This window comes from Sulfitobacter sp. TCYB15, assembly GCF_040435955.1.
Classification (GTDB): domain Bacteria; phylum Pseudomonadota; class Alphaproteobacteria; order Rhodobacterales; family Rhodobacteraceae; genus Sulfitobacter; species Sulfitobacter pontiacus.
The window spans coordinates 140,001-197,671 of sequence record NZ_CP159194.1 but is presented as its reverse complement, the minus strand read 5'-3'; the positions used below and the strand labels follow the sequence as shown (position 1 = coordinate 197,671).

Genomic DNA, 57,671 nt, shown 5'->3' with positions numbered 1-57,671 from the left:
TCACCGATCTGGGTCGTATCGTCGTTGCCGCACTGGAGCGGAGCCAACCCGAAGCCCCCGAAGTGCAGCAGGACAAAACCGCGCAATCAACCTTCCTGACCTTGGTCGGGCACGAGTTGCGCACGCCGCTGACCGTGCTTTTCGGCAGTCTCAAGCTGTTGGAGGCGACAGCAAGCGCCGGCACCAACCCCACGCTGATCCATTCGGCCCGTCGGTCGGTGGATCACCTGACGAAACTGATCGAAACGATCCTGTCCTATAGTAACGCCAGCACCGGCGAGCTGCGGTTGAACGAACAAAACTGCGACCTTGCCGCGATCCTGAGCGCGGTTGCAGGGTTGCAGTTCCCCACCACGGATGCGGCGGCCAAAACGGTCACGCTTCGTGATACTGTGATGCTGGATACGCTGCATGTGGACGCCGAGCAGATCGAGCTTGCCGTCACAGCCTTGGTGTTGAATGCCGTGATGCACGGCGGCACCGACATCACGCTAGAGACGTTTCAGGACATGGACGGGAATATCGAAATTTCGGTGCGGGACAACGGCAGTTTCGACGACCATGTCGAACTGGCCGAACTTTACAAACCTTTTGTCGTGGGCGGGTCGCTGGACCACCGCGCGACCAAGGGCGGGTTGGGTCTGGGGCTGCCCCTGACCCGCAAGCTGGTCGAGATGCACGGCGGCGATTTCGAGGTCCACGCAGAAGCGGATCACAGCCGCGCCGTCATCCGCCTGCCCGCGTGGCGGGGTAAAACCGCGATGATCCAGGCCGCCAAGATGGCGCCCGCCACTGTCCCCGATGCGCGGCAGAAGCTTATCTAGGAGGCGCGCTTATGCGCTTGTCTCGGCGCGGTGGATGAACCGGGCCTCAAGCGCGCTTGGCTGGCGTTCGGCATGGGTCAGGATGTGAAACTGTCGTTGCGGGGTGTCGATGGGCACGTCGACCATCCGCCCCGCCTCGATCGACCGGCGGACCACCAGATCTGACAGCAGCGCGGCACCGATGCCCGCTTCAACCGCGCTGCACACCGCCTCATTTGACGGAAGCTCTAGCGTGCTCTCCAGATCCTCCAGCCCCAGACCCTGCCGCCCGAGCCACTGAAGAAAACTGTCGCGCGTGCCTGACCCTGCTTCACGCAGGATCCAAGGGGTGCGCCGCAAGCGTTCAGGCGAAAGATCGTCCCCCGCGGCACCGCTCGGGAACACCAGCCGCAGCGTATCCCCTGTCACCGCCTTAGCGCGGAGTGTGGTGAGCTGGCAGTCCCCCTCGATAATGCCGATGTCAGCTTGCAACGCTTCGACCGCGCGGGCGGCGTCGTCGCTGTTGCCGATCCGCACTGTCAGCGCGATCTCGGGGTGCGCCTCGCGGAACCGCGCGATCACCGCGGGCAGCCAGTAGTTCGCGACCGTCTGGCTTGCCGCAAGCCGCAGCCTGCCGCGTTTCACCCCCGCCAGATCATCCAGCCGCTGGCTGGCGATGGCGGCGCGGGCCAGAACGGCACGGGCTTCGCTCAGAAAATCGCGCCCCGCATCGGTCAGCACAATCCGCCGCCCGATACGATCAAAAAGGCGCAGGTTATGACGCTCTTCCAGCGCGGCGATGGCAGCGCTGGTCGCACTTTGGGTCTGGTTCAATGCTTCGGCGGCGCGGGTCATGTGTTCACGCTCTGCCACGGCAACGAAAATGCGCAACTGGTCCAGTGTCATCAGGCGGCCCCCGTCAGGATGATCAGCGCAAGGCTGACCCCCATGATAAAGACCCAAGCCGCCGCCCCCAGCAAGGCCGGACGCCCCCCCGCCGCGGCAAGTTTGCGCAGATCAGTCTCAAGCCCCATCGCCGCAAGCGCCATCGCCAGCAAAAATTGCGTCACAGCGGTCGCGGGGGCCAGCACCGCCTGCGGCACCCAACCGGTCGAGGCCACGCCGACCATCGCGATGAACCCGAAAACAAACCACGGGATCGGGGCCTTGCCGCCACCGCTTTGCCCCTGACGCCGCCGCGCGGCAAAGGCCCCCAGACACAGGATCATCGGGGCAAGCATCATCACCCGCGTGAGCTTGGCAATCGTGCCGAACTGGCCGGCCTCCTCTCCGCGCTGGAAGGCGGCGGCAACGACCTGGGCGACCTCGTGGATCGACGCACCGGTCCAAAGGCCAAAGCCGCGCGGGCCAAGGGTCAGCCAGTTTTCGGCCAAGGGCAGCAGGATCATGGAGAGCGAGCCAAAAATCGTCACACAGGCCACCGCATAGGCGACGTCTTCGTCGCGGCCACGGGTGACGGTATTGGTTGCGATCACGGCAGAGGCCCCGCAGATCGACGTGCCCGCCGCGATCAACTGCGTCAGCTTGGCATCCACCCCCAGCACGCGGCCCAGCCATGTGGTGAACCCGAAGGTCAGCACCAGCGAAAGCGCGATCACCGCGACCCCTAACCAGCCGACAGCCGCAACCTGCCCCAGCGTCAGCTGCAACCCCATCAGGATAATCCCCGCCCGCAACACCGGCCGCATACTGATCGCAAGCCCTGCCTTCGCCACCTCGGGTGTGCCAAGTGTATTGCGCAGCGCCATGCCCAGAAGGATCGCGAGGATCAACGGGCTCAGCATCCCCACCCCCGGCAGATACCGCAGCGCAAAGGCCAGCGCGGCGATCATGGCGGCAAGCGCCAGACCCGGCCAGATCGATGGCGTGGTTTTATCGGCGTGAACAAGGTCAGAGAGGGTCGTATCAGTCATAGCGTGCCTAAGTATCGTCGTGTCCCGTGCACTATCGGCCATTCCGATACATCAATCCAACGGATTATAATTATCAAAATAATCGCAAAATGTGATTGATTGATCAGTCCGTGGCAGTCGCTTGATGCAGCGTCTCTCTTTACGCTTGGGGTTCTGCGCCCCTATCGTTAAGGGACTGCCGAAACCCGCATCGCTGCGCAGAAAGGGAAACCCATGGTCCCGATCATCTTTGGCCCCCTACGGACCCGTGAAACGCCGCGCCAGTCGCGTGCGGTGACCCGCGTGCATGTCATCCTGAACGCCACGGCCGCGCTGCTGGCCGAGAACCGGTTGCAAGACCTCACCACCACCGCCATCGCGACCCGTGCCGAGGTGCCTGTCAGCTCTATCTATCGGTATTTTCCCACGCTTGATGACGTGCTGCTTGAGCTCTATTCGCAGACCGCCAATGAATTACGCGCCAAGCTTTTCGCAAGCCTTGATGATGTACACGCCCATACGACATGGCGGGACCGGTTGCGTGCTGTGCTGGATGTGCAGCGCAGCTATCTGGCGCGGCATCCCTACTACCGCCCGCTGCTGCTGCATTTCGCGACGAAACGCGGGCCGCTCGCGATCGAGGATGACGACCACGATGATCTGGTCCGCTTTCTATGCAACAGATGGGAAAGCGGTGCCGACGGGTTTCAGGGCGGCGATCCCGTGGTGGTGGCCAAGACCACGATCCAGATTTCCCTTGCGATGGAGGATCTGGTCGCGGCGCAGGCGGATCGGCGCAGCTCTCGCCCCTATTCGCAAGAGCTGACCAAAGTGCTTGAGCATTATCTGGCGCAATACCTGTCGGATTAGCGCGCGCGGGTCAGGCGATCGTATCCGCCCGCCCCGCCTGCCGCCCCGAAAAGATGCAGCCGCCCAGAAACGTTCCCTCAAGCGCGTTATACCCGTGATACCCACCGCCGCCAAAACCGGCGACCTCGCCCGCCGCGAACAGCCCCGGGATCGGCGTGCCAGAGGCATCCAGCATCTGGCTGTCAAGATTGGTCTGCAACCCGCCCAGAGTTTTGCGCGTGATGATGTTCAGCTTGACCCCGATCAACGGCCCGTTTTCAGGGTCGAGGATTTTGTGCAGTTTGGCCGTGCGTTGCAGCTTGTCGCCGCGATAGTTCCGCGCCGCATGGATCGCCATGATCTGCGCGTCTTTGGTGAAGTTGTTATCGACCTGCATGTCGCGGGCCCTGATCTCGGCTTCGATCTTTTCAAGGGACAACAGATCATTCCCCTCCATCCCGTTCATCTTGGCGATGAGCTCGGGCAGCGTTTGGGCGACGACAAAATTCTCGCCATGCTCCTTGAAGGCTTCGACGGCGGGGGTCGCGGCTTTGTTCAGGATACGTTGCTGCAAGACTTTGACCCAGCTTTTGTCGGCGAAATCGGGGTTCTGCTCTGACCCTGACAGGGCAAATTCCTTTTTCACGATCTTCTGCGTCGTGATGAACCACGAATAATCAAAGCCCGTATCAAGGATCATCTTCAAAGACCCCAGACTGTCGAACCCCGGCAGCGACGGCGCGGGAAAGCGGTTGCCCTTTGCATCGAACCACATCGACGACGGGCCGGGCAGGATACGGATACCGTGGTTGGGCCAGATCGGATCCCAGTTCTTCACGCCCTCGGTATAGTGCCACATGCGGTCATTGTTGATCAGCTGGCCGCCCGCCGCCTCGCTGATGGCGATCATGCGGCCATCGACGTGGGCGGGGACACCGGCGATCATCTCTTTCGGGGCGGGCCCAAGACGTGCCGTCGGCCATGACTTGCGCACCAGCTCGAAATCTCCGCCGATCCCGCCGGAGGTGACAACGACAGAGGGCGCGCGCAGTTCGAAATCGCCCACGATATCACGGTTGGTCTTTTGCCCGCGCGATGCCCCGTCGGCCGCCAGCACCTCGCCCGAGACACCGACCGCGGCGCCGTTTTCCATGATGATATGCGAACAGCGATGGCGGAATTTCAGCGTGATGCGACCGGCCTGTTCATGTTCCCGCACGCGGCGTTCGAATGGTTCCATTGTTCCAGGCCCAACACCCCAGGTCAGATGGAAGCGCGGCACCGAATTGCCGTGACCCGACCCAAAGCTGCCGCCGCGTTCGGCCCATCCCACGACGGGAAACCACCGCATCCCCATATCGTACAACCAGCTGCGCATCGGGCCTGCGGCGAAATCGACATAGGCCTCGGCCCATTTGCGCGGCCACGCGTCTTCGGGCCGGTCGAATTGCGCCGATCCCATCCAGTCTTGCAGCGCAAGTTCGCGGCTGTCCTTGATGCCCATCCGGCGCTGTTCGGGGCTGTCGATCAGCATCAGCCCGCCAAGGGACCAGAAAGCCTGCCCGCCCAGAAAGGCTTCGGGTTCCTGATCGATGAGGGTGACCTGTTTCCCACGATCAGCCAGTTCGGCTGCGGCGACCAGTCCGGCCAGACCGCCGCCCACGATAATAACGTCAGAGGTGTTCATGCAAAGCTCCTTACGCTGTGCCGATGCGGCGGTATTTCAAAACGACGGGCAGGATGATCAGATACATCAGGATACCATAAACAGCCGACGGCAGCGCATAGGCGGTGAAGCCACCCTCGCCGCCAACAATGATCGCGGCGACGGCGATCCCCAGGGTACTGTTCTGCACCCCCGTCTCGACCGAGATGGTCTTGGCCTCGGTCACCGACCGACCAAGCAGACGCGGCACAACAAAGCCGATGGTGGTCAGCGCGGCCAGCAAGACCAGCAGCGCGGGCCCGATCACCACTATATTTTCCACAAACAGCGCCCAATTCGCCGCCAGCGCCGCCAGCACGATCACCGCAAACAGGATCGTCGCCACCGCGCTCAGCTTAGGCTCGGCCCGGGTCATCGCGGCGGGGGCCATCGCCCGCGCCCCCAAGCCAAGCGTGACAGGCACCACCGTCAGGGCAAACATGGTGACAGCGGTTTTGGTGATGTCGATCTCGGGCGCGGCATCGCCCATGAAATATCCCATCGACAGGCCCAAAATCAGCGGCACGGTCACCACGCTGGCAAGGCTGATCACCGCCGTCAGCGACACCGACAGCGCCACATCCCCTTTCGCCAGCTTCGAGATCACATTGCTGGTCACCCCACCGGGGCAGGCCGCCAAGATCATGAACCCCACAGCCATTTCCGCGCGGATGCCGAAGCCCAGCACACAGATAAAGGTCACGAGCGGCAGCAGGATGCTTTGGTTCAGCGCCCCGATGAAAAACGCAAGCGGCCGCTGCCCGACACGCGCGAAATCCGCAGGTGTCAGCCCGACACCCAAGGTAAACATGATAAACGCCAAGCCAAGCGGCAAGACGACCGAAATCAGTACATCCACGATTATCCCTCCCAAGACATCTGTGAAAAACAGAATATATTTCCGGTATAGCCGTCAAGTGCCGATTCACCTAAGAGAAATCCGCTCTGCCGTAACGTCGCGCACGGGCCCCCGATGGACCCTTCCCCAAAGTAAGGTTACCTTAGCGTAAGGGAACGAAACAACCTGCGCGCCCGAAGGTGGCGGGCGGGCATTGGCACGATGGGAGTACATCTAATGTCGGATACGGTGATTGCGGATTTTGATCGCAAGCTTGCACGAGAGGCGTTTGAACAGCGCGCGGCGCAGGGCGCTGCGGCGTTGACGCGTCTGGGGGCGGGGGCGGATGTGCCTGTGGCGCTGATCATGCGCAACGATCTGACCCAGCTCGAGGTTATGCGCGCTGCGGCCATGGCCGGCACGGTCATCGTGGCGCAGAACTGGCACGCCGCCGCAGAAGAGGCCGGCGCCATCTGTGACGACAGCGGCGCGCAGTTCGTGATCATCCACCGTGACCTGATCGACGCGCTGCGCCCCGCCCTTGAAGGGCGCACGGTCATCGCGGTCACCCCTGATACCGCGCTGCGTCAAGCCTATGGCATTGATGATGCCGCCGCAAAGACCGACCCCGAGACACCGGAATGGTCCACGCTGGTAGATGCCGCCGACCCCATCACCCCGCGCGAGATGATGCGCCCGCTGATGCGCTATACCTCGGGCTCGACCGGCAAACCGAAGGGCGTGCGGCGTTTGGGGGGCGGGCCCAAGCGCGACTTTGAAGAGGTGCTTTCGCGCGTAGGCACCGAGATGTTGCAGCTCAAACCCGGCTCGCGGTTCTTTACGGCCGCGCCCATCTATCACTCGGCGCCGTCAACGCTGACCTCTGCCGCGCTGGTCACCCCGGGCGTATCGACCTTTGTCGCGCCCAAGTTCGACCCGGAAAGCTTCCTTGCCACGATCGAGGCTCAGCGCATCACTCATATCTATCTGGTCCCCACCATGATGAGCCGGATGCTGAAGCTCCCCCAAGAGGTGAAGGCGAAATACGACCTGTCCTCGGTGGAATTCTGCGTCTCGACGGGGTCACCGTGGCCACATGACCTGAAAGTAGCGATGATCGACTGGTGGGGGCCTGTGTTCTGGGAAAGCTACGGCGCGACAGAGATCGGGTTCATGACGATGGTATCCTCGGCAGACGCTTTGGCACGGCCCGGCACCGCAGGGCGGATGCAGATGGGCGGCACGCTGATGATCCTTGACCCCGACGGGAACGAGCTGCCCGCCGGTCAGGTGGGCGAGATCTATGCCCGCATGGATGCCTTCGGCGGGTTCGACTACTCCAACGATCCCGAAAGCCGCGCCTCGGCTGAAAAGCACGGGCATTTCTCTGTCGGGGATCTGGGGTCGGTGGATGAGGACGGGTTCCTGTTCATCACGGATCGCAAGAAAGACATGATCATCTCGGGCGGGGCCAATATCTTTCCCGCCGAGATCGAAGCGGTGCTGATGCGCGCGCCTTTCATCCGCGATGTCGCCGTCTTTGGCGCGCCTGACCCAGAATTTGGCGAACAGATCGTCGCGGCGGTTGAACTGGCCGACGGGCACACCGCCGACAAACAGAAGGTGCTTGATTTCCTTGACGGCAAACTGGCCCGTTTCAAAGCGCCACGGATTGTCGATTTCCACGAGGCCCTGCCCCGCGAAGACAGCGGCAAGATCTTCAAACCCCGCCTGCGTGCCCCCTACTGGGACGGGGCGGGCCGGTCGATCTGACCCTGACCTGACGCCCTTACACCAACTGCGACCGGTGCGAATTGCGCCGGTCTCCTTGTGTTGGGGCGCGGGGATTCCTACATCGCGCCGGTACACACGCCGCCCCGAGCGGCCAAAAACAGGATGATCACGATGACCAGCACCCTACTAGAGCAGTTGAACTGGCGCTATGCGACCAAGAAGATGGACCCGTCCAAGAAAGTCCCTCAGGAAAAAGTCGACACCATCGTCGAAGCCATCCGCATGACACCCACCTCAAGCGGCACCCAGCCCTTCGAGCTGCTGGTCGTGACCAACCCCGACAAGCTGGCGCAGATCCAAAAAGCCGCCAGCGACCAGACCCAGATCACCGAAGGTTCACATCTGCTGGTATTCGCGGCGTGGGATAACTACACCAAAGACCGCATCGACGCGGTCACCGATCTGAATGTCGAAGCCCGTGGCGACCTGCCCTTGCTCAGCGCCTATTACGAGAACCTGAAAAACAACTACCTGCCCCGCGATGCCGAGGTAAACTACGCCCATGCCGCGCGTCAGGCGTATATCGCGCTTGGGGTGGCACTGGTTGCCGCCGCGGAACAAGAGGTCGACAGCACCCCGATGGAGGGTTTCGACCCAGCGAAGGTAGACGAGATTCTGGGCTTAAAAGAGCGCGGCCTGCGGTCGGTGATCCTGCTGCCTCTGGGCTACCGCGACGCGGAATCTGACTGGCTGGCCCCGATGAAAAAGGTACGCAAGTCGGCGGAAACGCTGGTCACCCATATCGACTGATTGTTGCGGGGCGAAGGGGCAAACACCCTTTTCGCACCGTCATAAGCATACCAACGCGGGGCCGGTTCTTTGCGACCGGCCCCGCGGTTTTCGTCAGACCGCCGCCTCGCGGGTCAGACGTTTTGACGCCATCCCCGGCTCTGCCCCCCAGACCGCCACATAGCGGTAGAACACCGGCGTGAGGAACAGGGTGAAGACGGTAGCAAAGCCAAGCCCGCCCACGATCACCCAGCCCACGGCGATGCGCGCTTCGGCCCCCGCGCCCGAGGTCAGGATCAACGGCAAGCCGCCAAAGACGGTCGATACCATCGTCATCATCACCGGGCGGATCCGCAGACGCAGCGCGTCACGGATGGCGCTGTCGATATCCTGCCCCGCCTCGCGCAACTGGTTGGCAAATTCGACGATCAGAATACCGTTCTTCGCCATCACCCCGATCAGCATCACCAGCCCGATCTGACTGTAGTAGTTCAACGATCCACCGCTGAGCGAGATCGCGAAAAGCGCCGCCGCCAGACCAAAGGGCACGGTCAGCATGATCACGACAGCACTGGCGATGCTTTCGAACTGCGCGGCCAGCACAAGGAACACCACCACCAACGCGACGCCGAACACCATATACATCTCTGTCTGGCTGTCGCTCAGCGTCGCCGCCTCGCCGGTAAAGATGATCCCCATCCCGTCGGGCAGAACGCTATCGGCAATCGCCGTCAGACGGGTCATCGCGACGCTAAGATCGATACCGTCGTTCAGGTTCGCCTGCGCCGACACTGCCAGCGACCCGCCCTGCCGTTCGAGCGTGGACTGGCTGACCACGGGCACCAGCTCTGCCGCCGCGGACAGGGGCACATAGGCACCGCCCGGCAACTGCAGCTGGATGTTATCAAGATCAGACGGGTCATCGATCGGCGGGCCACCGGGGACGACATTCACATCTGTCTCGATCTCGTCCGCAAAGACGGTGACGGCGACCTTGCCTTGGGTCATTACGCCGATGGTCTGGGTGATCTCGGCCTCTGTCAGGCCAAAGACGCTCGCCATTTCGGGATCAACGCGGACCTCGTATTGCGCCTGCACCGCGTCGTTGGAAAGTTGCGGGTTCAAAAACGCCTCATCCTGCGCCATCGCCGCGACCAAAGCCTCGGTTGCCGTGGTCATCGCCGCGATATCCTTGCCTGTCACCGCGAATTGCAAGCCCTGCCCGCCGCCGCGGATATTGAGGCTGTTTGTCCCCCGCGCAGAGGCCTGAACGCCGGGCACTCGCGCCAACTTGCCGCTGATCTCGGCGACCAGTGCGGATTGGCTGCGGTCACGATTGCTCCAGTCATCGAGCCGCACGATGATGAAGGCGCTGGTGCCACCGCCCACGCCAACGATGCTTTGAACCGAGGTAACCTCGCCGCTTTCCTGATAGGGGGTCAGGATCTCTTCGATCTGATCAACCTGGGTATCAAGGTAGTCGATCGTGGTATCAGAGGCACCGCGCGCCTGTACCAGAAAGAACCCGCGATCCTCGTCGGGCGTGATGGCAGAGGGCAAAGTGCCCGCCGCCCCCGCCGCCACAATCACAAAGGCCCCCGCCGCCCCCAGCACCACCAACGGCATGCGGATGGCTTTGTCCATCACCGTGTCAAACATCCGCCCGGCCCAGCCTTGCGGCTTTGCCGTTGCCTCAAGCGCGGATTTGCCCGGATCAAGAAAGGCCGCCAGAACCGGTGCCAGCGTCAGCGCGGTGATGGACGACAGCGTGACAGCAAAGGCCAGCACAAAGCCGAATTCGCTGAACACCCCACCGGCCTGACCGGGCAGGAAAGAGATCGGGATAAACACCGCCGCCAGCGTCGCGGTGGTAGAGATGACGGCAAAGAACACCTCGTTCGTGCCCGCCGCAGCGGCAGCAAAAGCCCCCATCCCCTGTTTGCGTTTGCGCACGATATTCTCGATCACGACAATCGCGTCATCCACCACCATCCCCGTCGCCAGCACCAGCGCCAGCAGGCTGATGGTATTGACCGAGAACCCCGTCAGCCAGATCGCGGCGACCGTGCCCACCAGCGACACCGGAATGGTCACCGCCGGGATCATCACCGCACGGGGGGAACGCAGAAAGGCAAAGATCACCACAACCACAATCCCCGTCGCCAAAGCGATGGATTTCATCACCTCGGTCAAGGATCCTCTGATGAATGTCCCGTCGTCAGAGGTCACGAAAAGGCGAACACCGTCAGGCAGCGCCGATTGCAGATCAGCCACCGCAACGGCAACATCTTCCGAGATCGACAGCGTGTTGCCCACGGATTGCCGCGTGATGTCCATGCCGACGGCGGTCTGCCCGTTCACGCGGGTCAGTACCGCGTCCTCTTCCGGCAGCAGCCGCACGAACGCCACGTCAGAAACGCGCGTATTCGCATCAATCGGGATCTGGCCCACGGTATCAACGGTGACATTCGCGTTGCCGACCCGCAGCGCCAAGGTTTGCGCATCTGAATCTAGCGATCCCAGCGGCGTGTCATCGCGCAGCGCTGCCAGTGCGTCAGAGACATCGAACAGGGTCATCCCCCGACTAAGCAACGCGGGCATATCCAACGTCACGCGGAACTCGTTGGGTTGCTCGCCGCGCAGGGTGACCTCTGCAATGCCGTCGATAGTGGACAGCCGGTCATAGACGACGCCCTCGGCCAGCTCGGTCAACGCATCAAGGCTCGCGTCGCCCATCAGCGCCAGCCGAATAATCGCATCCGCGTTGCTGTCGCTTTTGGTCACGGTCGGATCATCCTCGATATCATCGGGCAGGTCACGCGACGTGGACGAAACGATCTCGCGCGCCTCATTTGCCGCGACATCGACATCGGTGCCTTCGGACAGATCAATGGTGATCCGGCTCGACCCCGTGGTCGAGGTGGATTCCATATAAGATAACCCCTCAAGCGCGCTCAGGGCATCCTCAAGCACCTGCGTCACCTCACGATCGACGGTTGCGGGCACCGCGCCTTCATAGGTGGTGCGCACGGATAGAACCGGCTGGTCAACGTCGGGCATTTCCCGCACGTCCACAGCCACAAGCGCGGCGAGACCTGCGATCAGGATCAGCAGGTTGATGACGATCCCGAAAATCGGCCTCGAGACGAATAGATCGGCGAGCCCGCCACGGGGCTTTGCAGGGGTATCGCTCATGACGGTGCCTTTTCGGTCTCGGCACCGACCGCGGTGATTTTCGCCCCATCCCGCAGTTTTTGCGCGCCTTCGGTTACAACCATCGCGCCATCGGCGATGTCGGCCTCGACCCAGACGAATTCGTTTTTACGGTAAAGGATCGTGATCGGCACCCGCACCGCGGTCCCACCGTCATCGACCCAAACCGCAGCACCCATGCGCGACCACGTCACCGCTGTAGACGGTAAGACCGGCAGCGGTTCGCTTTCATGCAACAGGCGCACCGCAAAGGTCATGCCCGGCCAGAGGATGCGTTCCGCATTGTCTATTTTGGCCTTCACCGTCACCGAGCGCGTGACCGCATCGATCCGGCTGTCGAAAGAAAGGATCTCTCCGGTGATCGACCGACCGACAAAGGCAGAGGTAGAGACCAGCACCTCATGCGCCTGCCCCAGCACGCCAATGGCGCGTTCGGGCAGTTCGAATTCGACCACCAGTGTTTCGGTCTGGTCAATCGTTGCAATCACGTCATTGGCGCCAAGGATATCGCCGACCTCAACCTCGCTAAGCCCCAGACGCCCCGAGATGGGTGCGCGGATCGTGCGGTCTTCCAGCGCGACTTCGGCCAGACCCACTTCGGCATCGGCCAGTTGCTGCGCCACGCGCGCCTCTGACTGTGCGACATCGGTAATGGTAGAATTGCCACCGGCTCGCAGCCGGTCATAGCGGTCGACCGTATCGGTCGCCTGCTGCAGATTGGCGCGCGCGATTTCAAGGTTCAGCTCTTGGGTCCGCGCATCCAACCGCACAAGGACCTCGCCCTGTTCAACGTCGCGGTTCGCGGTCAGCCGGGTTTCGACCACTGTACCGGCGGTTTCAGTCACCACATCCGCACTGCGCAAAGAGGATGCTGTGCCCGTCGCGTATAAAGTCACCTCGTAGGGGCGTTGTTCCAGCGCGGTCGTCACCACCGAAGTCGCCCCCCGTGCACGTCCGCCCCCAGGGGGGCCACCTGCAGGGCGCCCGCCCGCCGCGGATTGAGGCTGCGCCGCCTCGCTTGTGGCATCCGTGCCGGGCAGGCCAAAGGTGATGGCATAAGCCCCGAACAAAAGCCCGACGGCCACCAGCAAACTCACAAATTTCCGCATTATTCCAACTATCCAGATCAGGTCATTAAGCCATTTAACGTGGGCCCTGAAAATTCCGTCGCTGAAAACACGACTAAATGCAGAAAAAATTCCAGCGGTCCCGCGGCAGCCTAGTTTTCAGGCTTCACGCTCAGGGTGACCACGCGCCAGGCGTCATCCTCGCCGACCAGCTCTTTGGCGCGCGTCGCATCGGGCAGCAATTCGTCGTCGTCGCCGATCACAACGTGCAGATAGCGTCCGGCCTCGCGCAGCTTGACGACGGGCGCGCCGTCCATGCCTTTCTGAACACGATCCGCCAGATCTTGACGCTCGGCAGAGCCAAGCTTGCGCGGCGCACCGTCCAACAGCTCCGCGACCGAGATACGCAGATTGCGCCCACCGTCTTTCAACACGTCCAACCCGATCAGCCCGGCAGCTACGGCATCGGCCCACCAGAACCCCATCGAGATACCGATGATGCCCAGAATACCCGCAACGCCGGTCTTCCAGTCTGCGGCGTTCATGTCAGCATCCGCATGCAACACCTTGTCCTGAATGTCGGGCGCGATGGCCAGCTTCTTGCGGCCCAAGATCACCGGCGGGATAATCGAAAAGACCAATGCCGCCACCATCAACCAGCCCATCCAGATCTCGGTGCCAAACAGTTCGATACTGCCAATGGTGGGATGTTCCTGCCGCACTAACGTGACCACCGCGTCATACACCAGATAGCCGCCCATCAAAGTCAACGCCGCCGCCGAGAGGGCAAAGGCCAGGGTGCCGATGCGGTGCAGGCCAAAGGGGTACTTCGGGCTTGGTGGCATCCGTTCAAGCCGCGCGGCGATCAGGAACAGGATCGGCGGCAACAGCGATAGCGTGTCTTCGATCCACGCCGCCTGCATCGCCTGACTTGATCCCATGACCAGAAACATCACGAAAATGATCGTGACCAGCCAGAACAGCGTCCACCATTCCAACCGACGCGCTTTCGCGATTTTGTCGGCGATCTCTTGCGGCAGCGGGGGGTAGCGGTTCATTCCTGCGCCTCCCGCGTCAGCGGACGCAGCGCCATATTGGACCGCATGAGAAACCGGTTCTCGCCGCGCCGCAGCAGCAACACCCGTTCGGGACGGTCGGCCCCGACGGTCACATATCCGATGGGGTTGGTCATGCCCGTATGCTCTGTCAGCGGTGAATTTTTCGGTATCCCGCCCGCCAGCAGATGCAGATCACCCCCCTCAAGCGCGTCAAGCATCTGGTGCGGGTTCTCGCGATGCCATTCGATTTGCGCATCCAGTGCCGCGGCGATCAATGTCACCGCCTGCAGGTCTTGATCCGGCATCGGATCTTGCAACGCGCCGACCTTCAGCACGGCACCTTCCACAATATCAGTGGTGTTTTCGGGATCTTTCGGCAACTGGCAGGCAGCCAGAACGACCAAAAGAGCAGCGGCGATGAGGTGGCGGTACATGATCAAAACCCTTCAGGGCGACAACTGCACAGATCATGATTTCGTTCCCGCGGACCGACACCCGCAGGAACCAGAGGGGGTCACAGCCCCTTCGACAACAAATCACCCGTTAAAGCGGGGTGCCCGTTTTTCGAGGAACGCGGCCACGCCCTCTTTGAAGTCGGGGGTATTCCCCGCTTCTTTCTGCCACTTGCGCTCGTTCGCCAATGCGGTGTCAAAATCAGTGTCGGCGGCGCTCCACGCGGCTTTGCGGATCAAGGCAAGGCTGCGCACCGGCCCGTTCGCCAGTTTGATCGCGATCTCAAGCGCGGTGGCGTCAACCGCGTCATTCTCGACCAGCCGCGTCACCAGCCCCCAGTCAAACGCCGTCGGCGCGGGAATTTTCTCGGCCAGCAGCATCATCTCCATCGCGCGCACGCGGCCCACGGCGCGTGTCAGCAACCATGTCGCCCCGCCATCGGGGATCAGCCCGATCCGCGCAAAGGCTTCAAGGAAATAGGCATCACGACCGGCGACAATCACATCACAGGCCAGCGCAATCGACGCGCCCACACCCGCGACCGCCCCCTGCACGGCAGAGACCACGGGCACCGGCAGATCGCGAAGCGTCATCATCAACGGGTTGTAGGCATTCTCAAGGGCGGCACCCGCATCGAGCTCTTTGCCACTTTCGATCGTCCCCTGCTTGAGGTTCGCCCCCGCCGAGAACGCGCGCGGCGACCCCGCCAAGACAATCGCCCGCGCTGTCTGTGCTTCGCGTTCCAGCAGGTCACGCAGCTCTAGCGCCATGGCAGAGGTCAGCGCGTTCATCGTCTCGGCATCATCGAGCCGCAGCACTGTCACCGGCCCGTGCCGTTCGACCTTGATCTTATCCGTCATCCTGCTCTCCTCCCACGCATTCTACGGTCTGTGTCGAGGTATCCCACCACGGGAACAGGGCATGGTAAAGGCGCCATCACCGGAACCCGCAGCGTCGAAGGCTCACTGATCAGGTATCGCCAAAAGTCGCGGCGACCCACTCCGGCAAGGTCACCCGCTGCTCGAACACTGTCGATTTCGCCCGCAGCACGTTTTCTTTGGTGTCGCGCACCGGCTCCGCGCTGATCGTGGCGTAGGCGTGATCGCGCGCGACCTCCCATGTCTCGTCGCGAAATCCCGCCAATCGGGCATAGAACCGTGCCGCCGTCTGGTCCGCCTCTTTCCACGCGGCACCGGGCAAGCCGCGCCCCGGCATGTTCCCCACATCGGTCCGATGCTGGTTTGCCGTCTCTAACGCGTCGATATTGGCGTATTTCAGGTGCATCAGATAGACACCGCGCGGCAGGTCAAACACCGCCGTTTCAATGCGCTTGGGCCCGACCCATATGCCGTGGCGCCACAGGCCCGTGCCGCGTTTGGTCACCCATGCCTTGCTGTAGTGCCCCGAGAACACCGCCGTGCGCCGATGACCAAGAGCCATTTGCCCTTCTGCGAGCACATCATCCTCCAAGGTCTCTGCCACATTGAGACCAAGCGCGAACATCGCCTTCGCCGATGCCGTCTCTAACACCGCGTGCAGTGACGTATATAGTGCAGGATCATAGCAGATCAGCTCGTCCGCATCGGTGCGGATCACCCAGTCGAAAGACACGGCCAGCCCATCGGCAAAACTGTTCAGCACTTGCCCGCGACGCCGGTCGAACCCTTCCAGCGTTTCGCGGGGCACAGTGATCACGGTCGCACGCGGGCAAAGGCTGGCGACCTTGGCGTCGGCCCCGTGGGCGACGATATAAAGGTTATCAAACCCCAGCATGCGCCCGTAATGCGCGTACCACTGGGACAGCGCCCAGTAGTCTTTGTAAACCATTGTGATCGCGCAAATATTCATGGTGTCCTTTTACGCGCTTTGCGATTTTCCGAACAGGGTATTTTGTCATGCACCGGCCTGACGCCTCCAAATTCCCTTACGCAAAAGGGTGAACGCCTTGTTCCAGCCATATTTTATGTTGCTTTTTGGCGACACCGTTGCCATTATGTTGCCTAGGCCGGGGGGCGAACATGTCATTGGAAAAGCTGATTGATTTGGCAGGTGCCGCAAAAGCGGGCACGGGAGATGTTGCGTTTTGGGACAGCTGCACCCAAACCTTCGCCGATCTGGGCGTCACCGGCATCGGCTATGGCATCATCCCTTACGCCAGTGACGCGACCGTGCGTGGGTTTACCCAAGCCGGCTTCTTTCGCCACACCTACCCCGAAGACTGGATCACCGCGGTCGAGGAACAAGCGCTGGTGGATGACGACATCTCGGTCGAGTTGATCGCCAATGGCACGAAAGAGGTGCTGTGGAATGACGCCAGCCTGCTGGACCACGCGACCGAGCCGCAACAGATGCAATCCGAGCTTGAGAATGACATCGGGATGCAGTTCGGTGCGTCTTTCGCGCTGAACCGCACGCCTGCGGGTCAGGCCATCTCCGGCATCGGTCTTTGGGTGAGCGAGACACGCACCGACCGCGAATTCGATCTTTACTGGCAACAGCATCGCAGCGCGTTACGACGTTTGTCCTTTGCGATGGATGAAGGCATCCGCCGCGATCACATGAGCGTGCTGGTCAACCTCACCCCGCGCGAGCGTGACTGCCTCAGCTATCTTGCCATCGGTCTGCGCCCGGCCGAGATCTGCTGGACCCTCAAGATAAGCGAAAAAACCTTCGAGAAACACATCAAGGGCGCGAAAGAAAAGCTGCGGGCCAGCACACGCGATCATGCGGTCGCCAAATCACTGGTTTTAGGGCTAATCCAACCGTAGATGGGGGTTTTCCCCCGCTTGATCTACCCTTGGGTTACTGGCAGGTAGGGCGCATAGAACGGCATCACGATTTTCTCCAAGCAGGCCGGTGAGATAGGGCATATTCACGCTGCCTTTTCTCGTCATACTGGCATTGCTTCGCAAGTAATTCTTAGACCAAAGCGCGGGGTGGCAGTAATGCCGCCCCCATTTTGTATCTACTGGTCGTAAAACGTGAACCATCGCCCCACCCACAACTGACGCGAGAGGGTCGCTACGTCAACTTATCACAAAGCCGTCAAATCCGTTGCCAGATGCGCATACCGCGATAAAAAGAACGCTAGTTTTTTCACGATTTGCGAAACCTTTGCCGACTTCGGACCGTGGTTTCTTGCAGAAATCACGCGGAGCAGACGACAATGGCAGCGATCAACGGCACGACAGGGACAGACACCCTTCAAGGTACAGCAGAAGACGACCGGATCGATGCAGGTGCCGGCAACGACCGCGTGTCTGGCGAAGGCGGCGACGACCGGATCGACGGTGGCGCGGGCGATGACCTGCTGTATGGCGATGCAGGCGTCGGTACGGCACCGGGCAACGACGCGTCTCCGATCACGCTGTCTTATGCCAGCCGCCTTTTCAACACGGGCAACTCTGCCGACGAAGGCGACAGCGTCTTTTATGACAACGTGGCAACGTTGGACAATGGCGGCGGCGTTTTCGCGCGGCTGGTGCTCGTCGACACCTCGAATGACAACATGCCCATCGACCTTACCGGTGGCACCGGCTTCGAGATCCTGCTGAACTCTGGTGATGGAAGCAGGAGCAGGTATGCCGGTGAAACCGCGACCTTCCGGCTCGAATTCTACGACCGCCAGCACTACGTCGATACGGGCGAGTTCAAGCCGATCGCGCTAAATTCCACCGCGACCTTCAACGATCTCGATCGCAACAACCCCGGCGATCAGGAATCCGTGACGCTGGACACCAACAGCTTCACCTCCTTCGCGACCAGCGATGACACGTCGTTGAATGTCACCAATGCCGATGGCACCGTGACCGCAGCGGGGACCGAGGCGAACTCCCCCGACGATCAGGATGCGTGGTTCTCTGGCCAGTTCGAGAACCGCGAGTTTATCGAATTCACGCTCGAAACCCGTTCCACACAGTCGGGCTTCACCCTGTCTGGCGACCTGATTGACGACGCCGTTGTGACCCCGATCGAAGCGGGCAATGACACCATTCTGGGCGGCGAGGGCGACGACACGATCTTTGGTCAGGGCGGGAAAGACAGCCTGGACGGTGGCGAAGGCGACGACCAGATCGAAGGCGGCGACGGGCAGGATACAATCACCTCGGGTGGCGGCAGCGACCGCGCCGAAGGGGGGCAAGGCTCCGACCTGTTCAACTTTACCTCGGGCGGCAATCACACCATCGTGGGTGGCGAAGATGCCGACGGAACAGATGTCGACGTTCTGAACCTCAGCGGGCTGGATCGGTCGCAGTACACGCTGACCAAAACGGGCCCTGAATCCGGCACCATCGAATTCCGCGATGCGGACGGCAACGTGACCGGCACCACCACCTATTCCGAAATCGAAGAGGTCGTGATCTGCTTCACCCCCGGCACCACCATTGCCACGCGACGCGGCGAGATTCCGGTGCAGCAGATCAAGGTCGGCGATCTGGTCGTCACCCGTGACAACGGCATGCAGCCAGTCCGCTGGGTGGGTCGCCGCAATCTGGGGCGCGACAACCTGCTGCGCACCCCCGGCTTCAACCCCGTTCGGATCAAGGCCGGTGCCTTTGGCGAAGGCGTGCCGCAGCGCGATATGATGGTCAGCCCGAACCACCGCATGCTTGTCGCCTCCGAGACGGCCGAGGTCATGTTCAGCGAACGCGAAGTTCTGGTCGCGGCGAAACATCTGGTCGGGCTCGACGGGATCGAAACCATCACGCCGGACAGGGTCAGCTACATCCACATGCTGTTTGACAACCACGAAGTCGTGTTTGCGGACGGGACATGGGCCGAAAGCTTCCAGCCGGGGGCACATTCGATGGCCGGCATCCAGTCCGAACAGCGCAGCGAGATTCTGTCGCTGTTCCCTGAACTCGATGCGGCTGACGGCATGTCCAACTTTGTCGCCGCCCGCCGGTCTTTGCGCGCCCACGAGGCGCAACTGCTGGTATCCGCCAGCGCCGCGTAAGGCGCGCCATCCGGTGCAGGTAACAAAAAGGCAGCCCTTTCATGGGCTGCCTTTTTTGCGTGGATGACTGCGCGTTACCAAAAGGCCGAGATATAGGACCGCTCGGCCGCGCCGCCGTGCTCTTTCCACGTCTTGCGCACTTGCGTCGCCAACGCCTTTTGCCCCGCGAACCATAAAAACCCGTCCGCCACAGATGAAACCGCGTCGCAGGCCGCCTGCCCCATCGTGGGACGCGCGGCCTCACTGGCGATAACGACCTCCAGACCGGTGTGCTTTGGCAGCGGATAATGCGCGGCATCTACGTGCGATGGATACAGCATGATGCGCCCTGTCAGATCGGGGTTTGCCTCCATGATACGGGCAATGGCCGGAAAGGCGGTATCATCGGCAAATCCGAACACCGGCCCCGTGATCATACAGCCGCCGCCGCCCGGTCCGGTGACAAGGATCTGCGTCCCCAGTTCAACGCTGCGCGCCCAATCAGTCGTGCGCCCGCCTTCATGGATAAAGAGGTCAAACACCAGCAACCCGTTTTCCCGATCCACCCGCCGCGCGGTATAGACCGGCAGATGCAGCTTGTGTTCACCCTTGGGCCAAACGGTTGCCCCGTTCTCTCCGATGCGGGGCCATTGGGGGGTCTTGCCCGGTTGCGCGATGCCAAGGCGGAAATGGATCGCACTGTCAGAAAACCGCGCCACATCGCCCGCCAGCGTGACCCGCATAAATCCGCAGTCCAACATCTCGCGGTGCTGCACTGTCATCAACCGTGCGTTATCGGGCAAAGCCCCCTGACGTACCCCATCCGACCAGCGGATCGCTTGCGCCGCATCGGGCATGACGCTGCCGATCTGATCCACCAGACTGTCCTTCAACGTCTGCAGAAAATCGGCGCGCGCGGTCGATATCTCGGCCTTGCAATGGGCACCGGACGGGGCAAAGGCGATCCGCCCGTAATAGGTGCCCAGGACAATCCCCTGCGCCCCATCCTGTTCGACGTGCAGGTCATGCTCTGCCGCTTCGGCCAAGGTGGCCCGACGCAGGGCGGCAAAGTTGACGCCGGGCAATTCGGTTTGTGCAGTGTGATCAGACATGGGCCACCCCCTGTTGCGGTGCGCGCTGCCCCGAGACCCGCCAGATCAGCGGCAATGCCGCAAGCGAGACGGCACAGGCCACACCAAAAAAGAAACCGTAACCAAGATGCTCGGCGATGACCCCGGCGACCATGCCCGAGACCATGCTCACCGCCGCATCCATACATTGGAACAAGGTAAAATCGACGCCGCCCTGCCGCGGGTCGGACCAGTTCATGAACTGCCCGTAAAGGGCGACGAAACCAAAGGCCATGACGGCCGCGCTGCTGACCATCGCAATCGGGGCCACCGTCGCCGCGGCGAAAACGCCACCCGCCGCCGACAGACCAACTACCCCGAGGATCAGGGCCTGAAGCGCCACCGCGCCGGCCAGCACCACGCGGGTGCCAAAACGGCGCACCACCGCGCCGCCGGTCATCGCCCCCGCAAAACCCAAGGTCAGGCTGCCGACCCCGCTGAGCAGTCCAAGCTGACCCAGATCATAGCCCGCGTCGATAAAGTAAGGCCCGAACATCCCCATCGCGGTTTTCTGCGCCACGACATAAAGCGCCGCGACCAGCAAACCCTGACGCACCTCGGCGCGGGCCAAGGCGGTTCTAAGTCGCGGTTGATGCGGTCGCGCCTGCGCGGTTTTCGCCCGCGCGATGATCGTAAAGGGGACGCAGAGCACAGCAATCACCGCCGCCATCCCCCATGCGCCCACCAGCCATCCGGCGCGGTCCACAAGGATCAGAAACACGCCCCCACCGATCGCAGCCCCTAGATAGGCACCGCCCACCTGCGCCGCATTGCCCCAGCCGTATTGCGTGTCCTTCAACGCCGCCACGGCATAGCCGTCGCAGGCAATATCCACCGTGGCCGTCGCAAAGGCCGCCACCATCAGCACCGCCAGAACAGGCAGCACTGGCGACGGGCCGATCAGCCCCACCACGAAAAGCGCCGCGATCACCACCGCAGCGCCGAGTGTTACAATCGTGACCGACCGGTCCCGCCCGCCATCCGGCAGCCGGAACCGTTCAACCCTTGGCGCCCAAAGGAACTTGAGCGCCCAAGGCAGCACCAGCACCGAGATCAACCCGATCTGGTCGAGCGGCAGGTTCTGCGCACGCAACACCCCCGGCAGCCCCGACCATGTGACGCCCGCAATCACGCTTTGCGCAATATAGATGCCGCCGATCGCGCCGACGACACCCCAAGTTCCCCCAGACCGCGCCATCAGAAGCGGTAGCTGACGCTGGCCGTGGCCGTGCGCCCTTCGTAGCGATAGCAATAGTCCGCGCTGCAGGTCTGGTCGGTGTTGTCAAAGACGTTCTTGACGTTGATCTGCGCGCTCAGCCCGTCATAGCCGACTTCGCCAAAGTCATAGGACATCGACAGATCGGCAAAGACCTCGGCATCGTTCTTGTAGGTATTTGCATCGTCGCCATAGCTTTCGCCGACATAGCGCAGACCCGCCCCGAAGCCAAAGCCCTTGAACGCCCCGCTTTGCGGCTCGTAGAAGCCCCAGATCGATGCGGTGTGATGCGGCGTGGCCGACAGCTGGTTGCCCACGGTGCCGGTGGACCCTGCCTCGATCTCCATATCCAGATAGGTATAGGCGCTGGTCACGCGTAGACCATTGGCAAAGTTGAACTGGCCTTCAATCTCCAGCCCGCGCGACCGCAGGTCATAGGGTACCTGCACCTGGTTCAAACCATTGAACGTCGCCGGATCAACCGTCTGGAAGACCACGCCGTCCTCTTGGCGGATGTCAAACAGTGACGCGGTGATCAGGCTCTCCGTGCCCGGCAGCTGGTATTTGACGCCCACTTCCTTTTGCAGCCCACGTGTCGGCTCTGCCGAACGGCCGCTGTTGGGGTCGGTGCTGTCGTCATAGACCAGCCCTGTGGTCGGCACGAAAGAGCTCGACACATTGGCATAGACCGACAGATCGGTGTTGAACGCATAGCTCAGCCCGACACGACCCGAGAAACCGTTGTGCGATGTATCGGTGCCGTTCTGATTGGCATCAAAGGTGGTCATGTCGACCCAGTCGTAGCGGCCGCTCAGGAACATCGTCCAGGGGCCAGAGCTCAGCTGGTCGTGCACATAGACGCCATACTGGTACATCTCCTGACCGTTGGAATAGGGCTGATCCACCGCGTCCGTGTCGGCGGCAGAGACATAGCCGACACCGCCATAATAGGCGTCATAGGACGACTGCGTGTAATCGAAACCGGCCACAACCGTGTGGTCAAACGCACCGGTAGAGAAATGCCCCTCGGCATAGGTATCGACCGAGAAATTCTCGGAATTCTCAAGGTAATGGCCCCAGTAGCGCCCGAACCCCGTGCCCGCCGCATAGATGCCGCTGAACTCAAGATCCGCATCCACTTTGGAATACCGCAGGTTCTGGCGCAGGGTCACGCCATTGTCCATCTCGTGCTCAAGCTCGTAGCCGACGCGCCATTGTTCGTTCACAAAGTCATTATATTCAGGATCGCCGACATAGATATCAGACGCTTCGCCCTGCGACGGGTTGTAGTAAGACGCCGTACCGCCGCGGGTTGATTCAGAATATTCTGTCAGCACGGTGATCTTGGTCCGATCCGTCAATTGATAGGTGAAGGACGGGGCCAGCAGCGCCAGATCATCGCTATACCCCGGCAGCGGCGTATCCGCGTCCCGCGCCACACCGGTCAGACGATAGCTGAGCCGTCCGTCGGTGCCGACGGGGCCGGTGAAATCGAACGCCAGCTCTTTGCGGCTGTCGGTGCCAAAGGTCAGCTTCAGCTCGTTATAGGCTTCGTCCTTGGGGCGTTTGGAGATGATGTTTACCAGACCGCCCGCACCGCTGACGCCATACATCGACGACGATGGCCCCTTCAGCACGGAAACCCCCTCGAACGTGTAGGGGTGGTTCTGGAACCACGCCGAAGGCCCGTTCACCTGACGCAGGCCATCGCGGAACAACCCGTCATAATAGGCCGAGAAACCGCGTAGATAGACAGCGTCATAGCGCGAGTCGAAACCGAAGTTGGTGACATTCGTCCCCGAGGTATAGCCCAAGGCGTCCAGCAGCGTGCGCGGCTCCTGATCTTCGATCTGGTCCTGCCCGACGGTGCTGATCGCTTGGGGGATGTCACGGATGGGGGTGTCTACGCGCGTGGCCTGACGCCCCGATTCGGCCACATACCCGTTTTGCAGCAGCGTCGCATCGCTTTCCGCCTCAAGCGTGAGCGTCCCCAGATCAAGCGTATCCGCTTCCTGCGCATAGGCGGGGTGTGATGCGGCCAGCGCGGCCACCAAGGCAATCCTTGAAATTTGCATGGAATTCTGTCCCTTACTGTTTTAGTCGGAAATGAACCGCCCCGCGGCCATTGTCAAACTGAAATAGTAAGGTATTCACGTGCCCGAGACCTAATCAGGTCAGCGCGCCGGCGCAAGCCGCTGCGTCACAAACTTGGCCGCCACAAGCGGCATCCTGCCTACACCCATGTATTTACATAATATTTCCAAATACCCCACTAAAACACTCCCCCTTGTCGGGGCGATACTTATACCCTATAAATAAAGTAAGATATTCAACCGGACAGGCCCGAACCCTGCCCCATGTATGGACTTCTCTTGATATGGCATCTTTGGCGACTCTTCCGATCCTCGACCGCGACGACGCTCCGGCACAGGCTCCCGCCCCCCGTATCACCCCCGAACAACGCGCCGCGCTGACCCATTTGCGGATGTCGGCGATGGCCTGTCGCGTCGCCGCGCGCACAGATCTTTACGAAGCCTGCGCCCTGCTCAGCCTTGATGGCGAGGACGCGAAACGCACATTTGTGGATACGCTGATCAAATGTCTGCCGAACGCGGTGCAGCGCAAGGTCGTCTGGTTCGCGCCGGGCACAGACACGCTATCGTTCGACGAAGCATGGATCCTGCGCTGCCTCACCAGCATCCGCGAGGACGATCCCGCCAGTCTCAACTTCCTGATCAAGTCGCGCGTAGCCCCCGCGGACCGACGCTATATCGGATATCTACTCGGTCAGATTTCCGAGCAGTTTTCTCAAGTTTAGAATAATTCCAAAAATACCTTGGCAAACCGTTTTTGGTGTCTATGTTGGATGGACAGCAAGCTAGTACCGTGCCAGCCAGTCAGAATTTTAATCACTTGGGGACGAGAAAATGAACCAGACAGCAGCTGCTTTGACAACCGATGCAAAAACAGCAATCGCCGATGCATTGAACCAATGCGTTGCGGAAACCGCCGTGACGACAATGCTGGCGCAAAACTTTCACTGGAACGTAAAAGGCATGGGTTTCGGCCCGCTGCACGACCTGTTCCAGAAGATCTACGAAGACCACTTTGTCGCGCAGGATGATCTGGCAGAGCGTATTCGCGCCCTTGATGTCCATGCCGAAGGGATGCTTGCAGGCATGCTGAAGCGGTCCAAGATCAACGAACATGACGGCCACGCCAACGACAAGGAAATGATCCGCGTCATGATGGAAGCGCAGGAAACGCTGGCCTCCACCATCGCGGGCGCGGGCCAGTTGGCCGCCGACCATGGCGACACGCTGACAGAAGATCTGTGCATCGCACGCGGGACAGAGCACGAGAAATTCGCGTGGTTCCTGCGCGCACACCTCGCAGGCTAACCAGCCCGCCCGCTGATCCCGTCAGCACCCAAATCAAATCGCGGCTAGAGAAGCTTCTCGGCCGCGATTTTGCGTTTTGCCAGCTTCTTGCGATAGGCCAGATCCCAATGGCTGTATTTGCCCAGACGTTCCTGTTGCGCGGTCAGCATCTGGATAAAGCCGACGCGGTGGCTTTCTTTTTTCAGCGATTTGAACATGGATTTCTGCGCCTTGGTCATCGAACACCCGATGCAATGGCCTTCGCGTTTGAACTTGCACACGTCGATACAGGGGCTGGGTGTTTTTGCCATGGGAAACCTTGCTGATTGATCCGGCGGTTTGCCCCCTGCCCGTGCAGGGTGCCAGCGGTAGCCTATGGCAGCAAAAGCAAGGCCGCGCCAGTGGGGGCGCGGCCTTGGTCGTTCAAATCATCGTTTGCCGAAGGGGGATCAGGCGGGATCAGCACCAAATACACCGCAGGCAATCCGGTCGCCCGCATCGCCCGAGGGTTGCGAGCTGTAATCGTCCTGCCCGCCGTGGATTACAAAGGCAGCGCCGTCGTCATCCATCAGATGCTCTTCGACATTCAGGAACGGCAAGAACACTTCCTGCTCTACAGTACCATCACTGCCCACCGTGACATTCGGCATATCACCGGGGTGCGGGCCACCGGCGGTCAACACGCCATGATCGCGGTCCCCCGCGATATGTCCGCCAGCGGATTTGAACCCGTCGCCCGAGCAATCACCGGTTTCGTGCAGGTGCACCGCGATGCCCCCTGCCGGCAGGTTGGACAGCGACAGTTTTGCCAGCGCCACGCCGGACTCGGTATCCTGGACCGTCACGGTGCCGACCTCTGCGCCCTCGGCATCCATAACCGGCGCAGTCGTCTCGGCGGCGAAAGCGGCGCTTGTCATCAGCCCGCAGGCCACGGCGGTGGTGAGTGCGAATTTCATTGGAATCTCCCTTTTCATGCTTGGGTTTGAACCGGCCAGCTGTGGTCGATTGGTCAAGGACCAACCCGCCGCATTTACCCAAAGTTCCAAGCCCCCGTGCCTGCACGGCCAAACCACGCGCATCGGCAGAAGTTAGCCGCCCGCCGAAGGACGCGGAACCGCCGCGCCGCCTCTGTCGTTTCAACTACAGGTAACCACAACACAGGAGAGTTTCGACATGACTGCGACATCACATTCTAGCCTCGTATCTTCCTCTGACGTGAATGGTACGACTGTTTACAGCCGCGACGGCACGCATATCGGGTCCATTGATCATCTGATGATCGATAAGCAATCCGGCAAGGTCGCCTATGCCGTGATGGGCTTTGGCGGGTTTCTGGGCTTGGGCGAGGATCACCACCCCGTGCCGTGGGGCAAGCTTGAATACGACACCACCAAAGAAGGTTTCGTGACCGACATCACCGAAGAGCAGGTTAAAGGCGCACCGACCCGCAGCGACGGTTGGGTGACAGATCGCGAATGGGAACGCCGGACCCACGAACACTATATGGTGCCGAATTACTGGATCTGATCCACAGAAGTTAACAACCGCAGACCGTCCCACATCGGGGGCGGTCTTTTACTGTCACCGCCCTACATCCAGACCAATAGCTTTCAAGAGACCGGATTACCCCCATGCAAAGTAGCGTCCCCTGCCTCCCTCTCCCGCACCCCTCTTGCGCGAAGGAGACACGCTGATGTGGGAGGATCTGCTGAACGAATTCTCCCTCGCCCCCAGCCTGCCCCTGTCGGTCGTTGTGGCCCGCACCCTTGCGACGGTGGTATTCTGCGGGCTGATCGGGCTTGAACGCGAAACCTCCAAACGGCCCGCGGGTCTGCGCACGCATATGCTGATCGGCCTCGCGTCTTGCATCTACTGTCTGCTGACCCTCGCCCTTCTCTCCCGCAGCGCCGAATTTGGCGACACCATCCGGATGGACCCCCTGCGTATCATCGAGGCGGTGACCAGCGGCGTCGCTTTCCTTGCCGCGGGGCTGATCGTCTTTTCCCAAGGCAAGGTGCGCGGCCTGACAACGGGGGCCAGCATGTGGGTCGCCGCCGCCGTTGGTGTGGCTTGCGGCTTGGGCGAATGGACGATTGCGGGCATGACCGTAATCCTCGCACTGATCATCATCGCGCTGGTGCGCAAGCTTGAAAAACGCGCAGGCACCTATGAAGACCACGACTAGCCGCGGCCATCGGCAGCAATGCAACAGTTTGTGACCCAGAAACACGCGCCCTTGTTTTACAACTCCCGCGAAATACCCTAGCTGCATAGCAAATTCATATGAGGAATATCACGATGAGCGTTCGGGTTTGGATTGCAGGCTGTGCCGTATTGGCGCTGGCTGCTTGTGCGGATGTACAGACCACCACTGACAAGATGACAACGGGCGACGGGTTCTTCAAGGAACTGCCCGAAGGGGTGCGCCTGGTGGCTGCCAAGAACCAGGATCTGACCGCGGTTAAGATCGACCCCAGCAACGGGTGCTACGTCTATCGCTACCGCGGGCCGGTCGAAACCACCTTCCTGCCCCTGCGCGCCGACAATGGCCGCCCGATCTGCACCCAAACGATCGCGGCAGCTGCGGCGGGCTAATCGCGCCCCGCGTCGTGACGTAAAAAGGCCGCCCGAAGCGTCTCGCTTCGGGCGGCCTTTTCATGTGTACAAAGGTCCGGACTTAGGTCGCAGCCGTCACCAGCTCTTCCGGCGGGTACAGGACCGCGCGTGATCCGGTGTTCACGTTCTCGTACAGATCGTTGATATGCGCCATGATCATCCGCACGCAACCAGAGCTTGCACGCCCGCCGATCGATTGCGGGTTAGGCGACCCGTGGATGCGCAGATAGGTGTCGCGGTTCCCGACGAAAAGATACAGCGCACGCGACCCCAAGGGGTTCTGCGGGCCTGCATCCATCCCATCGGCGTGTTGTTCATAAAGCTCTGGATCGCGGCGGATCATGTTCTGCGTCGGCGTCCAGGTTGGCCATTTCGCCTTGCGCTTGATCGAATAGGTGCCGGGCTCGTACAGGTCACCCCGCGCAATCGCCACGCCATAGCGCATGGCGGTGCCATTGTCCTGAATGTGATACAGATACCGCGCGACCGCATCGACGTGGATATCGCCCGGCGTAAGACCGGGGTTCGCCTCTACCAGTCGGGGCAGAAAGCGGGGTGCGACGCCCCAAGGGTTCGTCGTTGCAGGATCGTAGCCCGCAGGCGTTACCTGCGCATCCCATGCGTCCCACATCGACTTGTCTGTTGTCGCAGCGGCGGCGAGACTGGGGGCCAGAGGGGCAGAAAACAACGCGGCAGCGGAGCTGGTGATAAAATGGCGTTTGGTCAGCATGCGTGCACGCTCCTATTTAGTTAGTGCTTGACGATGTAACCCCCAATAGCGCGACCCTGTTCCCAAGAACCAGTCACATGGCTGTGTGAGTTTGTTTCGGCCCACGCAAACTAGACCGCCTCCGGCAGAAACGCCACGACTAGTTTCGCCAAAATTTTTTGCAAAACGGCGGAACATCTTGCTCACGCGGGCGTTATTTAGACAAATGACCAATCATTTGGGTTTCGTATGCCAACGTATTCCAGACGATCAGTTCTATTCAGCTTCGGTGCCGCAGTCGGCCTTGCGTCCCTGCCGCGCCATGCCTTTGCCGCTCTTGATGGCACCCCCTTCACCTTCCTGACCGATTCCGAGGCTCGAAGCCTCGCACTGCTGTGTGACACGCTGATCCCGCAAGATGATTTCCCCTCGGCCAGCCAAGCCGGCGTGGTCGATTTCATCGACCTGCAACTTGCGGGCGGATATGGGCGCGGGGAACACCTGTATATGGATGGGCCCCACCCCCAAGGCACACCCGAGCAAGGCTACCAATCTCCCCTACGCCCCGCCGAGCTCTGGCGTGAGGGGCTGGCGGCGATGCAGACCGTCATCGGCCCGCTTGAAGGGCAATCGCAATTCGCGCTCGACCAGCTGATGACCGACCTGTCCGAGGATAGGCCCGCGCTCGCCGGTCGTGTCGGGGCCAAAACATTCTTTACCGAACTCCACGCCCTGACGAACCAGGGCTATTTTGCCGACCCGATCTATGGCGGCAACAAGGGCTATGCCAGTTGGCATATGGTCGGCTTCCCCGGGGCCTTCGGCTATTTCACCGACACGGTCGACGCCCACAATCGCCCCTACCGGCAGCCCCCTATGGGCATCGGGCATCAACCGGGCACAAGCGACTTCAACTGGGAAAGGTAGATCATGGCACGGCGGCTGGCGAAAACAGATGTGGTCATCATCGGGGCCGGTTGGACGGGTCTGACAGCTGCATATGAACTTGCCCATGCTGGCAAACGCTGTGTGGTGCTGGAACGCGGATCCTATCGCCACGACGCCGATGATTTCGCCGCCCCCAAGGAACATGACGAACTGAAATATGCGGTGCACCACGCGCATATGATCAACACCCGCAAAGAGACCCTGACCTTCCGCAACAACGCCAGCCAGCAGGCGCTGCCGATGCGCAGGCTCGGGTCGTTCCTGCCCGGTGTCGGGCTTGGCGGCGCGGGCATCCACTGGAACGGCCAGCTTTGGCGGCCCCTGCCCTCCGACCTCGAAATGCGCAGCCATTACGAAAACCGCTATGGTGCCGACTTCATTCCCGATGATCTGAATGTGCAGGATTGGGGCGTCACCTATGACGAGCTTGAGCCTCATTTCGATTTCTACGAGAAGATCTGCGGCACCTCTGGCACCGCAGGACAGATGGCAGACGGCCCGCGTGAAGGCGGCAACCCCTTCGAAGGGCCGCGCAGCGCCGATTATCCCAACCCGCCCATGCGCCAGCCCATCGGCCCCACCAAATTCGGCGAGGCGGCGCAAAAGCTCGGCTACCACCCTTTCCCCATGCCCGCCGCCAACGCCACCAAGGAATACACCAACCCCTACGGGGCCAAGCTGCATCCCTGCACCTATTGCGGCTTTTGCGAACGCTTCGGCTGCGGCTACTATGCCAAGGCCGACCCGATCATCTGCGTCTATGACCAGATCAAATCCCACGAGAATTTTGAAATCCGCTATCAGGCACAGGTCCTGCGGGTCGAGAAGTCAGAGGACGGCAAGACCGCCACCGGCGTCACCTATCTGACCGACGCGGGCGAAGAGGTGTTCCAGCCCGCCGATATCGTCTGCATGAATGCCTATGGCCTGTGGAACGTGCATCTGATGCTGGTCTCCGGTCTGGGCAAACCCTACGACCCGAAAACCCGCACAGGCACCGTGGGCCGGAACTATGCCTATCAGACGATGGCGGGCGTGAACGTATTTTTCGATGATCAGGTGGTGACCAACCCCTTTATGGGGGCGGGAGCGCTTGGCACGGTGATCGACGATTTTAACGGCGACAACTTTGATCACAGCGATCTGGGGTTTCTGGGCGGCGGCTATATCGCCTGCACGCAGACCAATGGCCGCCCGATCAACTACCAGCCCACGCCCGACGGCACGCCCGCATGGGGCGCCGACTGGAAACGTGCCGTGCGCGAGAATTACCTGCACCACGCCAGCCTGACCGTCCACGGGTCATCCATGGCGACGCCCGATAACTACCTTGACCTCGATCCAACATGGAAAGACGCCTACGGCCGCCCGCTGCTGCGGATGACCTTCAACTTCCCCGAAAACGACCGGCGCATGGCCGACTATGTGATGGGCAAGGCGCATGAGATCGCGCGCAATATGGAGAACGTTAAATCCACCTCCGCCAGCAACCGTGCGGCAGAGGGCAGTGATTATTCCATCGTGCCCTATCAGACCACCCATAACACCGGCGGCACGGTGATGGGCACGGACCCGACCACCAGCGTCGTGAACCGTTTTGGCCAGATGTGGGATCATCACAACGTCTTTGTCTTTGGCGCAGGGCTGTTTCCGCAGAACCTTGGCTACAACCCCACGGGGCCGCTGATGGGCGTCGCCTATTGGACGCTCGATCACATGAAGAACGACTATATCGCCAACCCGCGCCCGCTGATGGACGCCTAAAGCAGAGGAGCCCCCATGAACATCCCTCACCGCCCCCTGCTCTGCCTCGCCCTCGCAGCCTTTTTGCCAGCGCTGGCCACCGCGCAGGCGATCCCTGCGGATCAGCCCTATGATACGGCGCGCGATCAGTTCAACATGACGGTCGATACGCCGCCCGATGCCGACACGCTGGCACGGGGGCAGGCCATCGCCCTGCAGGGCGCGGGCGATGTGCAATCCTGCGTGACCTGCCACAGCGTTGATGGTCAGGGGGACGGGTCGGGCAGCTTCCCGCGGCTTACCGGACAACTGGCGTGGTATCTTGACAAGCAGCTGGATGACTATGCCAGCGACGCGCGGCCCGACGATCTGATGACGCCCGTCGCGCAATCCCTCTCTGAAGACGACCGCGCCGCGGTCAGCGCCTATTACGCCTCTCTCGCCGCGCCGCTGCGGGTGGCGCGCGGGCAGGTTTCAGCGCAAGAGATCCAGAAAGGGGCCGCCATCGCGCGGGCCGGATCGCCCGACAAGGGCCTGCCCGCCTGCACCAACTGCCACGGGCCCGACGGCACGGGCAACCCGCCCTCGGTGCCCTATCTTGCCGGTCAATACGCCAACTACATGGTGCTGCAACTGGACCGCTGGAAACGCGGCCAGCGGGACAATGATTTTGGCGGCATGATGTCCGCCATCGCCCGCAAAATGACCGCCGAGGATATGCGCGCCATCAGTGAATATTATGAGCGTGTGGCCAACCCGCTGACGACGAAAGACCCTCAATGACCCTCAACGCCCGCTCCCCCGCAACGCAACAGAACCGGAGTCCCCATGTTTGACTGGATCACCGGCCTGCTGGACGCCGCAGGCTATCTGGGCGTCGCGTTTCTGATGTTCGCGGAAAACGTCTTTCCGCCCATCCCGTCCGAGCTGATCATGCCGCTGGCGGGGTTTCTGGCCTATCAGGACCAGATGAACTTTGTAGGCGTGGTGATCGCGGGCAGCATCGGGTCGCTGGCGGGCACCTACCTCTACTACATCATCGCGCGCAAGATCGGGCACGACCGCGTGCGGCACCTTCTGGAAAAGCATGGCCGCTGGCTCACCATGTCCCCCGAGGATCTTGACCGCGCGTCGGACTGGTTCGACCGCCACGGCAATCTGGCCGTGCTCATGGGGCGCATGGTGCCCGCGATCCGCACGCTGATCTCGGTGCCCGCGGGGCTGACGCCGATGCATCACCTGCCGTTTCTGGCCTTCTCGCTGGCGGGCACGGTGATCTGGAACACATTGCTGACCGGCCTCGGCTACGCGCTCGGGTCGCAATACGATCTGGTCGCGGACTACATGAACCCCGTGTCCAACGTTGTCATCGGCGCCTTGGTGCTGACCTACATCTACCGCGTGATCCGCAAGAAAGGCGGCAGCGCACAAGACGCCACGGGCTAGCCGTCGCTACGGGCGTGAACTGGTGACGGCTGTGATGTCGGGGCCACGCCCCCGGCAAGGGGGGAAGGGAGTGTCCCATGACCAAGGATGTTTCAACAGCGCCGGATCAAGACGGCGAGAAAACCGAACTCAAACGCGTGATGGGGCCCGGCTTGCTGCTGCTTTTCGTGGTGGGCGATGTTTTGGGCACCGGGATCTACGCGCTCACAGGCGAAGTCGCGGCAAAGGTCGGCGGCATTGTCTGGCTGCCGTTCCTCGTGGCCTTTGTCTTGGCCACCGTGACCGCTTGCAGCTACCTTGAACTTGTCACCAAATACCCCAAGGCCGCCGGCGCCGCGCTTTATACGCAAAAGGCCTTTGGCGTGCATTTCCTCACCTTCCTTGTGGCCTTCGCTGTGATGTCGAGCGGGATCACCTCGGCCTCTACCGCCTCGCAGGCTTTTGCCGAGAATTTCGGGAAAAGTTTCGGTCTGGGCGACGGGGCCTTCCTGATCACCGCCATTAGCATCGGCTTTATGGTGCTGCTGGGGCTGATCAACCTGCGTGGCGTCGGCGAAAGCGTGAAGGCAAATGTGGTGCTCACCTGCATCGAACTGACCGGCCTGCTCATCATCATCATGATCGGTGCCGCCGCGCTCATGGGCGGGCAAGGCGATTTCGGGCGCGCGTTCGATTTCAGCAGCGCCGGAGAGCAGGGCCTGTTCTGGCCCGTGATCGCCGCGACCACGCTGGCCTTCTTTGCGATGGTCGGCTTCGAGGATTCCGTGAACATGGCCGAAGAGGCCAAGAACCCCTCGCGCATCTTTCCCAAAGTCCTGCTCGGCGGGCTGCTGATCACCGGCGTGATCTATCTGCTGGTGTCGATCACCGCGATTGCCCTTGTCGACGCAGAGGCCTTGGGCGAAGGGGCCACCCCCCTGCTCAAGGTCGTCGAAGCCGGCGCGCCCTGGTTCCCGCTCAGCGTCTTCGGCATCATCACCATGTGCGCCGTGGCGAACTCCGCGCTGATTAACACGCTGATGGCCAGCCGCCTGCTGTATGGGATGGCGCAGGAAAAAGTGCTGCCCTCCATTCTGGGCAAGGTGCTGCCCAAGCGGCGCACGCCCTATACGGCCATTGTCTTTACCACCGGGCTGGCGATCGCGCTGATCACCTTTGTCGGCGCGGTGCCTGATCTGGGGGGCACAACGGCGCTGCTGCTGCTTGCGGTGTTCACGCTGGTCAATATCGCCGTGCTGGTGCTGCGCAGCGATACGGTGGAGCACGACCATTTCACCAGCCCCCTCGGCCTGCCCTATATCGGCGCGATATCTTGCGCCTTTTTCGTCGGCCCGTGGACCGGGCGCGACAGCGTGCAATACCTGATCGCCGCGGTGCTGATCGGCTTGGGTGTCGTGCTCTGGGGCGCGACCGTGTTCTACATGAAATCAAAGGGGCAGGACCCGCTTGCCTCGGACATGGACAAATTGTCAGAGTGAAAGGAGCCCCCTTGCAACACCCTTGGCGCATCTGTGCAATCGCCCCGGCCGCCCTGCTTCTGGCGGGCTGCGAAGGGCGTCAATCCGTGCTTGCCCCCGCCGGTCAGGACGCGGCGGATGTGCTGAACCTCTTTTGGGTGATGCTGGTCGGCGCGGTGATCCTGTGGGGGCTTGTCGCGCTGCTGTTCGTCTATGTCACACGCATCAACCCCGGTGCCATGCGCCGCCGCACCGCCGAGATGCTGATCGTCGGCGGGGGCATCCTCTTTCCCGTGGTCCTGCTGGGGGGGCTGCTGATGTATTCCCTGCCGCTGATGGGACCGACCCGCGCCGAAGGGGACGGGCTGGTCGTGCGCGTCACCGCCGAACAATGGTGGTGGCGCGTCGAATACCAACAGCAGGGGGAGACCAGAACAATCGTCTCGGCGAATGAGCTCCGCCTGCCCGCCGGTGCCCGGACCGAGCTTGTGCTGAACGCCCATCGGGTCATCCACTCCTTCTGGGTGCCGGCCCTTGGCGGCAAGACCGATATGTTCCCGGGGCGCGAAACCCGCATGACCCTCGCGCCCACCGATCCCGGCATCTACCGTGGCCAATGCGCCGAATTCTGCGGGGCCTCCCATGCGTTGATGGCCTTTGAAACCGTGGTGATGCCCCCCGATGAATTCGACCAATGGCTGAGCGCAGAGGCGCGCGATGCCAAGCCACCCCAAGGCGCGCTGGCCCAAGCCGGCGCGACCCTGTTCCTTGAGGAAGGCTGCGGCGCCTGCCACAGCATTCGTGGCACCAAAGCCATCGGCAAGACCGGCCCCGACCTGACCCATCTGGCAAATCGCCACTCGCTTGCCGCAGGCACCCTGCCCCTGAACGCGCAGGCCATCGCCACATGGATCGGCCACACCGACACGATCAAACCTGAGGTCAATATGCCCACTTATGACTTCCTGTCCGACGACGATCTCGCGGCGCTCGCCGCCTATCTGGGGGGGCTGGAATGACCCGCAGATACCCCGATGTGCTGCAACCCGAAGGCACCTACCCCCCGACCGAGGATATGCTCGCCGAACCCGTCCCTCAGCAGGTTCAGGAGGCGCAGAAAAAACGTCTGCGTGCAGCTTGGAAAACGCCGCAAGGCTGGCGCTACTGGTCGGCGGTGAACAACACCGAGGTCGGCATCTGGTACACGATGACCGCGTTCTTTTTCATGCTCTGCGCCGGTATTCTGGCGGTGCTCATGCGCACCCAGCTTGCCGTGCCCGAGAATGATTTCCTCGACGCCGACCGCTATAACCAGTTCTTCACCATGCACGGCTCGGCGATGATGTTCCTCTTTGCCGTGCCCATGTTCGAGGCGATCTCGATCCTGCTGCTGCCCGGGATGCTGGGGGCGCGCGACATGCCGTTCCCGCGGCTCAGCGCCTATGGCTACTGGTGTTTCCTGATCGGCGGCATCTTTGTCTTCGGGTCCATCCTGTTCGATTCCGGCCCCAAGGCGGGCTGGTTCATGTACCCCCCGCTCGCCACCAAGGAAGAAGGCATCGGCCCCGATGTCTGGCTTTTGGGCCTCTCGTTTATCGAGGTCGCCTCCATCGCCGCGGCGGTCGAGCTGATCGTCGGCGCGCTAAAATGCCGCCCGCCGGGGATGCGCGTCAACATCATGCCGCTTTACGCGTGGTATGTGATGGTCGTGGGCGGCATGATCCTCTTCGCCTTCCCGCCGCTGATTGCGGGGGATTTCCTGTTCGAACTCGAACGCTCCTTCGATTGGCCGTTCTTCGATACCGTCCGGGGTGGCGACCCGATGCTCTGGCAGCATCTGTTCTGGATTTTCGGCCATCCGGAGGTCTACATCATCTTCCTGCCCTCCATCGCGATCGCCGCGATGATCGTGCCCACCGCCGCACGCACGCCCATCGTGGGCTATTCGTGGATCGTGCTCAGCGCGGTCGGCACGGGGTTCTTGTCCTTCGGGCTGTGGGTGCATCACATGTTCACCACCGGCCTGCCCCAGATCAGTCTGGGGTTCTTCTCTGCCGCGTCCGAGGCCGTGGTGATCCCCACCGGCATCCAGCTTTTCGCCTTTGTCGCGACGCTGATGGTGGGACGGGTCAAGATGACCCTGCCGATGCTCTGGATCGCGGGGGCGCTGGCGATCTTTGTGGCGGGCGGTCTAACAGGGGTGATGCTGGCCATCGTGCCCTTCAACTGGCAGGCCCATGACAGCTACTTCGTCGTGGCCCACCTGCATTACACACTGTTCGGCGGCATGGTCTTTCCGGTCATGGCGGGGGTCTATTATTTCTTCCCCTTCTTCCGCAAAAAGCTTCTGTCCGAAACCCTTGGCCGTTGGTCCTTCTGGCTGATCTTTGTCGGCTTCAACGTCACCTTCCTGCCGATGCATCTGACGGGGCTCAAGGGGATGCCGCGCCGGATCTTCACCTATCCGGGCAGCGCGGGCTGGGACTGGCTCAATATGATGTCCACCGTCGGGGCCTATATCACCGCCGCAGGCTTTGCCGTCTTCGTCTACGATCTGCTGCGCCCCAAAGCGTACCAAGGCCAGATCAAGCGCAACCCATGGGGCGGCGGCACGCTGGAATGGGCCCATGATGTGCCCGAAGAGGCATGGGGCAACCGTTCGGTGCCCTATATCACCTCGCGCTATCCGCTGTGGGACCAGCCCAAACTGGTCGAGCGTATGGACGCGGGCCGCTACTATCTGCCCGACGCCCCCGAGGGCAAACGCGAGACGCTGATCACCTCGGTCATCGACGCGAAACCGCTGATGGTACAGCGCGTCACCGGCCCCGCGTGGATCACCATGCTCGCCGCGTTCTTTACCGGCGGCGCGTTCATCTTCCCCACCTTCCACATCTACGAACCCGCCATCGTCTGCGGTGCCTTCGCCATTGTCTGCGTGCTCTACTGGCTCTGGACCAGCACGGCACAGGTGCCGGATCAAGAACGCAAGGACGTGGGCCTTGGCCTCAGCCTGCCGACCTACGCCTCGGGGCCGACCTCTGTCGGGTGGTGGGCGGTCTGGATCACGATGCTGGGCGACAGCACCGCCTTCGCCAGCCTCGTCTTCGGGTTCTTCTTCTACTGGACCGCGCGCCCGGACTTTATCACCATCGGAGCGGACCACGCGACGGGCGCCGCGGTCGCGCTCGGGGTTACGCTGTTTGTCGTCTCATGGGCCGCGACCGTGCTCGCGCGCGAGGTCAATAAACGCAGCCATATCACGCTGGCACGCCTCGCATTGGCACTGGCCGCGACCTGCACCGTCGGCGGGGCGGGGCTGATCATCCTGTCGGTCCTCGATCTTGAGCCCACAACCCATGTCTACCCCGCGACCATGTGGGCGCTGATGGTCTGGCTGGTGGCCCATGCCCTGCTGGGGGTCATCATGCAGCTTTATGCGCTGGCAGGGTCGATCTTTGGCAAGGTGACCCCGCAATATGACGCCGATCTGTGCAACGTCACGCTGTTCTGGCACTTCATGGTGCTGACCGCGCTGGTTACCGGCTTTATTCTGGGCGTGGCCCCAAGGTTGCTGGCATGAACCAGATCTCCACCGAAGAAGAGCAAGAGGAATTCCTCGAGGAACAAGACAGCCTCTGGCGGCTCGCCCTCAGCCCCACACTATGGGCGCTGCATTTCGTGATCTGCTACGGTGCCACAACCGTATTCTGCGCCGATCACATCCTCGGCGTGGATTACCTTAGCACCCTTCGCCTCGGCATCGGGCTGCTGACCATAGGCGTTCTGGCGGCAATCATCTGGCTGGGCTGGGGCGCGTGGCGGCAATGGGATGTGGTGCGCGACCGCGAATGGGAAAACGACGCGGGCAACAACGAAGACCGCCACCAGTTCATGGGCCACGCGGCCTTCCTGCTGTCGCTGATTTCGGCGGTGGGGGTGATCTATGTCTCGCTCCCCGTGCTGCTGATCGCCAGCTGCGCATGACCCGCGTGGCGACATATCTGGGGTTTGCCCTGCTTGCACTGCTCTGGCTGGTGCCGCTGGAACGGCTGACCGGCGCCGCCTTCCCCGTCCATATGCTGCGCCATATGGGGCTGGTCGCCGTGGTCGCACCGCTGCTCGCCTTCGGACTGGGCGACCGGCTGCGCTGGCTGATGATCTCTCCGCTGATCGCAACGGCGCTTGAATTCATGGTGGTCTGGGCATGGCACCTGCCGCAGCTGCACGGGATGGCCTATCTGCTGCCCGCGGGCTTTGCGCTGGAGCAGGGCAGTTTCCTGATCGTCGGGCTGCTGGTCTGGGTCAGCGCCCTGGGCGCGCACAACGGGCTGGCAGGGGCCGGATCGCTGCTGCTGACCTCGATGCATATGACCCTACTGGGGGCGCTGCTGATCCTCGCCCCCCGCGATGTCTTTGCCGAGATTTGCGGCCGCGCCGCCGACCTTGGCGGGCAACAACTGGGCGGGCTGCTGATGCTGGGCATTGGAACACCGGTCTATCTGATCGCCGGATTGTGGCTGGTGGGCCGTGACCTGCGCAGCACCGACCCCGCACCCCAAACGTAACGGAGCAAACGCAATGAGAACTGTGATCAAAACCCTGATCGTTCTGGCCCTGCTGGGGGCTGTCGGCGCGGTGACCATCGTAGGGCTGGGGCTGTTCAACGTCTCGGCCCGCGCGGGCCATATTCCGGGCGTGTCCTGGGTGCTGCACACCGCCTATCGCCAGTCGGTCAAACTCCGCGCCCCTGACGCCGAACAGGTGCCCGACCTGTCCGACCCCGATCTCGTCGCCCTCGGCGCGGGGCATTTCGACAGCGCCTGCAGCTTTTGCCACGCCGCCCCCGACCGGATCCATTCCGCCACCGCCGACGCCATGTCGCCCGAACCGCCCCATATCACCGACGCCGTCGCTGACTGGCAGCCGCAACATCTGTTCACCATCGTCAAGGACGGCGTCAAGATGAGCGGCATGCCCTACTGGCCCGCCGAAAACCGCGAGGACGAGATATGGGCCATGGTCGCCTTCCTCACCCATGTCCGCAAGATGGAGGGCGCGGGCTTTGACGCGCTGCTGGCGGCAGACGCAGCAGCCGACGACACCGCGCTGACCTATTGCGCCTCCTGCCACGGCGCGACGGGCGACAGCAAAGGCAACGGCCATATCCCCCGCCTCGATATCCTCGACGAAGGATATATGCAGGACGCGATCACCGCCTATCGCACCGGCGCGCGGGACAGCGGCTTTATGGCCCATGCAGCAACGCAGCTGCCCCCCGATGACCTGACCCGTGTGATCCGCCACTATGCCGCATCCGCGCCCGATGGCCCGACCCCGAGAGCTCCCCTGTCCCCGGCAGAGCTCGAGCTGATGGAGCAAGGGGCCGGCGTCGCCGCCATCGGCAATATCGACGCGCCGTCTTGCGCGTCCTGCCACGGCCCCGGTCTGGACCAGACCAAACCCGGCTTCCCGCGCATCAGCGGCCAGCCGCGCCCCTATCTGGCGCAGCAGTTGAAGCTTTGGCGCGAGGGCACACGCGGCGGCGGCCCCCGCAAAGAGCTGATGGAAAAAGCCGCCCGCAATCTGTCAGATGCCGAGATCGATGCGCTGGCGCTGTATTATTCCCAGCTTCCGGCGGAGTAGGCAGAGAGGGTAACCCTAGTCGAGCGCGTCGTAATCGTTGCGCAGAAACATCTTTTTGCGCCGCGACCAATGCAGCCCGACATCGCGGGCCGTCCGTTCCATCCCGCGGTGCAGGGCGCGGTGCCGCAGATAGGGCACCCAACTGCGCAGCTTGATCACATTGGGGTCGCCAAACCCGTCCACGATCAGCGGTTGCCACTTACCCTCCTGCTGCCCCCAGACGATGCTGCGGGAGTTCAACCCCGGGGCCACCACCCCAAGCGCAAAGACCGCGCGCGAAAAATCGTTCAACGCTTTCAGCGCCGCCGTATCCAGCAGATCCCGCGCGACGAATTCGTCCAGCGTCATCCCCAGACCGCCGCTTTCCGGCCCGACCCGCTGCATCAACAACCCCAGCCCCATATCCGTCCGCATCACCCCGTTGGTGAATGCAATCGGCGACGCGATACCCGCGTTATGGCTGCGAATCCGCACTTCGATGTCATGGGTCAACTGGCGCAACAGCATGCGGTGTCGCGTCGTCGGGAAATGTTTGTAAAGAAACGGTCTGACCCGCCCCGCGTCCGACGCCCGCAGCGCTTTCATCGGTACTTTCACAACAAGATCATCGGGCGCTTTCACAGCAAAGACCGCCCGGCCCTGCTCTTGTTTAAGCAACGTACCGGTTTCCATGTTAAGCAATTCGGCTGACTGTGTCATCTACACTATTTATCTTTAACTGTTGGTACTTACTAAGCAGAGCGTGTCACAGCGCATGCGTAACCTAAAGTTGCGAACACTGTCAAAAATTATCTTAAAAAGGGCGGTTGAACGCCGCGGATGCGCAATATTTCGCACAGTGAAATGCTGAGACCCCGCTTGACATTCCCCTGCGGCACTTTGATTGACATGCGTTAAGAACGATAGAAACCATAGAAAAGGGTGGAATGTGCGTTTTCTCGCTGGAGTAGCATCCCTCATCTGCGCTGTTAATCTGATTATCGGAAAAGTCTTTTCCTGGCTCGCGCTGGCCATTGTCGTCGTCTGCTTTACCGTAGTGGTACAAAGATACCTCTTTGCCACCAGCTACGTCTGGATGCAGGATCTCTATATCTGGCTGAATGGGGCGATGTTCACCGCGGTGGCAGGCTTTGCCCTGCTGCGCGACGATCACGTGCGCGTCGATATCTTTTACCGTCCCGCCAAACTGCGCACCCGCGCCATCACCGACCTGATCGGGGTGTTCGTCTTTCTGCTGCCCTTCACATGGATCGTCTACATCTATTCGATGCCCTTCGTGCAGCGCGCATGGGGGTACCACGAAGGCTCTGCCAATGTCGGCGGGATGCCGGGGCTTTATATCCTCAAAACCTTTATCATCGTCTTTGCGGCCCTGATTGCGGCGCAAGGCATTGCCATGGCGATCCGGTCCATTCTGGTGCTTGGCGGCAGGGCTGATCTTGTGCCCGCCGCGATGCAATACAGCCCGGACGCCATCAAACCCGCCACCACCGAGGGAGCCGCCTGATGGACCCGATCATGATTGGCGAGATGCTCGCCGCGCTGATGTTCTTTGGGGTCATCGGCTTTCTGCTTCTGGGCTTCCCCGTGGCCTTCACCCTCGCCGGGACTTCGTTACTATTCTGCGGTGTAGGCATGGCTTTGGCCGTGTTCGACCCGTCCAACTTCGGGTCTTTGCCCAACCGATATATCGGTTTTATGACGAACGAAGTGCTCGTCGCCGTGCCGCTGTTCATCTTCATGGGGGTGATGCTGGAGCGCAGCCAGATCGCCGAACAACTGTTGCTCACCATGGGCAAGATGTTCGGCAATATGCGCGGCGGGCTCGGGATCTCTGTGGTGCTTGTCGGGGCCATGCTCGCGGCCTCTACCGGTGTTGTGGGCGCGACCGTGGTGACGATGGGGCTGATCTCGCTGCCCGCGATGCTGCGGGCGGGCTATGACCCGAAACTGGCCACCGGCGTGATCTGCGCCAGCGGCACTTTGGGCCAGATCATCCCCCCCTCTACCGTGTTGATCTTCATGGGCGATATGCTGTCGGGCATCAACTCGCAGGTGCAGATGGCCAAGGGCAACTTTGCCCCCACGCCTGTCTCTGTCGGGGATCTCTTTGCCGGGGCGCTGCTGCCCGGGCTGCTGCTCGTATCGCTCTACCTCGGGTATGTGCTGTTCAAAGCCGCAACAGACCCTAAATCCTGCCCTGCCACCCCGGTTCCAGCGGATGAGAAATCAAAGCTGCTGCGCGAGGTCTTTGTGGCGCTTGTCCCGCCTCTGGCGCTGATTTTGGCCGTGTTAGGGTCTATTCTGGGCGGCATCGCCACCCCGACAGAGGCCGCATCCGTCGGGGCCGTCGGGGCCATGATCCTCGCCGCATTGCGCTGGCGTCTGTCCTTTGGCGTGCTCAAGGAGACGATGGTCGCCACGGCTACAATCACCAGCATGGTCTTTGTGATCCTGCTCGGGGCCTCCGTCTTTTCGGTCGTATTCCGTATGATGGGGGGCGACAATCTGGTGCATGAATTCCTCAGCAATCTGCCGGGCGGGAAGCTCGCTGCGGTGGCAGTGGTGATGATCATCATGTTCTTCCTGGGCTTCATCCTCGACACCTTCGAGATCATCTTTATCGTGATCCCGATCACTGCACCGGTGCTGCTGATGCTGGATGTCGATCCGATCTGGCTGGGGGTGCTTGTGGGGGTGAACCTGCAAACGTCGTTCCTGACCCCGCCCTTCGGTTTTGCGCTGTTCTACCTGCGCGGCGTCGCCCCGGCGGACCTGCCCACCAGCGCGATCTACAAGGGCATCCTGCCCTTCGTGATGCTGCAAGTGGTGGCGATTGCGATCCTGTTCATGTTCCCGCAGATCGTGACCTGGTTGCCCAAACTGATCGCAGGTTAAAGCCCCTGCCCCAGCACGAAAAAAGGCCCGGTGTTTCCACCGGGCCTTTTCTGTATCCGACGGGCGGAGCTTAGTATTTCAGGAAGCTCTGACGCGCCTGAATGTAGGGGCTGTCGATCTTCTCTGTCCGGGTGCGGACAAGGTTCAGCGCTTCGACAAAGCTGTCGGCGGTTTTCTTGACCAGCGGGTCGTCGCTGCTGCGCAGTTCCTCGACCACCTCGACCGAGGCTTTGGCACCGGCTTCCATGATGTCGTCGGGGAAGTTGCGGACGGTCACGCCGTGCTCTTCCACCAGCGTTTTCAGCGCGCGTGGATCGTTGGCATAGAAGTCGGCCGCGACCTGATCGTATTCCGCCTGGCTTACATCACGGATGATCGCCTGCAGGTCTTCGGGCAGTTCCTGATACTTCTTCTTGTCGACGACAAGCTCGGTCGCGAGGCCGGATTCAACGAAGGACGGCATGTAGTAGTTCTTGGCAACCTGATGGAAGCCGAGCGCCAGATCGTTGTAGGGGCCGACGAATTCGGCCGCGTCCAGCGTGCCCGATTGCAGCGCCTGAAAGATCTCGCCCGCGGCCATGTTGGTGACCGTGGCGCCCAGTTTCTCCCATACGCGACCACCAAGGCCGGGGGTCCGGAAGCGCACGCCCTTGACATCGTCAAGGCTGGTCAGCTCGTCGCGGAACCAACCGCCTGTCTGCGTGCCGGTGTTGCCCGACAGGAAGCCCTGAACGCCGAACTGGTCATAGATCTCGTCCCAGATTTCCTGACCGCCCATATAGCGCATCCAGGCTGTCAGCTCTGGCGTGGTCATGCCGTAGGGCACGCCGGTAAAGAAGGACAGCGCGGGCGACTTGTTCTGCCAATAATAGGCGGCACCGTGGCTCATTTCGGCGGAGCCGTCGATCACGGCGTCCAGCGATTGCAGCGGCGGCACCAGCTCACCAGCGGAGTAGACCTGCACGGTCAGACGGCCACCGGAGGCCGCTGTGATACGGTCGGCCAGACGCTGCGCGCCGACACCCAGACCGGGGAAGTTTTTCGGCCAGGTGGTAACCATGCGCCAGGTAATGTTGCCTTGGGCGACGGCGGGTGCGGCCAGCGATGAAGCAACGGCCCCTGCCCCCGCAACGCCTGCGCCACGAATAAATGAACGACGATCCATGATGTTTCTCCCGAGATCAAAAATATGTCGATAAGGTCTTTCTGACATCTGCCAGCCCTCCCCTATGGGCGCACGTTAATCCCGCGTTTCAGGGGATGTCCATGGGTCAACGTCGGGTTCTGGTGCCTATATGGCGGAATCACGGTGAAATCTGCATCTTTCAGCCGCAAAGCTGTTTTGAATCAAAGCGTTAAGCCGATATTCGCGCGGAAAACCCCTTGTTCTATTGGGAAATGGGGCATTTGCGCTCCTTGCCACTCAACGCACAAAAAAGGGGACGCATCTACGCCCCCTTCCCTGCCATCTCTCAGCTTTACCCTTGCCGGTTACCCATGGGTAACCCGACGCGCGGTGGTTACCCATGGGTAACCGGGTGGGCAGTGGTTACCCATGGGTAACCGGGTGGGCAGTGGTTACCCATGGGTAACCGTTTACCGGATGCGAGGCCCGCTGCTGAGCACCTCTTCAAAGGCGCGCACTGCTTCTTCCAGTTGCTTCTTGGGCATGGTGGCAAAGTCGATATCGCTCATCAAACGGCATTCGCCGTGGCGGGCGGTGACCTTGGTCTGGCCGACGTAGAATTCGAACTTCTGCTTTGGCTCCGCCTTGGAGGCGGACTTCTCTGTCGGTTCGTTCGAGGTGGTCAGAAAATCCTTGAGGATTTTATTCTGCTCGTCCGGTGTCGAGGCATCCAAGAGTTTCTCATGCAAGACGCTCGCTTGATCAGGTGTGCGCAGCGCGCGCGCGACATCGACACCCAGATTGCGCGGCACGGCCTTGGGCCATTGCAAGCTCCCCTCCAGAGCAGAGAGAAGGAAGACGAAGCTTTTGATATAAGACCGCTTGGTCTTGTGCAGCGCGCTGTACAGACGGGTCACCAGCTCTGCCGGGTCGATCTCTTCTACCGCGTCGTCCTTGGCGGCGGTGATCGCAACCTGTGCCATCTCGGCGAAAGACAGGTCTTCGCGCACGACGTTCTCTTCGACCATATCCACATAGCGCGAAATGCGGTCATCCTCGCCGACCTCTACCCGCGCGGTGATCGTGCCAAAGCGGTCGTCTTTGGTTTCGGAAAACAACTGCGACAGGGCGGTGAACCGGCGCCAGCCTTTCTTGAGCTGGTAGCGCCCGTTCGGCCCGACATAGACCTCGACGGGTTCGCGCTGCCCGCGTTCGCGGATCGAGGATTTAAGCTCCTCCATCTCGTCAGACTGGGCGACTTCTTCCAGCGCGAGGCGATCGCGCGGCAGATCGTCGGTGAAGATTTCCGACAGGTCGATCTGGTAGAGCACGCGGCCTTCGCCTTGGGCCTGCCGGAAAGTCTTGGCGTCTTCGGCGTTGCGGCGGCGCTGTTCGATTTTGGCTTCCGTTGCCTCTTGCAGGTTTTCGGCCACGTCCCGCACGGCGGCGCCCATGGGCCCCGGCTGGCGGTTGCGGCGGCTGCCGGATGTGGGGGCTTCTACCGGGGCGAAGCCGAATTTGTTTTTACTGCTCATTCTGCCTTCTCCTTACGTTTTCCGTTTTCTTTCCACGCTTCGAGCACGGTTTGCAAAAACTCGTCATAGGCACGGTCGAAACTTTGCCGCGCCCGTTTCCATGTTTCGCGCGTCATCTGGCGATAGTCCTGTTCGTAAACCGACATCTGGAACCGGCCCGACTGTTCGACCGCGCGGGTCATTTCAATCGGGTGGGCGCAGACGTCGGCGCCGAAGACGTTCTTGAACGCGTCGATCATGGCGCTGTGCAGCGGATTGTTGGATTCAAAACGGGTCATAAGTAAACGGATGTCGGAAAACTGTTTAGGAAGCGTAATGCCTGCGTCCGCTGCGAGGCTTGCAAACCCTTCGGAGATATCGGCCATCGCGTCGCCAAGCTGGCCCAGATAGCTGGTCGTACTGTCATATTCCCAGTAGCCCGGGCCCGAGGGGATATAGAGGATATCAGCCGCAAACGCGGCGTTTAGGGACTGGTAGCCGATGGCGGGCGGGCAGTCGAAAATGATGATGTCGTATTGATCGTCGGGCAGTTCATCGAGGTAGCGCGCGACGCAGCCGAAAAAGCTCCATGCCTTGTGGAGCGCGCGGTATTGGGCCGAGGCGAATTCGACGAAGGCCGCGTTGGCGCAGGACGGGATGATGTCGATCGTGGGCCAGCAGGTGGGCTGGATGAATTCCTGAAACCGTTGCGCGCCGATGGATTGCACGTCTTCGGGCAATTCGTCCGCGGCGGGGTAGGGGCAGTCATCGGGGTCATCATAGCTTTCCATGATCCGGTTGGATTCACGGCAGAGATCGCGGCACATGATGCCCCAGACCGTGTGGCTTTCCTTGACCTCGGTCAGCCCCATCGAATGGGTCAGCGTCGCCTGCGGGTCGAAGTCGACGCAGAGCACGCGGTAGCCGTCAAGGGCGGCGGCATGGGCGAGGTGTTGTGCGACGACCGTCTTGCCGACGCCGCCTTTAAAATTCGACACGGCCACGCGCATGGCACGACCCCGGGGGCGTTCGGGCAGCAGCTTGCGGCCGCGGAATTTGGCACGGCGGCGCAGCTCGTTGATCTCTTCGAGGCTGAACCAGCGCTGGCGGCCATCCTCTTCGGTCAGCCCTTGGGGCAGGGTCGGGTCGTCCGCCAGCTTCTTGCGCAGCGTGTCGGCGGGGACGTCGAACATGAACTGGCTGATCTCCCAGATGGAGAAGGGGCGCAGGGCCTTGATCTCTCCGGGGGAGAAGGTGGCGCGGCGCACGGCGGCCTGTTGTTCCAAGCTGCGCTCGTTCATGTTAAGAAGGTCGTTGTGATTTCTCATCTATCTACTCGCGTTTTTAAGCCTCGAATTTCGAATAACGCGAATTCGGCAATTTGGCAAAACCTAATTTTCCCGAAATTCGCGCGCCGTTCCTGAAGAACGGGTTTATTTCGCTGCGGTTAACGCGGAGCAAAGAGATTTTGGTGACAGGCAAGGGGCATATAAGGCTGTTTTGGTGACAGCGATCTCCTGATATGGTGACACCATAGCGTCCCCCTTAACCTATTAACCTTTACCAAATTGAATTTGGATTAAGGAAAAGGGTAATTCCTGTTTTTCCCAGCGGGTTGACAGAAGACGGGATTTAGAGCTTTGTAGAAAGCATAAACGGAATCGGCTCAAAGAAGCTGACCAATAAAAATAAGACGATACATCGAGTAGGCAAAACCATGAACCCATTGCGGCTGACCGGCCCTGAAGCCGGGGTGATCAAGTACGACCTTTTGACCGCTTTGAGCGTGGCGGGGTTGAACGGATCACCGACCTTGCAGACCTCGTTGATGCGGCTGATCGCGGCGGTGACCTCTCGGTATAATTGGCGCGCCGACGAGCTGAGCGTGGGCCAGCGGGATCTGGCGCGGATGTGGTCGGTGAATGAACGCACGGTGAAACGCGAGATCAAACGGCTGACGGACGCACAGTTGTTGATTTGTACGCGCGGCGGCGTGCGGGGCAGGGTGGCGGCCTATCGGTTGAATTATGCGCAGATCGCGCGGCTGTCAGAGCCTTGCTGGCCGCTGGTCGGGCCGGATTACGATGCGCGGATGAAAGAGCGGTATCGCAGTCAAACGCCGGTCAAGGTGGTGCAACTGGCGGATTATGCGAAACCCGAGGCGTCGGAGGCCGCGCAGGGCGGGCCGAGCACGTGGCAACGTGCGATGGTGAACCTGTCGCGGGAGAACGCGGATCAGTTCAAGGCGTGGTTCTCGCAGCTTGAATATGTGGCGTTCGAAGGGGGCGTGCTTGAGCTGCGCACCCCGAGCAAATTCGCGCAACGCTATATAGAGACGCATCTTCTGCGCCCTCTTGTTGCGGCGGTGGAGGCAGAGTTGGGGCCGGTGACGCGGATCGAATTTAGGGCCTAGAAACTGCCACTGATGGCGCGGGCGGCTTCTTGGGCGATGGGGGCGGCGCGGCGGGCAAAGTCTTCGGCGCTCCATTCAGAAAGCGACCCGGCGATGTGGATGGCCCCCAAGGGGCGGCCCTGACGGTTGACGACGGGCACACCAATGGCAACTTCGCCCAAGACGAATTCATTCTGGACCTGCGCAAAACCGTCTCTACGGGCCTGTTCGAGACTGTTCATGATGCTGTCGGGGTCCACGTTGGTGTAAGAGGTATAGCTGTGCAGCGCGAAGCGATTGATGATCTCGCGCGCCTCTTCGGGGGGCAGGGCGCAGAGGGTCGCGCGGCCGCCGGCGGTGCAATAGGTGGGGACGCTATGGCCCACAAGCGTGGCGTAAAACGTTTCGCGTTTGCTTTGCATGCGCAGGGCATAGATCACGCGGGTTTCATCATAGAGGCTAAAGTCGATCCGTTCGGCGATGGATTTGCGCATCTCGAGGATAACGGGGGTGGCGACCTGCACCACGGGGTCCAGACGTAGGGTGTCGTGGGTGTGGTCAAGCAAGCGCAATCCGGGCAGGTAGCCGCGGTCGTCGGGGCTGCGCCGGATGTGCCCCAATGTCATGAGCGTATGCACTAGGCGTTGCGCGGCGGAGCGGTCGATCTCTGCCTTCGTGGCGATGTCTGACAGGCTGAGCGGGCCGTCGGCCTCGTGAAACGCGCTGAGCACGTGAATGGCGCGGGCGGCGGAGCGCACAAAGAGCCTATCGGCATCTGCCTGAAAATTAGACGCGACAGAGGAATGTGGTCGTTTGGGGTCTGGCATTGAGCGCTCCGGGTTGACGCGAGGATAGGTCAGTGCCTAGCATCGTATGGCAATACAGCCGTATCGCCAAGCAATACATTCAGTCTTGTGAAGCGATACATGATTTAAAGGTGGGTTCCCCGATGCGCGTCGCCATGGCCGGATTTCTTCATGAAACCAATACCTTTGCGCCTGAGCCTGCGGATATGGCGGCCTTCCAGGCCGGTGGCGGTTATGTCCCTATGGTGGGTGGCCCCGCGATGATCGAGGCCTTTCAGGAAGTGAACCTTGGCATGGCCGGCGCGTTGAAGGTCGCGGGGGATTCGGGTTGGGATGTGGTGCCTGTTCTTTGGGCGGGGGCTATTCCATCGGCACCTGTGACGCAGGATGCGTTCGACACTATTCTGGGCGAGATTCTGGACGGGCTGCGTGCCGCAGGGCCGTTGGATGGTGTGTTTCTGGACTTACACGGCGCGATGGTGGCGACGCATCACGATGACGGTGAAGGCGAGATCGCCCGTCAGGTACGCGCATTGGTGGGGCCGGATGTGCCGATTGCAGCCGCGTTGGACCTACATGGCAATATCTCGGAAGAGTTTGTGAACACGGTGGATGTGCTCGCAGGGTTCCGCACCTATCCGCACATCGACATGGCCGATACCGGTGCTATGGCGGCGCGGTTGCTGGATCATGTGATGCAGACCGGCACGCGCCCGGCCAAAGCGTTCCGTCGCATGTCCTATCTGGTGCCGATCCCGTTTCAGACGACGGATATGCAGCCCGCCAAGGGATTGTACGAAAACCTGACAGAGGTTGAGGCGCAAGGCGCACTGTCGGCGTCGCTGTTCATGGGCTTTCCGGCGGCGGATATTGCCGATTGTGGCCCCACGGCGGTGGCCTATGCCGAGACTCAAGCGGCGGCGGATGCCGCAGCAGATGCGGTGGCGGATGCCTATGCCGCTGCCGAATCCGAGTTCGACAATGATACATTTACCCCCGACGCGGCGGTTGCCTATGCGGCCCGCGCGGCAAAAGGGGCAGAGCAGGGGCCTGTGGTGATTGCCGATACCCAAGACAACCCCGGTGCGGGTGGGGTGTCTGCCACGACGGGGATGTTACGGGCCTTGATCGATGCCGGTGCCCAAGACGCGGCGATCGGGCTGATCGTAGACCCGCATTCCGCCGCCCAAGCCCACGAGTTGGGGGAGGGTGCGCGCGCTGTCTTTCGCATTGGCGGGCACCCCGGTCTGCCCCACGATAGCCCCGTCGAGGTCGAGGCGGTTGTCGAGATGCTGTCGGAGGGCAAAGTGAAAGCCACCGGCCCATATTACGGTGGGACGATGCTGGATCTGGGGCCCTCGGCCTGTTTGCGCATCGGTGGGGTGCGGGTGGCTGTCACAACGCGGATCGCGCAGATGGCTGACCGCGAGATGTTCCGCTTTGTCGGGATCGCACCAGAGACGCAGAAAATTGTTGTCGTCAAAAGCTCTACCCATTTTCGGGCCGATTTCACCCCGAGGGCGCGCGAGATTATCGTGGCGCGTGCCCCCGGCCCCATGCCGTTCGACCCCGCAGACCTGCCCTTTACGCGGTTGCGCGATGGTTTGCGGCTTTCTCCTAACGGTCCCGTTTTCGGGGCCGCGCGTGCGGCTGCTGCACGCCCCGATACCGGCGGATCAACCGGCGGTGTCCAAATATAACAATGACCACAACCAACATGGGAAATTGATATGCTGATTTTACGACCCACATTGAAACAAAGCCGGGGGCTGGCGGCGTCGCTGATGACCACGGCTGCGCTGCTGGTGCCTGCCGCGAGCTTCGCGCAGGAAGAAACCACGATCACGGCGGTCATGCACTCCGGCCTGCGGGTGCTGGATCCGGTGATCACTACGGCGCACATCACACGTGACCACGCCTATATGATCTATGACGTGTTGACGGCGGTGGACGAGAATTTCACCCCGCAGCCGCAAATGGCAAGCTGGGAGACATCCGACGATGGGCTGGTCTATACGTTCACCCTGCGCGACGGGCTGGTGTTCCACGATGGCGCACCTGTGACCGGCGCCGATGTTGTTGCCTCTCTGACCCGTTGGGGCAAGCGCGACAGCGGCGGGCAGTTGATCTTTGACGTGACCGAAAGCCTTGAAGCGATAGATGACAAAACCGTTGTCTGGACGCTGACCAAGCCCTTTGGCCCGCTGATTGACGTGATTTCCAAGCAATCCGCGGTGCCGCCGTTCATCATGCCGTCGCGTGTTGCCGAAACCTCTGCCGATGAGACGATCACGGAATACATCGGCTCCGGTCCGTTTGTGTTTGATCAGGACGCGTATGAGCCCGGCGTGTCGGTGACCTATGAAAAGTTCGACGATTATGTGCCGCGTGACGAGCCCGCCTCCTGGATGGCGGGCGGCAAGGTCGTGAATGTGGACAAGGTGGTCTGGACCACGATGCCCGATGCGCTGACCGCGCTGAATGCGCTTTCGGCGGGGGAGATCGACTATCTTGAGCAGGTCCAGATCGACCTGATGCCGATCCTGTCGGGCAACGAGGATGTCGTCGTCGAGAAACGCGATGATCTGGGCTATGTCACCATCGGGCGTCCGAACTTCTTGCATGCACCGTTTGACAACAAGCTGGTGCGTCAGGCGGCGATGGCGGCGCTGGATCAGGAATCCATGCTGGCGACGATGCAGGGTGATCCTGAGTACTACAAAGTCTGTGGCGCGATCTTTGGCTGTTCTACCCCCTTGGGGGACGAGGCGGGATCTGACTTGCTGACCGGTGGCGCGAATACCGAGCGTGCCAAGGAACTGCTGGAAGAAGCGGGTTATGACGGGACGCCGATTGTCCTGATGGCCCCGACCGATGTGATCAGCCTGAACAACCAGCCCGTGGTTGCAGCCCAAGCACTGCGCGAGGCGGGGTTCGAGGTCGATATGCAGTCGATGGACTGGCAGTCGGTCGTGCAACGCCGCGCCCAGCAGTCGCCGGTGGCCGAGGGCGGGTGGAACCTGTTCTTCACCAACTGGATGGTGCCCGAAGTCTCTGACCCGCTGGTCAACGTGATGTTGAACGGCCGCGGCGATGACGGTTGGTTCGGCTGGCCCGATGACCCTGAAATCGAAGGCATGCGGACCGAGTATGTCTCGGCCAGCGACGACGCGACCAAGAAAGAGATCGCGACGCGTATTCAGGAGCATGTGATGGACAACGTGAACTATCTGATGATGGGCGAATACATCATCCCGCAGGCGCGTCGGTCCAACATCGAAGACATGATCCCGTCGCCGGTGCCGGTGTTCTGGAACATGACCAAAGCGGCAGAGTGATCTGCCTTGAGAGGCGCGCTGCGATGCGCGCCTCTCACCCCTACGACCGCAAGGAGCCTTCGGCATGTTTTTCTATATCCTCAAGCGCATATTGGCCACGATACCGGTGATGGTGATCGTTGCGATTTTTGTGTTTCTCTTGCTGCGGCTGACGCCCGGTGATCCTGCCGCGATCCTTGCCGGTGATGCTGCCACCCCTGCGCAGCTTGAACGTATCCGTGACAGTCTGGGGCTGAACGACCCGCTGCTGGTGCAGTTCGGCACATGGATGGGCCAGCTGTTGCGCGGTGATCTGGGAACATCGCTGCTGTCGAATACCTCGGTTGCGGGGATGATCGGCGACCGTTTGGGGCCGACGTTGAATATCGCGCTGATGACGATTGTGATTTCGGTCGCTCTGGCCGTGCCGATGGGGGTGATTGCCGCGTGGCGGCACCGGTCCTGGGTGGATTTCCTTGTGATGTCTTTTTCGGTGCTCGGCTTTTCCGTGCCGGTCTTTGTCATCGGCTATATCCTGATCCAGATTTTCGCCATCGACCTGAAATGGGTGCCGGTGCAGGGCTATAAATCGCCAACCGATGGCATCGGGCCGTTCTTTAGCCGTGCGATCCTGCCGTCGCTGACGCTGGCCACGATCTATATCGCGCTGATTGCGCGGATGACGCGGGCGTCGATGCTTGAGGTTCTGGGCGAGGATTATATCCGCACCGCCCGTGCCAAGGGGGTGCGCGAGAATGTCGTGCTGTTCCGCCATGCGTTGCGCAATGCGGCGGTGCCGATCCTGACCATCATCGGCACGGGGTTCGCGCTGCTAATCTCGGGCGTGGTGGTGACCGAGAGCGTGTTCAACATCCCCGGGATCGGGCGGCTGACCGTCGATGCCATTCTGGCGCGCGACTATCCGGTTATTCAGGCGATGATCCTGCTGACCGCGGGCATCTATGTGACGGTCAACCTGTTGATCGACATTTCCTATTCATTCTTCGATCCAAGGATCCGGTACTGATATGACGCAGATCCCAAGCTCTCGGCACAGCGCCTTTCAAGTTGTGACCGGTTTATTCTCTGTCCCCAAAGCGATGCGGATTGGTGTCGGTCCGACGATTGCGGCGGTGATCCTTGTGGCGATTGTCCTCGCGGCGGTGCTGGCCCCTTACTATGTGCCCTATGACCCGCTTGAGATGAATGCGATGGCGCGGCTGAAGCCGCCGTCGGATGACTTCTTGCTGGGCACGGACCCTTACGGTCGCGATATCTTTAGCCGCGTTGTGACGGGGGGGCGCGTGTCGCTGCTGATCGGTGTCGGGGCGGCGGTGGTCAGTGTCGCCGTGGGGCTGCTGATTGGTCTGGTCGCGGGGTATTTCCGGCTGGCCGACAGTATCATCATGCGGATCATGGACAGCCTGATGGCGATCCCCGCGATCCTGCTGGCGATTGCGCTGGTCGCCCTGAACGGGCCGAGCGTGACATCGGTGATCATCGCCATCACCGTGCCGGAGGTGCCCCGCGTCGTGCGGCTGGTCCGGTCGGTGGTGCTGACCGCGCGTGAAGAACCCTATGTCGAGGCGGCGATCGCGCTTGGATCGTCCATGCCCAAGGTCTTGTTGCAGCATCTGATGCCCAACACCTTTGCGCCGTTGATCGTGCAAGGCACCTATATCTGCGCCTCGGCCATTCTGATCGAGGCGATCCTGAGCTTTCTGGGGGCGGGCGTGTCGACCGAGATCCCCACATGGGGGAATATCATGGCCGAGGGGCGGAGCTATTTCCAGATCAAGCCGGGGCTGATCTTCTGGCCGGGGTTGATGCTGTCTTTGTGTATTCTGGCGATCAACCTGTTGGGCGACACGGCCCGCGATATCCTTGATCCACGTATGAAAAAGCGGGAGGTGTGAGATGGAATTCAAGTCCAAAGACTTTACCGATGCCAAACGCGTTCTGAAAATACGCGGGCTGACGGTGGGGCTGGCGGGGCGGCCCAAGGCCGATCCGGTGTTGCGCGGGATCGATCTGGATATCCGTGCGGGCGAGACCCATTGTCTGGTGGGTGAAAGCGGGTCGGGCAAATCTGTCACCTCGCTGACGGCCATGGGGCTGCTGCCCAAGGATGCGCTGGAAATTCAGGGCGGGTCGATTGATCTGGAAGGGATCGAGATCACCCAAGCCAAGCCGGCGCAGATGCGGGCCTTGCGGGCGCGGCGGATCGCGATGATCTTTCAGGAACCGATGACCGCGCTGAACCCTGTTTTGCGGGTGGGCGAGCAGATCGAGGAAGTGCTGAACATGCACAGCGATCTGTCCCGCGCCGAGGCCAAGGCCCGCACCATCGATATGATGGAGCAGGTGCATCTGCCGGATGTGGAGCGCATCTATGCCGCTTTCCCGCATCAGCTTTCAGGCGGGCAACGGCAACGGATCATGATCGCGATGGCGTTGATCCTTGACCCTGATCTGTTGATCGCGGACGAGCCGACGACGGCACTGGATGTGACGACGCAGTTGCAGATCCTCAAGCTGATTTCAGAGATGCAGGAACGCCACGGCACGGCGGTGCTGTTCATCACGCACGACATGGGCGTGGTGGCCGAGATCGCGGATACGGTCAGCGTCATGCAGAAAGGCCGCATTGTTGAGAGCGCGCCGATCCGGCAGTTGTTGACCGCGCCCAAGGAAGACTACACCCGCAAGCTGTTGCAGGCGGTGCCCAATCTTGATCCGCGCCTCCCTCGGGCACCGGCAGAGGCGCGGGATGTGATCACCGTGGACGGGCTAGAGATGACCTATGGCGGGGGCGGTTTCTTTCGCGCCAGCCAAGGGGTGCGGGCGGCGCAGGATGTGAATTTCACCATCCAGCCGGGGCGCACCCTTGGGATCGTGGGCGAAAGCGGGTCGGGGAAATCGACCGTGGCCCGCGCCATCATGCGGCTGATCGACCCCACGGCGGGAAAGGTGACTGTTGCCGGGACCGAGATCGCCAAGCTGTCGCGCCGTCAGTTGCAGCCGCACCGCAAGCATTTCCAGATCGTGTTTCAAGACCCATATCGGTCGCTGAACCCGCGCTGGACCGTGGCGCGCAGCCTGTGCGAGGGCCCGATCAACTTTGGCACCAGCCGCGCCGATGCAATGGAACATGCCGCCGAACTGATGGAGCTGGTGGACCTGCCGCGCGATGCGCTGGACCGCTATCCGCATCAATTCTCGGGCGGGCAGCGCCAGCGGATCGCCATCGCGCGCGCTGTTGCAATGAAGCCCGATCTGCTGGTCGCGGACGAGGCCGTGTCGGCGCTGGATGTCAGCGTGCAGGCGCAGGTGCTTGATCTGCTGGATGACGTGCAGGAAAAATTCGGCATCGCCATGCTGTTCATCACCCACGACTTGCGCGTCGCCGCGCAGATTTGCGACGAGGTGCTGGTGATGCAGAAAGGCGTTGTCGTCGAACATGGGCCCGCTGGCGAGGTGCTTGCCGCGCCACGCCATGACTACACCCGCAACCTGATCGAGGCCGCGCCCGGCCGGCATTGGGATTTCGCCAACTTCCGTGCGCTTGACCGCACGCCCCCCGTGACAGGAGCCACCCTATGACCACCATTCCAAAGATCGAAGCCTTTGCCAGCGATCTGACCGCGATCCGTCAGGATTTCCACGCCCACCCCGAACTGGGGTTCGAAGAGGTGCGGACCTCGGGCATCGTGGCGGCGCAGCTGCGCGCCTATGGGGTGGACGAGGTACACGAGGGCATCGGCGGCACCGGTGTTGTCGGGCTGATCAAGGGGCAGGGGGGTGGCAACCGCCGCGTGGGTCTGCGCGCCGATATGGACGCGCTGCCGATCGAGGAAACCTCGGGCGTGGCCTATGCCTCGACCAATCCGGGGCGGATGCATGCCTGTGGTCACGACGGCCATACCACGATGCTGCTGGGGGCCGCGCGCTATCTGGCCGAGACGCGGGATTTTGACGGCACCGTGGTGCTGATCTTTCAACCCGCCGAGGAAGGACTGGGCGGTGCGCGCCGCATGATCGCCGAGGGGCTGTTTGAACGCTTCCCCTGTGACGAGATCTACGGGATGCACAACGATCCGAATTCGGAGCCCAACGTCGTGTCTGTCACGCCGGGGCCCGCGATGGCGGGGGCGAGCTTTTTCGACATCACGATCAAGGGCACCGGTAGCCACGCCGCCGCGCCGCATCAGTCGAAAGACCCGATCGTTATCGGGTCCGCTTTGGTGCAACAGCTGCAAAGCATCGCCAGCCGCAATATCATCCCCACCAAGCCCATCGTTCTGTCGGTGACCAAGTTCAATGCGGGCTCTGCCTATAACGTGGTGCCCGATACGGCGACGATTGCCGGCACCATCCGCTATTTCCACGACGATGTGTCCCAGCTCGCCGATCAGCGCATCCGCGATATCTGCGCGGGCATGGCGCTGTCTTATGGGGTGGAGATTGACGTGGACCTGCGCAATGTCTTTGACGTGCTGATGAACGATCCCGACCTGACCTCCGCCTATGTCGCAGCCGCCGCAGATGTAGTGGGCGCTGACCTGTCGTCAGAATCGACCGAGCAGGCCACCGGATCAGAGGATTTTGCCGATATGCTAAAAGTCGTGCCCGGTGCCTATTGCCGTGTCGGACACGCGGGCAATGTGCCGCTGCATAATCCGGGCTTTGTGCTGGATGACGCGATGCTGCCCGTGGGGGCATCGATCTATGCGCGCATCGTGGAAACACGTCTGCCCAAGGCCTGAAGTTACGCTATCATCAAAAAACGTCTGGCGCTGCCGCAGATCACGGCATCGCAATAGGGAGGAGACCCGACATGACCAATCCGCTTGAGCTGCCGTTTGACACGGAAGAGATGATCGCAGGGCTGCGCCCCTGGATCGAAACCGAAAGCCCGACCTTTGACGCGGGGGCCGTGAACCGGATGATGGATCTGGTGCAGCATGATCTGGCGGCCTTGGGCGCGCGGGTTGAACGGATTCCGGGCCGGATGGGGTTCGGCGACAGCGTCCGCGCCACCATGCCCCACCCCCGCGCGGGCGAGGGGGGTATTCTGCTTTTGGGGCATATGGATACGGTGCACCCTGTAGGCACGTTGCAAAAGCTGCCGTTTCGGCGCGAGGGGGGGCTTTGTTATGGCCCCGGGCTGATGGATATGAAGGGCGGCAATTATGTCTTCCTTGATGCGCTGCGCAAATTGCTGGCCGCCGGGGTCGAGACTCCGCTGCCCGTCACCGTGTTGTTCACGCCGGATGAAGAGGTCGGCACCCCGTCGACCCGCGCGCTGATCGAGGCCGAGGCCAAACGCCACAAATATATCCTTGTGCCCGAACCTGCCTGCCCCGACGGCGGCGCGGTGATCGGGCGCTATGCCATCGCGCGGTTCAAACTGCAAACCCGCGGCAAACCCAGCCACGCGGGATGGGCGCTGAAGGATGGCGTGTCGGCGATTGCCGAAATGGCAAAGCATGTCGCCGTGATCGAAGGCATGACCAGCGACGACTGCACCTTCTCGTTGGGCGTGATCAACGCGGGGCAATGGGTGAACTGCGTCTCTTCGGTCTGCGATGCCGAAGTCCTGTCTATGGCCAAGACACAGGAACAACTGGATGCGGGCATTGCCAAGATGATGGCGTTGAACGCGGATAAGGGGAATGTGGTGATGGAGGTCACGCGCGGTGTGACCCGCCCCGTGTGGGAACCGGACCAGCCGGGCACGATGGCGATGCTGGGGGTGGCGCAAGAGATCTCGCGCGAGCTGGGGTTCGAGATGACCGGCCAATCGGCAGGCGGCGGATCGGACGGGAACTTTACCGGTTACCTCGGATTGCCCACGCTCGATTCCATCGGGGTCCGGGGGCAGGGGCTCCATACACTGAATGAACATATCGAAGTCGACAGTCTGGTAGAGCGCGCAAAGCTGGCCGCGGGGCTTTACTGCCGGCTTG

Annotated in this window: 52 protein-coding genes (2 of these 52 cut by a window edge); 31 read left to right on the top strand and 21 right to left on the bottom strand. The window is 61.6% G+C overall.

Going from position 1 to position 57,671, the window contains the following annotated elements:
* A protein-coding gene (locus ABM428_RS15365) for a GAF domain-containing sensor histidine kinase (RefSeq protein WP_353628383.1) crosses the window boundary here: on the top strand, positions 1 to 824 show its 3' portion. The gene continues 445 nt to the left of window position 1, outside the view; only the last 824 of its 1,269 coding nucleotides appear in the window; its start codon lies beyond the left edge, outside the window; the stop codon is at positions 822 to 824.
* Between the two features lie 9 nt (positions 825 to 833).
* Here ABM428_RS15365 and ABM428_RS15360 read toward each other — a convergent pair whose 3' ends face one another.
* Positions 834 to 1,709, bottom strand: coding sequence for a LysR substrate-binding domain-containing protein (locus tag ABM428_RS15360; RefSeq protein ID WP_353628382.1), 876 nt, complete (start codon positions 1,707 to 1,709; stop codon positions 834 to 836).
* Positions 1,709 to 2,737: a YeiH family protein gene (locus ABM428_RS15355; protein WP_353628381.1), complete on the bottom strand. Its 1,029-nt coding sequence runs from the start codon at positions 2,735 to 2,737 to the stop codon at positions 1,709 to 1,711. The genes ABM428_RS15360 and ABM428_RS15355 overlap by 1 nt, the downstream gene beginning before the upstream one ends.
* Positions 2,738 to 2,950: 213 nt before the next feature.
* Between ABM428_RS15355 and ABM428_RS15350 the strand changes: the two genes are divergently transcribed.
* The gene (locus tag ABM428_RS15350) at positions 2,951 to 3,586 is read left to right on the top strand and encodes a TetR/AcrR family transcriptional regulator (protein ID WP_005848717.1); all 636 of its coding nucleotides are present in this window, start codon (positions 2,951 to 2,953) and stop codon (positions 3,584 to 3,586) included.
* Between the two features lie 10 nt (positions 3,587 to 3,596).
* Here the strand turns inward: ABM428_RS15350 and ABM428_RS15345 are convergent, their stop codons facing one another.
* Together ABM428_RS15345 and ABM428_RS15340 are read right to left on the bottom strand one after the other, a co-directional pair.
* On the bottom strand, positions 3,597 to 5,252 hold the full coding sequence (locus ABM428_RS15345) for an FAD-binding dehydrogenase (RefSeq protein WP_353628380.1): 1,656 nt from the start codon (positions 5,250 to 5,252) through the stop codon (positions 3,597 to 3,599).
* A 10-nt stretch (positions 5,253 to 5,262) separates the two neighbouring features.
* Positions 5,263 to 6,129 carry a bile acid:sodium symporter family protein gene (locus ABM428_RS15340; protein ID WP_005848719.1) on the bottom strand — a complete coding sequence of 289 codons (867 nt, stop codon included), beginning with the start codon at positions 6,127 to 6,129 and terminating at the stop codon, positions 5,263 to 5,265.
* A 201-nt stretch (positions 6,130 to 6,330) separates the two neighbouring features.
* On the opposite strand from ABM428_RS15340, the gene ABM428_RS15335 reads away from it, so the two are divergent.
* Positions 6,331 to 7,881 (top strand): AMP-binding protein, encoded by a 1,551-nt coding sequence (locus tag ABM428_RS15335; RefSeq protein ID WP_353628379.1) that lies wholly within the window; start codon positions 6,331 to 6,333, stop codon positions 7,879 to 7,881.
* 123 nt (positions 7,882 to 8,004) lie between these two features.
* A complete protein-coding gene (locus ABM428_RS15330) occupies positions 8,005 to 8,652 on the top strand; it encodes an NAD(P)H-dependent oxidoreductase (RefSeq protein WP_288960228.1) in 648 nt (215 codons plus the stop codon).
* A gap of 93 nt (positions 8,653 to 8,745) precedes the next feature.
* On the opposite strand, the gene ABM428_RS15325 is transcribed toward ABM428_RS15330, so the two are convergent.
* The 6 genes from ABM428_RS15325 to ABM428_RS15300 all read right to left on the bottom strand — a co-directional run bounded on the left by ABM428_RS15325 (position 8,746) and on the right by ABM428_RS15300 (position 16,270).
* Entirely contained in the window at positions 8,746 to 11,826 is a 3,081-nt protein-coding gene (locus ABM428_RS15325; protein WP_353628378.1) for an efflux RND transporter permease subunit, read from the bottom strand.
* Entirely contained in the window at positions 11,823 to 12,953 is a 1,131-nt protein-coding gene (locus ABM428_RS15320) for an efflux RND transporter periplasmic adaptor subunit (protein ID WP_005848724.1), read from the bottom strand. The genes ABM428_RS15325 and ABM428_RS15320 overlap by 4 nt, the downstream gene beginning before the upstream one ends.
* Positions 12,954 to 13,063: 110 nt before the next feature.
* The gene (locus ABM428_RS15315) at positions 13,064 to 13,969 is read right to left on the bottom strand and encodes a cation transporter (RefSeq protein ID WP_353628377.1); all 906 of its coding nucleotides are present in this window, start codon (positions 13,967 to 13,969) and stop codon (positions 13,064 to 13,066) included.
* Positions 13,966 to 14,403, bottom strand: a complete 438-nt coding sequence (locus ABM428_RS15310; protein ID WP_353628376.1) for an enoyl-CoA hydratase — start codon at positions 14,401 to 14,403, stop codon at positions 13,966 to 13,968. The genes ABM428_RS15315 and ABM428_RS15310 overlap by 4 nt, the downstream gene beginning before the upstream one ends.
* A gap of 102 nt (positions 14,404 to 14,505) precedes the next feature.
* Positions 14,506 to 15,282 (bottom strand): enoyl-CoA hydratase-related protein, encoded by a 777-nt coding sequence (locus ABM428_RS15305; RefSeq protein WP_353628375.1) that lies wholly within the window; start codon positions 15,280 to 15,282, stop codon positions 14,506 to 14,508.
* Between the two features lie 109 nt (positions 15,283 to 15,391).
* A complete protein-coding gene (locus tag ABM428_RS15300; protein WP_353628374.1) occupies positions 15,392 to 16,270 on the bottom strand; it encodes a glycosyltransferase family 2 protein in 879 nt (292 codons plus the stop codon).
* Positions 16,271 to 16,440: 170 nt separating this feature from the next.
* Here ABM428_RS15300 and ABM428_RS15295 point away from each other — a divergent pair, with 170 nt between their 5' ends.
* Both ABM428_RS15295 and ABM428_RS15290 read left to right on the top strand, forming a co-directional pair.
* Entirely contained in the window at positions 16,441 to 17,190 is a 750-nt protein-coding gene (locus tag ABM428_RS15295) for a helix-turn-helix transcriptional regulator (protein WP_353628373.1), read from the top strand.
* 398 nt (positions 17,191 to 17,588) lie between these two features.
* The gene (locus ABM428_RS15290; protein ID WP_353628372.1) at positions 17,589 to 19,379 is read left to right on the top strand and encodes a Hint domain-containing protein; all 1,791 of its coding nucleotides are present in this window, start codon (positions 17,589 to 17,591) and stop codon (positions 19,377 to 19,379) included.
* A 74-nt stretch (positions 19,380 to 19,453) separates the two neighbouring features.
* Here ABM428_RS15290 and ABM428_RS15285 read toward each other — a convergent pair whose 3' ends face one another.
* Genes ABM428_RS15285 through ABM428_RS15275 form a run of 3 tightly spaced genes read right to left on the bottom strand, consistent with a single transcriptional unit; the run spans position 19,454 to position 23,779 of the window.
* On the bottom strand, positions 19,454 to 20,470 hold the full coding sequence (locus tag ABM428_RS15285; protein WP_353628371.1) for a siderophore-interacting protein: 1,017 nt from the start codon (positions 20,468 to 20,470) through the stop codon (positions 19,454 to 19,456).
* On the bottom strand, positions 20,463 to 21,686 hold the full coding sequence (locus ABM428_RS15280; RefSeq protein ID WP_353628370.1) for an MFS transporter: 1,224 nt from the start codon (positions 21,684 to 21,686) through the stop codon (positions 20,463 to 20,465). Before ABM428_RS15280 ends, ABM428_RS15285 begins: the two co-directional genes overlap by 8 nt.
* A complete protein-coding gene (locus ABM428_RS15275) occupies positions 21,686 to 23,779 on the bottom strand; it encodes a TonB-dependent siderophore receptor (RefSeq protein WP_353628369.1) in 2,094 nt (697 codons plus the stop codon). Before ABM428_RS15275 ends, ABM428_RS15280 begins: the two co-directional genes overlap by 1 nt.
* Before the next feature lie 302 nt (positions 23,780 to 24,081).
* Here ABM428_RS15275 and ABM428_RS15270 point away from each other — a divergent pair, with 302 nt between their 5' ends.
* Positions 24,082 to 24,522, top strand: a complete 441-nt coding sequence (locus ABM428_RS15270; protein ID WP_005848738.1) for a hypothetical protein — start codon at positions 24,082 to 24,084, stop codon at positions 24,520 to 24,522.
* Positions 24,523 to 24,631: 109 nt separating this feature from the next.
* Entirely contained in the window at positions 24,632 to 25,105 is a 474-nt protein-coding gene (locus tag ABM428_RS15265) for a Dps family protein (protein ID WP_184584081.1), read from the top strand.
* A gap of 44 nt (positions 25,106 to 25,149) precedes the next feature.
* On the opposite strand, the gene ABM428_RS15260 is transcribed toward ABM428_RS15265, so the two are convergent.
* Positions 25,150 to 25,395, bottom strand: coding sequence for a DUF1289 domain-containing protein (locus ABM428_RS15260; protein ID WP_009824242.1), 246 nt, complete (start codon positions 25,393 to 25,395; stop codon positions 25,150 to 25,152).
* Between the two features lie 138 nt (positions 25,396 to 25,533).
* Positions 25,534 to 26,040: a superoxide dismutase family protein gene (locus ABM428_RS15255; protein ID WP_353628368.1), complete on the bottom strand. Its 507-nt coding sequence runs from the start codon at positions 26,038 to 26,040 to the stop codon at positions 25,534 to 25,536.
* A gap of 217 nt (positions 26,041 to 26,257) precedes the next feature.
* On the opposite strand from ABM428_RS15255, the gene ABM428_RS15250 reads away from it, so the two are divergent.
* The 3 genes from ABM428_RS15250 (at position 26,258) to ABM428_RS15240 (ending at position 27,679) form a co-directional block, all read left to right on the top strand.
* Positions 26,258 to 26,611: a PRC-barrel domain-containing protein gene (locus tag ABM428_RS15250; protein WP_174226631.1), complete on the top strand. Its 354-nt coding sequence runs from the start codon at positions 26,258 to 26,260 to the stop codon at positions 26,609 to 26,611.
* 166 nt (positions 26,612 to 26,777) lie between these two features.
* A complete protein-coding gene (locus tag ABM428_RS15245; RefSeq protein WP_353628367.1) occupies positions 26,778 to 27,269 on the top strand; it encodes an MgtC/SapB family protein in 492 nt (163 codons plus the stop codon).
* A 113-nt stretch (positions 27,270 to 27,382) separates the two neighbouring features.
* The gene (locus ABM428_RS15240; RefSeq protein WP_353628366.1) at positions 27,383 to 27,679 is read left to right on the top strand and encodes a hypothetical protein; all 297 of its coding nucleotides are present in this window, start codon (positions 27,383 to 27,385) and stop codon (positions 27,677 to 27,679) included.
* Between the two features lie 82 nt (positions 27,680 to 27,761).
* On the opposite strand, the gene ABM428_RS15235 is transcribed toward ABM428_RS15240, so the two are convergent.
* Positions 27,762 to 28,430, bottom strand: a complete 669-nt coding sequence (locus ABM428_RS15235) for a L,D-transpeptidase (RefSeq protein WP_005848752.1) — start codon at positions 28,428 to 28,430, stop codon at positions 27,762 to 27,764.
* A gap of 228 nt (positions 28,431 to 28,658) precedes the next feature.
* Between ABM428_RS15235 and ABM428_RS15230 the strand changes: the two genes are divergently transcribed.
* The 10 genes from ABM428_RS15230 (at position 28,659) to ABM428_RS15185 (ending at position 39,649) form a co-directional block, all read left to right on the top strand.
* Complete coding sequence (locus ABM428_RS15230) at positions 28,659 to 29,336, top strand: gluconate 2-dehydrogenase subunit 3 family protein (RefSeq protein ID WP_353628365.1); 678 nt, start codon at positions 28,659 to 28,661, stop codon at positions 29,334 to 29,336.
* Between the two features lie 3 nt (positions 29,337 to 29,339).
* On the top strand, positions 29,340 to 31,121 hold the full coding sequence (locus ABM428_RS15225) for a GMC family oxidoreductase (protein WP_353628364.1): 1,782 nt from the start codon (positions 29,340 to 29,342) through the stop codon (positions 31,119 to 31,121).
* 15 nt (positions 31,122 to 31,136) lie between these two features.
* Complete coding sequence (locus ABM428_RS15220) at positions 31,137 to 31,883, top strand: c-type cytochrome (protein ID WP_353628363.1); 747 nt, start codon at positions 31,137 to 31,139, stop codon at positions 31,881 to 31,883.
* Between the two features lie 45 nt (positions 31,884 to 31,928).
* Entirely contained in the window at positions 31,929 to 32,546 is a 618-nt protein-coding gene (locus ABM428_RS15215) for a DedA family protein (protein ID WP_037941363.1), read from the top strand.
* Positions 32,547 to 32,623: 77 nt separating this feature from the next.
* The gene (locus tag ABM428_RS15210; RefSeq protein ID WP_353628362.1) at positions 32,624 to 34,024 is read left to right on the top strand and encodes an APC family permease; all 1,401 of its coding nucleotides are present in this window, start codon (positions 32,624 to 32,626) and stop codon (positions 34,022 to 34,024) included.
* A gap of 11 nt (positions 34,025 to 34,035) precedes the next feature.
* A complete protein-coding gene (coxB, locus tag ABM428_RS15205; RefSeq protein WP_353628361.1) occupies positions 34,036 to 35,022 on the top strand; it encodes a cytochrome c oxidase subunit II in 987 nt (328 codons plus the stop codon).
* Positions 35,019 to 37,586, top strand: a complete 2,568-nt coding sequence (gene ctaD, locus ABM428_RS15200) for a cytochrome c oxidase subunit I (protein WP_353628360.1) — start codon at positions 35,019 to 35,021, stop codon at positions 37,584 to 37,586. Before coxB ends, ctaD begins: the two co-directional genes overlap by 4 nt.
* Complete coding sequence (locus tag ABM428_RS15195) at positions 37,583 to 37,990, top strand: hypothetical protein (RefSeq protein WP_037967035.1); 408 nt, start codon at positions 37,583 to 37,585, stop codon at positions 37,988 to 37,990. Before ctaD ends, ABM428_RS15195 begins: the two co-directional genes overlap by 4 nt.
* Positions 37,987 to 38,571: a cytochrome c oxidase assembly protein gene (locus ABM428_RS15190; RefSeq protein ID WP_353628359.1), complete on the top strand. Its 585-nt coding sequence runs from the start codon at positions 37,987 to 37,989 to the stop codon at positions 38,569 to 38,571. Before ABM428_RS15195 ends, ABM428_RS15190 begins: the two co-directional genes overlap by 4 nt.
* 13 nt (positions 38,572 to 38,584) lie before the next feature.
* The gene (locus ABM428_RS15185; protein WP_353628358.1) at positions 38,585 to 39,649 is read left to right on the top strand and encodes a c-type cytochrome; all 1,065 of its coding nucleotides are present in this window, start codon (positions 38,585 to 38,587) and stop codon (positions 39,647 to 39,649) included.
* Between the two features lie 15 nt (positions 39,650 to 39,664).
* Here ABM428_RS15185 and ABM428_RS15180 read toward each other — a convergent pair whose 3' ends face one another.
* On the bottom strand, positions 39,665 to 40,348 hold the full coding sequence (locus ABM428_RS15180) for a YrbL family protein (RefSeq protein ID WP_353628357.1): 684 nt from the start codon (positions 40,346 to 40,348) through the stop codon (positions 39,665 to 39,667).
* 229 nt (positions 40,349 to 40,577) lie between these two features.
* Between ABM428_RS15180 and ABM428_RS15175 the strand changes: the two genes are divergently transcribed.
* Together ABM428_RS15175 and ABM428_RS15170 are read left to right on the top strand one after the other, a co-directional pair.
* Positions 40,578 to 41,156, top strand: coding sequence for a TRAP transporter small permease subunit (locus tag ABM428_RS15175; protein WP_174226630.1), 579 nt, complete (start codon positions 40,578 to 40,580; stop codon positions 41,154 to 41,156).
* The gene (locus ABM428_RS15170; protein WP_353628356.1) at positions 41,156 to 42,547 is read left to right on the top strand and encodes a TRAP transporter large permease subunit; all 1,392 of its coding nucleotides are present in this window, start codon (positions 41,156 to 41,158) and stop codon (positions 42,545 to 42,547) included. The genes ABM428_RS15175 and ABM428_RS15170 overlap by 1 nt, the downstream gene beginning before the upstream one ends.
* Before the next feature lie 70 nt (positions 42,548 to 42,617).
* Here ABM428_RS15170 and ABM428_RS15165 read toward each other — a convergent pair whose 3' ends face one another.
* The 3 genes from ABM428_RS15165 to ABM428_RS15155 all read right to left on the bottom strand — a co-directional run bounded on the left by ABM428_RS15165 (position 42,618) and on the right by ABM428_RS15155 (position 46,515).
* Positions 42,618 to 43,712, bottom strand: a complete 1,095-nt coding sequence (locus ABM428_RS15165; protein WP_005848780.1) for a TRAP transporter substrate-binding protein — start codon at positions 43,710 to 43,712, stop codon at positions 42,618 to 42,620.
* 431 nt (positions 43,713 to 44,143) lie between these two features.
* Entirely contained in the window at positions 44,144 to 45,208 is a 1,065-nt protein-coding gene (locus ABM428_RS15160) for a ParB N-terminal domain-containing protein (RefSeq protein ID WP_353628355.1), read from the bottom strand.
* Entirely contained in the window at positions 45,205 to 46,515 is a 1,311-nt protein-coding gene (locus ABM428_RS15155; protein WP_107277637.1) for an AAA family ATPase, read from the bottom strand. Before ABM428_RS15155 ends, ABM428_RS15160 begins: the two co-directional genes overlap by 4 nt.
* A gap of 389 nt (positions 46,516 to 46,904) precedes the next feature.
* Between ABM428_RS15155 and ABM428_RS15150 the strand changes: the two genes are divergently transcribed.
* Entirely contained in the window at positions 46,905 to 47,600 is a 696-nt protein-coding gene (locus ABM428_RS15150; protein ID WP_353628555.1) for a DnaA N-terminal domain-containing protein, read from the top strand.
* Here ABM428_RS15150 and ABM428_RS15145 read toward each other — a convergent pair.
* Positions 47,597 to 48,337: an IclR family transcriptional regulator gene (locus tag ABM428_RS15145; RefSeq protein WP_005848788.1), complete on the bottom strand. Its 741-nt coding sequence runs from the start codon at positions 48,335 to 48,337 to the stop codon at positions 47,597 to 47,599. The genes ABM428_RS15150 and ABM428_RS15145 overlap by 4 nt on opposite strands.
* 191 nt (positions 48,338 to 48,528) lie before the next feature.
* Between ABM428_RS15145 and ABM428_RS15140 the strand changes: the two genes are divergently transcribed.
* From ABM428_RS15140 to ABM428_RS15110, 7 genes are all read left to right on the top strand, one after another.
* Positions 48,529 to 50,085 (top strand): M81 family metallopeptidase, encoded by a 1,557-nt coding sequence (locus ABM428_RS15140; RefSeq protein ID WP_353628556.1) that lies wholly within the window; start codon positions 48,529 to 48,531, stop codon positions 50,083 to 50,085.
* A 30-nt stretch (positions 50,086 to 50,115) separates the two neighbouring features.
* Positions 50,116 to 51,723: an ABC transporter substrate-binding protein gene (locus ABM428_RS15135; protein ID WP_353628554.1), complete on the top strand. Its 1,608-nt coding sequence runs from the start codon at positions 50,116 to 50,118 to the stop codon at positions 51,721 to 51,723.
* A 64-nt stretch (positions 51,724 to 51,787) separates the two neighbouring features.
* Positions 51,788 to 52,729 (top strand): ABC transporter permease, encoded by a 942-nt coding sequence (locus ABM428_RS15130; protein ID WP_005848795.1) that lies wholly within the window; start codon positions 51,788 to 51,790, stop codon positions 52,727 to 52,729.
* 1 nt (position 52,730) lies between these two features.
* On the top strand, positions 52,731 to 53,618 hold the full coding sequence (locus ABM428_RS15125; protein WP_064216922.1) for an ABC transporter permease: 888 nt from the start codon (positions 52,731 to 52,733) through the stop codon (positions 53,616 to 53,618).
* A 1-nt stretch (position 53,619) separates the two neighbouring features.
* A complete protein-coding gene (locus tag ABM428_RS15120) occupies positions 53,620 to 55,305 on the top strand; it encodes an ABC transporter ATP-binding protein (RefSeq protein WP_353628553.1) in 1,686 nt (561 codons plus the stop codon).
* Positions 55,302 to 56,468, top strand: coding sequence for a M20 aminoacylase family protein (locus ABM428_RS15115; RefSeq protein WP_353628552.1), 1,167 nt, complete (start codon positions 55,302 to 55,304; stop codon positions 56,466 to 56,468). The genes ABM428_RS15120 and ABM428_RS15115 overlap by 4 nt, the downstream gene beginning before the upstream one ends.
* Before the next feature lie 71 nt (positions 56,469 to 56,539).
* Positions 56,540 to 57,671: the 5' portion of a M20/M25/M40 family metallo-hydrolase gene (locus ABM428_RS15110; protein ID WP_353628551.1), read on the top strand. Its footprint extends 8 nt past the window's final position; only the first 1,132 of its 1,140 coding nucleotides appear in the window; it begins with the start codon at positions 56,540 to 56,542; its stop codon lies beyond the right edge, outside the window.

Coding starts and splice junctions, on each gene's coding strand:
- ABM428_RS15360 (WP_353628382.1), bottom strand. CDS start 1,709: ATGACACTGGACCAGTTGCGCATTTTCGTTGCCGTGGCAGAGCGTGAA.
- ABM428_RS15355 (WP_353628381.1), bottom strand. CDS start 2,737: ATGACTGATACGACCCTCTCTGACCTTGTTCACGCCGATAAAACCACG.
- ABM428_RS15350 (WP_005848717.1), top strand. CDS start 2,951: ATGGTCCCGATCATCTTTGGCCCCCTACGGACCCGTGAAACGCCGCGC.
- ABM428_RS15345 (WP_353628380.1), bottom strand. CDS start 5,252: ATGAACACCTCTGACGTTATTATCGTGGGCGGCGGTCTGGCCGGACTG.
- ABM428_RS15335 (WP_353628379.1), top strand. CDS start 6,331: ATGGGAGTACATCTAATGTCGGATACGGTGATTGCGGATTTTGATCGC.
- ABM428_RS15330 (WP_288960228.1), top strand. CDS start 8,005: ATGATCACGATGACCAGCACCCTACTAGAGCAGTTGAACTGGCGCTAT.
- ABM428_RS15325 (WP_353628378.1), bottom strand. CDS start 11,826: ATGAGCGATACCCCTGCAAAGCCCCGTGGCGGGCTCGCCGATCTATTC.
- ABM428_RS15320 (WP_005848724.1), bottom strand. CDS start 12,953: ATGCGGAAATTTGTGAGTTTGCTGGTGGCCGTCGGGCTTTTGTTCGGG.
- ABM428_RS15315 (WP_353628377.1), bottom strand. CDS start 13,969: ATGAACCGCTACCCCCCGCTGCCGCAAGAGATCGCCGACAAAATCGCG.
- ABM428_RS15310 (WP_353628376.1), bottom strand. CDS start 14,403: ATGTACCGCCACCTCATCGCCGCTGCTCTTTTGGTCGTTCTGGCTGCC.
- ABM428_RS15305 (WP_353628375.1), bottom strand. CDS start 15,282: ATGACGGATAAGATCAAGGTCGAACGGCACGGGCCGGTGACAGTGCTG.
- ABM428_RS15300 (WP_353628374.1), bottom strand. CDS start 16,270: ATGAATATTTGCGCGATCACAATGGTTTACAAAGACTACTGGGCGCTG.
- ABM428_RS15295 (WP_353628373.1), top strand. CDS start 16,441: ATGTCATTGGAAAAGCTGATTGATTTGGCAGGTGCCGCAAAAGCGGGC.
- ABM428_RS15290 (WP_353628372.1), top strand. CDS start 17,589: ATGGCAGCGATCAACGGCACGACAGGGACAGACACCCTTCAAGGTACA.
- ABM428_RS15285 (WP_353628371.1), bottom strand. CDS start 20,470: ATGTCTGATCACACTGCACAAACCGAATTGCCCGGCGTCAACTTTGCC.
- ABM428_RS15280 (WP_353628370.1), bottom strand. CDS start 21,686: ATGGCGCGGTCTGGGGGAACTTGGGGTGTCGTCGGCGCGATCGGCGGC.
- ABM428_RS15275 (WP_353628369.1), bottom strand. CDS start 23,779: ATGCAAATTTCAAGGATTGCCTTGGTGGCCGCGCTGGCCGCATCACAC.
- ABM428_RS15270 (WP_005848738.1), top strand. CDS start 24,082: ATGGCATCTTTGGCGACTCTTCCGATCCTCGACCGCGACGACGCTCCG.
- ABM428_RS15265 (WP_184584081.1), top strand. CDS start 24,632: ATGAACCAGACAGCAGCTGCTTTGACAACCGATGCAAAAACAGCAATC.
- ABM428_RS15260 (WP_009824242.1), bottom strand. CDS start 25,395: ATGGCAAAAACACCCAGCCCCTGTATCGACGTGTGCAAGTTCAAACGC.
- ABM428_RS15255 (WP_353628368.1), bottom strand. CDS start 26,040: ATGAAATTCGCACTCACCACCGCCGTGGCCTGCGGGCTGATGACAAGC.
- ABM428_RS15250 (WP_174226631.1), top strand. CDS start 26,258: ATGACTGCGACATCACATTCTAGCCTCGTATCTTCCTCTGACGTGAAT.
- ABM428_RS15245 (WP_353628367.1), top strand. CDS start 26,778: ATGTGGGAGGATCTGCTGAACGAATTCTCCCTCGCCCCCAGCCTGCCC.
- ABM428_RS15240 (WP_353628366.1), top strand. CDS start 27,383: ATGAGCGTTCGGGTTTGGATTGCAGGCTGTGCCGTATTGGCGCTGGCT.
- ABM428_RS15235 (WP_005848752.1), bottom strand. CDS start 28,430: ATGCTGACCAAACGCCATTTTATCACCAGCTCCGCTGCCGCGTTGTTT.
- ABM428_RS15230 (WP_353628365.1), top strand. CDS start 28,659: ATGCCAACGTATTCCAGACGATCAGTTCTATTCAGCTTCGGTGCCGCA.
- ABM428_RS15225 (WP_353628364.1), top strand. CDS start 29,340: ATGGCACGGCGGCTGGCGAAAACAGATGTGGTCATCATCGGGGCCGGT.
- ABM428_RS15220 (WP_353628363.1), top strand. CDS start 31,137: ATGAACATCCCTCACCGCCCCCTGCTCTGCCTCGCCCTCGCAGCCTTT.
- ABM428_RS15215 (WP_037941363.1), top strand. CDS start 31,929: ATGTTTGACTGGATCACCGGCCTGCTGGACGCCGCAGGCTATCTGGGC.
- ABM428_RS15210 (WP_353628362.1), top strand. CDS start 32,624: ATGACCAAGGATGTTTCAACAGCGCCGGATCAAGACGGCGAGAAAACC.
- ctaD (WP_353628360.1), top strand. CDS start 35,019: ATGACCCGCAGATACCCCGATGTGCTGCAACCCGAAGGCACCTACCCC.
- ABM428_RS15195 (WP_037967035.1), top strand. CDS start 37,583: ATGAACCAGATCTCCACCGAAGAAGAGCAAGAGGAATTCCTCGAGGAA.
- ABM428_RS15190 (WP_353628359.1), top strand. CDS start 37,987: ATGACCCGCGTGGCGACATATCTGGGGTTTGCCCTGCTTGCACTGCTC.
- ABM428_RS15185 (WP_353628358.1), top strand. CDS start 38,585: ATGAGAACTGTGATCAAAACCCTGATCGTTCTGGCCCTGCTGGGGGCT.
- ABM428_RS15180 (WP_353628357.1), bottom strand. CDS start 40,348: ATGACACAGTCAGCCGAATTGCTTAACATGGAAACCGGTACGTTGCTT.
- ABM428_RS15170 (WP_353628356.1), top strand. CDS start 41,156: ATGGACCCGATCATGATTGGCGAGATGCTCGCCGCGCTGATGTTCTTT.
- ABM428_RS15165 (WP_005848780.1), bottom strand. CDS start 43,712: ATGGATCGTCGTTCATTTATTCGTGGCGCAGGCGTTGCGGGGGCAGGG.
- ABM428_RS15160 (WP_353628355.1), bottom strand. CDS start 45,208: ATGAGCAGTAAAAACAAATTCGGCTTCGCCCCGGTAGAAGCCCCCACA.
- ABM428_RS15155 (WP_107277637.1), bottom strand. CDS start 46,515: ATGAGAAATCACAACGACCTTCTTAACATGAACGAGCGCAGCTTGGAA.
- ABM428_RS15150 (WP_353628555.1), top strand. CDS start 46,905: ATGAACCCATTGCGGCTGACCGGCCCTGAAGCCGGGGTGATCAAGTAC.
- ABM428_RS15140 (WP_353628556.1), top strand. CDS start 48,529: ATGCGCGTCGCCATGGCCGGATTTCTTCATGAAACCAATACCTTTGCG.
- ABM428_RS15135 (WP_353628554.1), top strand. CDS start 50,116: ATGCTGATTTTACGACCCACATTGAAACAAAGCCGGGGGCTGGCGGCG.
- ABM428_RS15130 (WP_005848795.1), top strand. CDS start 51,788: ATGTTTTTCTATATCCTCAAGCGCATATTGGCCACGATACCGGTGATG.
- ABM428_RS15125 (WP_064216922.1), top strand. CDS start 52,731: ATGACGCAGATCCCAAGCTCTCGGCACAGCGCCTTTCAAGTTGTGACC.
- ABM428_RS15120 (WP_353628553.1), top strand. CDS start 53,620: ATGGAATTCAAGTCCAAAGACTTTACCGATGCCAAACGCGTTCTGAAA.
- ABM428_RS15115 (WP_353628552.1), top strand. CDS start 55,302: ATGACCACCATTCCAAAGATCGAAGCCTTTGCCAGCGATCTGACCGCG.